This is a genomic window from Streptomyces sp. SID13666, assembly GCF_010548325.1.
Lineage (GTDB): Bacteria > Actinomycetota > Actinomycetes > Streptomycetales > Streptomycetaceae > Actinacidiphila > Actinacidiphila fildesensis.
On record NZ_JAAGLX010000043.1, the window covers coordinates 1 to 57055 of the forward strand.

Here is a 57055-nt window from a genome sequence, read left to right on the forward strand (position 1 = left end):
CCCCGCAGGACCGGCTGCGGCAGGCGAAGGACCGCCGCCCGCAGCTGCCCCCGGGCCCGCGTGCGCCCGAGCTGCCGCTGCTGGAGCGCGAAGAGGAACGGGAGCGGCTCGTCCGGTTGCTCGGCCGCGGCGGCTCCGTGGGGGTCGCCCGCCCCTCCGGCGCCGGCCGCCGCGGCAGCCACGCCCGCGGCCACCACCCCGGCCCCCGCCAAGCCGGCCGCCGCTCCCGCGAAGGCAGCGGCAGCCCCGGCCAAGGCCGCGGAACCGGCAGCGGCTGCCGATGGACCGGAGTACGTCACGCTGCGCGGCCCGTCGGCCGCCGTCGCGAAGAACATGAACGCCAGCCTCGAACTGCCGACGGCGACCAGCGTTCGCGCGATTCCCGTGAAGCTGCTGTTCGACAACCGCATCGTCATCAACAACCACCTCAAGCGCGCCCGGGGCGGGAAGGTCTCCTTCACGCACCTCATCGGGTACGCGATGGTGCAGGCCCTCAAGGCCATGCCGACGATGAACCACTCCTTCACGGAGAAGGACGGCAAGCCGACGCTGGTCAAGCCGGCCCACGTCAACCTGGGCCTGGCCATCGACCTGGTGAAGCCCAACGGCGACCGCCAGCTGGTCGTCGCGGCCATCAAGAAGGCCGAGACGCTCAACTTCTTCGAGTTCTGGCAGGCGTACGAGGACATCGTCCGCCGCGCCCGCGCGAACAAGCTGACGATGGACGACTTCACCGGCGTCACCGCGTCGCTGACCAACCCCGGCGGCATCGGCACCGTGCACTCCGTGCCGCGGCTGATGCCCGGCCAGGGTCTGATCCTCGGCGTCGGCGCGATGGACTACCCGGCGGAGTTCCAGGGCACGTCGCAGGACACCCTGAACAAGCTCGGCATCTCCAAGGTCATGACGCTGACCAGCACCTACGACCACCGGGTCATCCAGGGTGCGGCGTCCGGCGAGTTCCTGCGCCAGATGAGCCTGCTCCTGCTCGGCGAGAACGGCTTCTTCGACGACATCTTCGAGTCGCTGCGGATCCCGTACGAGCCGGTTCGCTGGCGGACCGACATCGACACCGCGCACGACGACGACGTCACCAAGGCCGCGCGGGTCTTCGAGCTGATCCACTCCTACCGGGTCCGCGGCCACGTCATGGCCGACACCGACCCGCTGGAGTACCGCCAGCGCAAGCACCCGGACCTGGACGTCCTGGAGCACGGCCTCACCCTGTGGGACCTGGAGCGCGAGTTCGCGGTCGGCGGGTTCGCCGGCAAGTCGCTGATGAAGCTCCGCGACATCCTCGGTGTGCTGCGCGACTCGTACTGCCGCACCGTCGGCGTCGAGTTCATGCACATCCAGGACCCGAAGCAGCGCCGGTGGATCCAGGACCGCGTCGAGCGGTCGCACACCAAGCCGGAGCGCGACGAGCAGCTGCGGATCCTGCGCCGGCTGAACGCGGCCGAAGCGTTCGAGACGTTCCTGCAGACCAAGTACGTCGGCCAGAAGCGGTTCTCGCTGGAGGGCGGCGAGTCCGTCATCCCGCTGCTCGACGCCGTCATCGACGCGGCCGCCGAGTCGCGTCTGGACGAGGTCGTCATCGGCATGGCCCACCGTGGCCGGCTGAACGTGCTGGCGAACATCGTCGGCAAGTCGTACGCGCAGATCTTCCGCGAGTTCGAGGGCAACCTCGACCCGAAGTCGATGCACGGCTCCGGCGACGTCAAGTACCACCTGGGCGCTCAGGGCACCTTCACCGGTCTGGACGGCGAGCAGATCACCGTCTCGCTGGCGGCGAACCCCTCGCACCTGGAGGCCGTCGACCCGATCGTCGAGGGCATCGCGCGCGCCAAGCAGGACATCATCAACAAGGCGGGCACCGACTTCACCGTCATGCCGGTCGCGCTGCACGGCGACGCGGCCTTCGCCGGCCAGGGCGTCGTCGCGGAGACGCTGAACATGTCGCAGCTGCGCGGCTACCGCACCGGCGGCACCGTGCACATCGTGATCAACAACCAGGTCGGCTTCACCGCCGCCCCGGCCGCGTCGCGCTCGTCGATGTACTGCACCGACGTCGCCCGCATGATCGAGGCGCCGATCTTCCACGTGAACGGCGACGACCCGGAGGCCGTGGTCCGCGTCGCGCGGCTGGCCTTCGAGTTCCGCCAGACGTTCAACAAGGACGTCGTGATCGACCTGGTCTGCTACCGCCGCCGCGGTCACAACGAGGCCGACAACCCGTCGTTCACCCAGCCCCTGATGTACGACCTGATCGACAAGAAGCGCTCGGTGCGCAAGCTCTACACCGAGTCCCTCATCGGCCGGGGCGACATCACCCTGGAAGAGGCCGAGCAGGCCCTGCAGGACTACCAGGGCCAGCTGGAGAAGGTCTTCACCGAGGTCCGCGAGGCCGCCTCCACCCCCGCCGCCACCGAAATGCCGGTGCCGACGCAGGAGTTCCCGGTCAAGCTGGACACGGCGATCAGCCAGGAGACCATCAAGCGGATCGCCGCCGCCCAGGTCAACATCCCGGACCGGATCACCGTCCACCCGCGCCTGCTGCCGCAGCTGCAGCGCCGCGCGGCCAGCGTCGAGGACGGCACGATCGACTGGGCGATGGGCGAGACCCTCGCCGTCGGCTCGCTGCTCATGGAGGGCACCCCGGTCCGGCTCGCCGGCCAGGACTCCCGCCGTGGCACGTTCGGCCAGCGGCACGCCGTGCTGGTCGACCGGGAGACCGGCGAGGACTACACCCCGCTGCTCTACCTCTCCGAGGACCAGGCCCGTTACAACGTCTACGACTCGCTGCTCAGCGAGTACGCGGCGATGGGCTTCGAGTACGGCTACTCGCTGGCCCGGCCCGAGGCGCTGGTGATGTGGGAGGCGCAGTTCGGTGACTTCGTCAACGGCGCGCAGACCGTCGTCGACGAGTTCATCTCCTCCGCCGAGCAGAAGTGGGGCCAGACGTCCGGCGTCACCCTGCTGCTGCCGCACGGCTACGAGGGACAGGGTCCGGACCACTCCTCGGCCCGCATCGAGCGGTTCCTGGCGATGTGCGCCCAGAACAACATGACGGTCGCCAGCCCCACCACGCCGGCGAACTACTTCCACCTGCTGCGCTGGCAGGTGCACAACCCGCACCACAAGCCGCTCATCGTCTTCACCCCGAAGTCGATGCTGCGACTGAAGGCCGCGAACTCCCGGTCCGAGGACTTCACTTCGGGCGGGTTCCAGCCGGTCATCGGTGACACGACGGTCAGCCCGTCCGCCGTCCGCAAGGTGGTCTTCTGCTCCGGCAAGGTCTACTACGACCTGATCGCGGCACGTGAGGCCAAGGGCGCGAACGAGGTCGCCATCGTCCGGATCGAGCGGCTCTACCCGCTCCCCGGCAAGGAGATCCAGACCGAGCTGGCGCGGTACACCGGTGCCCAGAAGTACGTGTGGGCGCAGGACGAGCCGGCCAACCAGGGTGCGTGGCCGTTCATCGCGCTGAACCTGATCGACCACCTGGACCTGGTGCTGGGCGCCGCTCCCGACAACGCCGACCGACTGCGCCGGGTTTCCCGCCCGTCGTCCTCGTCGCCGGCCGTCGGCTCCGCCAAGCGCCACCAGGCCGAGCAGGAGTCCCTGGTCAACGAGGTCTTCGAGATCTGACCACGGGCGCACGACACCACGTGCGACAAGGGCCGGGCCCAGGCGGTGCGCTAGGTGCCCTGGGGCTCGAAGTCCCAGAACGGCCGGGTGCGGGACCGGGCGGAGACGGTGTGGACGTGCTGGGCGCCCTGCGTCGCGGACAGCGAGGCGAGCGCCTCCTCCTCGATCTTCTCCGCCTCCTGGATCTTGCGCAGCGCCCGCAGGTCGGCGGCGAGCGCGATCCGGGCGGAGAGCGTCAGCGGGTGGGTGGCGCCCAGGGAGACCGCGGCGCGCGCCGATGTGTCGCGGCTGAGTTCGGCCGCCCCTTCGGGATCACCGGAGAAGTTGCGGGTGGCGGTGGCGTTCAGTGCGCAGCCCAGCGTCCAGGGATGGTCCGGGCCGACCGCCTCGTTCATCCCCGTGAGCGCCTCCTCGATCAGTTCCTGGGCCTGTTGGCGCTCACCCGCCGCGCGCAGCACGAGCCCGTTGTTGCCGAGGCAGCCCAGCACATACGGGTGTACGGGGCCGAGAGTGGCGCGGTAGCGCCGGGCGACACCCTCGCCGACGCCGCGTGCGCGGTCCAGGTCGCCGTGTTCGCGTGCCACACAGGAGTAGCTGGAGGCGACCATGAGCGTCAGGGGGTGGTTCTCGCCCAGCACCCGCTCCACTCGTTCCAGCAGCCGGGCCAGCAGCACCGGGGCGCGGCGTTCACCCGTCCGGTACTGGCCCATGATGAGGGTGTGTTCGGCCCGCAGGGTCTGCGGGTTGTCGACGCCCATGACGTCGCGGTGGGTACGGACGCTGCGTTCCTGTACCGAGACGGACTCGTCGTACCGTCCGAGCAGCCGCAGGTCCCAGGCGTAGTTGATCTCGGAGAAGAGCGTCCAGGAGTGCCGCGGGCGCAGCGCGTCGCGACGGATGTCGAGGGTCTGCCGGTCGAGTTCGAGCGCCTCCTGGTAGCGGCCGAGCAGCCGCACCGAGACGGCGAGGTTGTTGCGGGCGCTGAGGGTGCGCGAATCGCGGTCCCCGACGAGTTCGAGATAGCCCTCCAGCACCAGCCGGGACACCTCGTGCGCCTCGTCGTACCGGGCGAGGCCGCGCAGGGACGCGGCCAGGCCGGTGGCGCCGCGCAGCAGGTCGAGGTCCTGCTGCCCGCGCTCCTCCCGCAGATGGTCCACGGCGATCCGGCAGATCGACTCGGCCTTCTCGTAACTGCCGGTCGCGTGCAGGAGGTTGGCGTAGTGCCGGGTGATGTCCCAGATACGGGGGTGGAACTCCCCGAGCAGTTCCTTCCAGGCGGCGAGCCCGCGTTCCGCCAGCTTGAGCCCGGAGGTGTACTCGCCCGACAGGTACATGTACCGGAGCGAGTTGAGCACCAGCTGCTGGATGTCCGGGTCGGTGCTCTCCAGCACCCCCGCCGCCTTCAGGTGCGGCGTGATCTCCGCGTACCGCGGCCACAGCCGGGTGTCGGTGGGCCGCCCCGGGTCGGCGGCGGCCAGCGCGCGGCGCACCACCACGGCGTACTCGCGCCGGTCGGCCTCGGACATGCCGTCGCGCACCGTCTGGTGGACCATGCGGTGCATGTGCAGGATCTCGGAGCCGCCGCCCGGATCGTCGGACCCCACGTCGTGCGACTCGCGGCGGACCACCGAGTACTGGACGAGCTTGGCCGTGGCGTCGTTCCAGCGCAGCGGATCGTTCATCAACCCGACGAGCTGCTCGGGAAGGTCACGTACCGGCAGTTCGCGCAGCAGCCGGACCGGAATGGGACCGGGCGCGAAGAAGACGCACATCCGCAGCAGGTCGATGGAGGCGGGCTCGGTGTCCCGCAGCTGGTTGAGCAGTATCGACCAGGCGGTCTGGAAGGTCATCGGGAAGTCGGCGGCGACCTTGAGGCCGGCCTCGGAGTTGTTCCCGGTGCTCAGCAGCCCGATGTACTCGTCCACCGACATGGTGGAGTCGCTCAGCCAGCCGGCCGTCTGGTCGAGCAGCAGCGGCAGGTCCTCCAGCGCCTCCGCGAGCCGGTCGGCGTCGGTGTCGTCGAGCCTGTCGGCCCGGCGGCGGACGAAGGCGACGCTCTCGTCGCGGCTGTAGACGGGGACCTCCATCAGGGCGGTGTTGTGTTCGCCCCAGGCCCGGTTCTGCGAGGTGATCAGCACATGCCCGGGTCCGCTGGGCAGCAGGTCCGCGATGTCCCCGACCTGGTCGGCGCCGTCCAGTACGAGCAGCCAGCGGGAGTACGGGTTGCCTCGGCGCAACGCGTCGAGCACGGCGCGCAGCCGCTCGCCGTACTCGGGCCCGGTGGTGAGGCCGAGGGCCGGGGCGAGTTCGGCCAGCCGCTGGCGCAGGGTGCCGCGCTGGTCGGCGGGGACCCACCACACCGCGTCGTACTCGGAACCGAAGCGGTAGACGTACTCGGCGGCGATCTGGGTCTTGCCGACGCCGGACATGCCGAGCAGTGTCACGACGGCGGCGCCGTGTTCGGCCTGCTGCAGCCGGTGATAGATGCTGCCGAGCAGGTTCTCCCGGCCGGTGAACCGGATGTTGCGGCGCGGGACGCCGCCCCAGACCCGCGGCTGGTCGGCGGGGAAGCGGGGGCCGGAGCGGGCCGGGTTCTCCTCCAGGGGAGCGGTGTCGACGGTACCGAGCCGTGCCAGCAGCCGGCGTTCGGCCTCATGCGCGCCGATGCCCCACAGCGAGGAGGCGCTGAGCGCGGCGGTCGCGGTCGGGAGCGCGGCGTTGGTGACGGAGACCGCGGCGAAGCGGTCGGTGTTCGTCGCGACGACGGCGCGCAGCGCCTGGTTCCACTCCTCGTGGGTGCGCGGGCCCAACTGGAAGTACCAGTCGCTGAGAATGACGAGGATGCGTCCCTCGGCGAGCAACAGGTCTTCGAGCGCCTGCTCGATCGTGGTCCCCGGGGGCGGGTCGAACCGCTCGAAGGCGACCCGGTGCCCCTGCCGTTCGAGACGCGAGCCGATCCACGCGGCCCAGGCCCGGTTGAATCCCGCGAAACTGATGGTGACGGGCTGCCTTTCGGCCGTTGCCGCCGACTTCCGCACTACGGCCATGCGACCGTCTCCCTCGTGATGCGAACGAACGTACGGCCTCGACGGACCGTCAGATCCCTTAGCTGGGAACATACACCGGTGATTCCCCTCCCGAGGTTCGCCTCCACCACATCCCGCGGGCGGTCTCCACATACGCACTCGCGCGGGCCAAGTGCCCCTCGGGCGGGGGATGATCCTTCAATCGGGTGAGCTGTCGGACCATGGCGTTGACGAACACTCTTCCCTCGGGCGTGAGGCTCCGCGATCCGGCCAGCGCGGGCAGTGCGGCGCCGACCTGTTCGCGGCAGCGGGAGTGTTCGGCCCACGCCTTGTCGCGTTCCGCGGCGTCCTTGGTGTCCCTGGCGAACAGCTGCCAGTACTCGGCGAGTGCCAGATGGGAGTACGCGCCCTGCAGCAGCCCGTCGAAGGGCCGCGGATCGGGCCGCCAGGGGGCCCAGTACCGTCGCTGGGCATCCGCCGTATGGAGCGGTACAAGGTCGGCGAGAGCACCGAGTTTGGCGTGCTGCAGTTCATGGACGAGCGTCGCGGCGAGATACCCGGGGCTCTGCGGGATGCTGCTGAGCACGGCGCCGAAAGCCTCGCGGCGGGTCCCGCTGCGGGACACACCGCTGGTGTGCGACCCCGCACCGGGCGACGGGAGCAGCGGCACGAAGCACTCCAGCAGATCCGCCACCTCGGCGGGACGCGTCTCCCCGCCGAGGTGCAGCACGGCCATGGCGCCCGCCCAGGCGTGCTGCCACTGGTCGGACTCGGCGGGCGTCAGCCGGTCGCCGGCCCGCGGGCAGTGCCGTTCCAGTCCGCTGCCCTGCGTCCGGAACGGGTCGATCTCGTCGAGCAGGACCGGCCGCGGTCCACCGGTGAGGACCCGCAACGGGAACCAGCGCGGATCGTCCGACCGCCAGCTCCCGTCGGGGCCGCGGCGGATCACGGCAGGGGCGTCCCCCTGCGGAGTGACCGTCAGCACGTCCCCGTCGAAGAGGAGTTCAACGGTTCCGAACGCCTGCTGACCGCCTCCGCCGGTCGCGCTCAGCGCCCCCAGAGTGGGCAGTGGCAGCGCACCGTCCTCGTCGTCGAGCCGGAGGGCGAACGGCACACCGGCGCGTACCGCGGCGGCCGCCGCGAGGGCGCCGAGGTAGGCCAGCTCGTGGGTGAGTGCCGGTCCGTGCCCCCCGGTGCCGAGCCGGAGCAGGCAGCGGCGGACCCAGGGGCCGACGAGGGGGTAGAACAGCACACGCCGCGTCGCGTCCCGGTCGAACCGGTCGGCGGCCTCCAACAGCGCCCAGTGCCGGCGGAACACGGGCGCGGCCGGGCCGCGGTGCTGTGCGACCGCGTCGGACAGGGCGCGGAGCTGGAGCAGCCGCAGCCGGTGCTGGCCCGCCGCGAGAAGGGCGAGCTCCGCACGCCCGCCGTGGGTGCCGCCGAGTTCCCGGAGCAGGGCGTCGGAGACGCGGCCGGCCGCACCGGAGAGGATCCCTGTGGTCATGCCGCGGCCGCCTCGGCCAGCCGATCCGCGACATGCCGGATCAGCCGCTGGAGATCGGCGCAATATACGGACGGATGGCGGAAGCCCTCGCCGTCGACATATCGGTGGGCGTAGTTGCCGCCGCCGCACACCTGGACCAGCGGGCACCGGCGGCACTGCCCGGCCAGCGCGGCGAGCCCGCCCTGGCGGGCGGCGACACCCGGGTGTGCGAGTGCCTCGTCGAACGTGTGGTGGAAGACGTCGAGCCCGGTGGCGGCGGCGCCCTCGTAGGCGGACTTGAGCGAGTCCACCTGCTCGATGCTGCCGTCGGTCTCCACCACCACGGCGTCGAACGCCCGCAGCCCCAGCGATTCGGTGGCCGCCGGGACGCCGAGGAGCAGCGCGAGGCACTCCTCGAAGATCCGCACCCGGATCCGGCGGCGGTCGGACCGCCACCACTGGTCGAAGACGGTGCACAGCCAGTCGCCGTACGGGGACGGCCGCTCGGCCGGCGCGGGCAGGCCTGGCGGCGGCACACTCCAGTTTCCGTGCGGGAGGAGGAAGTCCACCGCCGGCGGCGAGAAGTCGAGCAGCGACCCGTAGACCTCGGCGGGGTCGGAGGCGAGGTCGACGACACAGAGCACGCCCGCGTAGCTCCCCCGGTGCCGGTCCTCGGCGAGCAACCGCAGCCCGCGGGCGGCGGCCCGCCAGGACGGACGGCCCGCGTGGTCCACTCGCGCCAGGTTGTGGCCGGGCAGCCCGCCGTCGAGACTCACCCCGACCCGGATCCGGTGCGCGGCCAGCGTCCGCAGCCGGTCGTCGTCGAGCAGCGTGCCGTTGGTCTGGACGGTGCCGTGCACGGCACAGTCCACGGGCACCGCGGCCCGCACCCGGTCGACGACGGCGCCGAGCGCTTCGGTCTCGGCGAGCAGCGGTTCGCCGCCGTGCAGGACGACCGCGATGGCGGTGAGCCCGTGCGCGGCGGCGTGTTCGGCGATCCGGGCGGCGGTGGCGTCGAGCACCGGTGCGGCGGGGGTAGCGGGACGGTGCCGCCAGCCGCTGTCCGGGCCCGCGTAGAGATAGCAGTAGCGGCAAGCGAGGTTACAGCGGCCGTTCATCTTGAGGATGAACTGGCGGAAGGGGACCGCACGTGGACCGTCCGGTCCTGCCGGTTCCCGCGACGTCACCGGTCCTTCCGTGGCCTGCCTCACAGCATGTCCCCTGTCCCCCGGTCCGTGGCGGAACCTTCCTTCTCTCGCGGCAGCACAAACCCCGGTGCGGCGGCATTGTCCGGATCGGCCTGCGATCCGACCGAAACCGGGCGGGGCACCAGGGCGAAGGAGCCGGGCGGCCGCGCGTTCAGAAAGCGCTGTTGAATGCCCAAAGGGTCTCGGACGGCTCACCCAGCCGGGTCCGCAGGCCCTCCAGCACCTCGGACAGCACGGGATGGTCCAGTTCCCGCAGCGTCTCCAGATCCAGGTCCAGCAGATCCGGCAGTCCGTCCGGATCTGCCGCCGTTCCGGTACGCTCCGCGTTATTTTCCTGACCCATCGTCACACCACCCTCAATTCCCCGCAGTTGGGGCCCATCTGGGATGCCCGCCCATCGGGTGGGCAAAACCCCCGGCACGGCGTCGGGAACGCCGCGCCTACCGTCCGCCGCCCAGAGCGGCCAGCCGTTCCGCCGTCCAGTCGGCGTCCCGTCCGCCACCGTCCGGGAGTCTGCGCCACTCCTCCAAGGCCGCCCGGTACGCCTCCCGCGCGGCCCGCGGCCGTTGCGCCGCCTCGTACACCACACCGCGCCGGTGGTGCGCCTCGGCGGTCAGCCGCACCGCCGGGGCCGGGTCGGCCGACCCCTCCTCGGCAGCCCTGGCCGTCTCGGCCGCCCTGCGGAAGGCGTCCGCCGCCTGGTCCAGTCGGTCGGATCCCCCGGTGTGCCGGAAGTTCAGCCGGTTCGCCTCACCCAGCTCCAGCCAGGCGCGGGCCCGCACCAGCGGAGCGCCGCCGTTCCGGGCCGCGAGCCCGAAGATGTGCTCGGCCTCGCGGAGGTCGACCAGGTCCTGACTCGTCCGGTACCGCAGCAACAACGCCCGGCCCAGCATCATCAGCCGCTGGGTGAGCCGGGGGTGACCGGCCGGGGACTGCATCCGGCAGTCCCGCAGCACCCGGATCGCACGGGAGACGAACGCCGCCCCGCCCGCCAGTTCCGCCCGCTGGAGCAGGACCGTGCCCCACTCCTCCATCAACTCGCCGTACTCGGGCCGGTCCCGCATCATCTGGTGGCCCGCATCCTGGAACCGGTCGGCCGCCTCGTCCAGATCCGACGGCGGCCCGCCCGCCGCATACCGGTGCACCCAGAGCCGGGCCGACCGGACCAGCACCTCGGCCCGGAGTATCCGCTCCCTGACGTCCTCCAGCGTCCGCGCCACCAGCCGGCCGGCCTGCTCCAGCCGGTCGCCCGCCAGCAGCAGTGCGTCGATCAGCAGCAGCTGAACCCGGACCCTGTCCTCGATCGGCGCCTGTTCCGCGGCCAGCGCTGCGCGGGCGTACTCCAGCGACCCGGCGGCCTGCGCGGCGTACACCCGGGAGCGCTCGGCATCGTCACCCGTCCCGGCCAGCATCAACAGCGCCCGCCCGCGGGCCAGCGAAAGGCCGGCCGGCTGGGGGACGTCCTCCCCGGACCGGGGATGCCCGTCCGAGTACGCCTCCAGCATGCCGATGGTCTCCTGCAACGGCCCGGTCTCACCGCTGAGCCGCCACTGCTCCTCCAGCGCCTCGGCCCGCTCCAGGGTGATCCGCAGCGTCTCGTCCGGCTCCAGCCCGGCGCCCGCGCCGGCCGCCGTGAACTCCCGGTCGGCGCGCCGCAGCAGCTCCAGCGCGGCCTGCCGCTGGCCGAGCGCCCGCAGGTCGGAGGCGGCCGCGTGCAGCACCCGGGCCAGCACGGCGCGGGCCCGCACCGCACCGGGCGAAGCGACCGCGATCTCCGCGGCCTCCTGCGCCTCGCGCAGCAGACCGGCCTCGCCCTGCAGCCGCCACAGCCGCAGCAGGTTCTGCGCCAGCTCGCCCCACAGCTCGGGATCGGCCGCGGTCGGCAGCGCGGCGGCCGCCGCCCGGCGGAGCAGTTGTACGGCGTCCAGCAGGCTCTGCACCATGCCGTCGGACTCGAAGCGCCCGACGAGCACCCTGGCCCGTTCCAGCGCCGCCTGCGAACGGGGAGCGCCGGTGCCCTCGACACCGATCTGCTCGGTCACGTCCGTCAGCGGGATGAAGCGTTCCAGCACCTTCGCCGCCACCTGGGCGAAGGGCTGCGCGGCCCGCCGGGCCGAGTCCTCCGCACCGCCGTCCAGCGCCGGTATCCGTCCCGGCACGGCTCCGCCGCCACGGCCGTCCGCCAGCTGGGCGATGGCCAGCGCCGGGAAGTTGGGGCCGCCGAGCCCGAAGCGCTGCTCGACGTACTCGGAGCAGTGCTTGAGCACCAGCAGTGCCTCGTCCCGCCCCAACGGGCCCAGCAGGACGTCCTGGACGCCCTCGGCGAACGCGTACCACTGCGCCGGCGGACGTGCCGCGGGCACCTCGCCGATCACGGTGCCGTACGCGGGGGTGTCCAGCACTGTTCCGTACGGGGGCGTCTCCGTTCCAGGACCGCCGGAGCCGCCCGAGCCGGCCCGGGTGAGCAGCCCGCTGAGCAGCACCTCGGAGAGTTCCGCGGGTCCGGAGTCGGGCAGCATCGTGCGCTGCACCAGCTGCATCACCGGCAGATAGAGCGGGGCCGCGGCCACGTACACCGCGAGCTGCGCAGCGCCCGGGGAGGCGGCGGACCGGAACCGGGCGACGAGCTCGGCCGGGGCCAGCGGTCTGCGCGGCCGGGACGGCGGTGCGGCCGGCTGGTCGGCGCGCACCCAGCCCACCGCGGCCGGCACCGGTCCGGTACCGGTGCCCGACAGCAGCCGCGCCCACGCGCCCAGCGCGGCGGCGGTCGGCGGCAGCACCGGGACCGGGACCATGCCGGGTCGCTCCAGCGCGCCCTCCCCCTCGAAGTGCAGCGTCGCCGACTGTCCGGGGCCCTGCCCGCGCATCAGCAGCCCGTACGAGGTCGGCAGCCGGGTACGGGACCACAGCCGCTGCGGCAGCGGCTGCAGTACGGCGACGGGCGCGTGCCGGGACAGCCGGTGCAGCAGCCGGTGCGCCTCGCCGCTGCGCCACAGCGGGCCGGCGCAGTCGCTGACGAGCACCGTCACCTGACGTCCCGTCGGGTCGTTGAGCTGGTCCGCGGAGCGCAGCCCGGCGGCGCCGGGTTCGAAGCGGCGGCTCACCGCGGCGCCGCCGTCCGGAGTCTGGTGCAGATACTGCACATGGACGTCACGGAAGGCGCCCAACTGGCCGAAGACCTGCTGGAACTCGCCGAGCATGCGTTCCCACACGTACATCGACGACGAGGCGTCCATCAGCAGCTGCAGCGAGGCGTCGCCCCGCGAGATGCTGCGGAAGACCGGCATCAGCAGACCGCCGGCCCGCGCGCTGCGCTCCGCCGTCGCCGACTCGTCCAGCTCGCTGCGGATCGGCGGTGCGGTGCTGTGGTAGCGCTGCAACGGGCGCAGCGCCCGCTGCAGTTCCAGCAGCCCCGGCAGTGCGGGTGCCTCGGGCACGCCGATGGAGAAGGCGCCGCCCGGCAGCGGGGAGCCCCGTCCGCCACCGGCCGTACGGTCCCGGTCCCCCGGATACAGCGCGATGCTGCCCCCGGGCAGACCGCCGCCGGGATGGCCGGATCCCGCCCCCGGATCGTCGGGACGGTCCCCCGCGTCGGCCGCCGGGTCCGCCGGCCGGTCCACGGTGTCCACCGCGGCCGTCCCGGTCGCCCGGTCCGCCGGGCGCGGGCCGTCGGCCCACTCACCGGGCTCCGCGCCGGCCCCGGCGGGCTGCGACCAGCGCGCCAGCCAGACGGCGTCGGCCAGTTCACCCAGGTCCGGGTCGAGCCCCGCCCCGCGCAGCCGCTCGATGATCTCCGCGAGCGGATCACGGCGCGGCCGCGGAGGCGGCGACGGAGGCGGCTGGGCCTCGGGTGGCGGGGAGGGGGGAGGCGCTGTCACACCCTCACCTCGGCCGGTCGAGTCGCTGGATGAGCATGTCGGCGAGCCGGTCGCGGGACGGCGGCGCGGCGTGGTGCGTGAGGTAGATCGCGTTCAACAGCTGGTCGGCGGCGAGGAGTTCGCTGCGCGAGCGCTCCAGGAACCGGGTGATCAGATCGTCGCCGATCCTGGCCGCCTCGGTCCCCAGATGCGCCCGGACCACGGTGGCCAGCTGTTTGTGGTCGGGCTGCCCCAGTTCGAGATGGATGCAGCGCCGCAGCAGCGGCGCCGGGAAGTCGCGCTCGCCGTTGCTGGTGAGCACGACGAAGGGGAAGGCCCGGCAGCCGACCCGGCCGTCCTCGACCGTCACCTTCGTACTGTCGTCGGTGAGCACCTCGACCCGCGGCTCGCGCTCGGCGAGCCGTTCGAGCTCGGGGATCGCGAACTCGCCCTCCTCCAGCACGTTCAGCAGGTCATTGGGAAGATCGATATCGCTCTTGTCCAGTTCGTCCACGAGCAGGACGCGGGGCCGCGCCGTCGGCAGCAGCGCCGTGCCCAGCGGGCCCAGCCGGATGTAGCTGCCGATGCCGCCGGGCGTCTGGGCCCGGCCGCTCGCCGCGATCTGGGTGTCCTGGAGCCGCGCGATGGCGTCGTAGCGGTAGAGGCCGTCCTGCAGCGTGGTGCGGCTGACGATGGGCCAGCGCAGCACCCGTCCGAGACCGAGCTCGTACGCGACGGCATGCGCCAGCGTGCTCTTGCCGGTGCCGGGACTGCCGGTGACCAGCAGCGGACGGCGCAGGTACAGCGCGGCGTTGACGATCTCCAGCTCTTCCGGACTGGGCCGGTGCAGCTGCGCCATGTGCCGGTACGCGCCGAGCCTGCGGGTCGAGGCGCTGTCCGTGCCGGGGCCGGGCTCGACGAGGGGGCCGCCGTCGAAATCCCGCCACGGCGGCGGATCGGGCAGCGCACTGATCCCGTCGTGCGGCTCCCCGGCACCCCGGTAGATCAGCCACTCGTTCTCTTCGTTGCCGTCGGTCCCGGCATTCCCGTCGGGCCGCGCGTTGATGTCAGGCACTACATGCTCCTCGTCGCTCGTACGTCGATGGCAGGAGCGCAGACCACGTATCGACCGTCCCACGGAGTGGGGGCGGAACATAAGGGGTGTGTTCGGCCGGTCATGGCGTCTCCAGCGGCTGATCGGTGCCGGGCAGCGGGCGGGTCGGGTCGTCGTACAGCAGGATCAGTCCCTTGGAGATGTAGGCCTCGGGCTCGCGGCGGGCGAGATCGGCACGCAGCTTACGCACCGCCTCCGGCAGCCGGTCCGCCTGCGCGGCGGCGGCGACCGCGTGTTCCACCCCCCGGTGGAAATCGGTGCAGACCAGGTCCCGTTCGGCCCGTTCGCGGCGCCAGAGGACCACTCCGTACCCGGCGTTGGTGACCCGGCGCAGGTTCACGGGGCCGTCCTCGGCGTCCGAGGCCCGGCACAGCGCCGGCACCGAGTACAGGCCCCGGGAGCGCAGTTCGTCGTCCGAGGGGACCGGCGCCGGCTCCCCGGCGTCGCAGTCCAGCACCACCGGCTCCATCGGCCCGGCCTGCACCCGCTTCCAGCGGGCCCGCCGCAGGGCCGCGTCCTCGCCGACCTCCTCCGGGTCGTACTCCGGGTCGGCCCGGCGCACCACGACCGGACGCTGCTCCCCCAGCGTCGTCCCGTCCGCCGGTATCCGCCAGGTCTCCACCGGCAGTTCGAGCAGCGCTCTGACCACCGCCACCTGCAGGACCGCCCGGCGGTCCGGCTCGTCGCAGCGGCGGAACGCCTCGGCGAGCGGGGCGCTCAGCCGCACCGGCAGTTCGCCGAGGCGGGTGCCTTCCGCACCCTCGGCCACCGGCCGGACGTCGCCCGCCGCGTCCACGATGGCGATCCGCCAGTCGTAGCTGTCCCGTTCCCAGCCGCGGCGGTCGATCTCCAGCAGCACCGAGGGGTGCGAGACCGCCTCACGGGCGGGCGGACCGCCGGCGCCCGGGACCCGCACACCGGACGGGCCGGGGTCCGTCCTGCGGTCGTTGACCCGGGCGAGCCATTCGCGGCCCAGCTCGTTGCGGAAACCGCGCGACAGGTCCCGTTCGCTCGCGGCGACGGCCGCCGCCCAGTTCCACAGCCGGCGCTCGGCGCCGTGCGCCGCCTCGTACGGTCGCTCCGCCGTCGCCGCATGGACGCAGTAGCGCAGCACCGTCTCCAACTCGCTCTGCCCGCGCCGCAGTTCGTAGAGCAGCCCGAGCCCGTCGCGCCAGCCGCGCGGCGCCAGCGGCAGGTTCTCGCAGGGCTGGCCGCGCAGTTCGTTGACCGTCGCCAGCAGGCTCAACGTGCTGACCGGTGGCGGGAGTTCGGCGAGCAGTCCGAGCAGTTCGGTGCGCATCCCGGGCGAAAGGGCGCGCCCGGGGGTGGCGCCCATCAGGTTGTGGGCGTCGGTCCAGGTCGTGACGTTGGTGTCGGCGCGCCGGTGGCGGTCGGCGTGATGCCGGTCGTGGGCGTGCACCACCCGCTGGAAGAGGTCGTCGGACTCGGCGCCGACCGGCCCCTGCGGCAGCGGCAGCCCGCGTAACTGCACGACGGATATGGCCAGTCCGCCGTCCTGGCCGCCGCGCCGGGCCTTGAGCACGCCGATCACCTCGCCACGGGCGAGGTCGACGACCGGGCCGCCGGAGGCGCCCGACGGGATCTCGTCCTCGTTGCCGAGGCGGAGCTTGCCGTCCTTGCCCAGCTCGCCGCGGATCGTGCACCGGCCGCTGACGTCCTCGACCTCGCCGTCCACCTCCATGCAGCCGAAGAAGGCGACTTCCTTGCGGGTGAAGACCTTCGAGGTGCGCTCGGTGAGCCAGACACAGGCGTGCGGCACCGGTTCCAGCAGCCGGATCAGCGCCAGGTCGGGGGCGGGCCACAGCCCCGGTCCGGGATTCGCCGCCGGTTCGGCCCATTCGACGCGGCCGCGGACCGTGCGCCCGTCGAAGGTGACGCCGACCTCGCGCCCACCGTCAGCCACCGCGCCTCCCTCGCCCCGGAGCGCCACATGGGCGCAGGTGAGCACCCAGTTGGGGGCGACGAAGAAGCCGCTGCCCCATGGGCGGACGGCGACGTCCCCGGCGGACGGACCGCCGGACCCGTCCGGGGCATACCCGGACGGAGGGGCATGAACACGTACGGTGGCGGCTCTCACCAGGGGCGCCAGGGTCTCGAAGGGATCCGAGTCCTCGTCCTGTGCGTCCTGTGCGCCCCCATACCCCCCTGTCACGCCGCGCCACCCCCCGTTCGGCCAGCAGTAACGAAAGGCTAGCGGCCTGCGAGGACCCGCGCGAGGGAGTGTCGGAATGCTGCCTATCCTTGCCTGGAATGTCCCACCGTCCCCGTGTCGCGGTGTCCGTGTGCACCGGTGACCCCTGCTTGGAGCTATGGAGCATCCCGTGTACTTCACCGATCGCGGTATCGAGGAGCTGGAGAGCCGGCGCGGCGAGGAGGAGGTCACCTTCGAGTGGCTCGCCTCCCGGCTGCGCGAGTTCGTCGACCTCAATCCCGACTTCGAGATCCCCGTGGAGCGGCTGGCCACCTGGCTGGCCCGGCTGGACGACGAGGACGACGACGAGGAGTGACGGCCCGCGCGGGCGCCGCACCGGCGCCCGTCGACACCGCTCGGGGACGGCTCGAGTACGGCTCAGGGCCGCGGAACAGGCCGCTTGACTTCTCCAGTACGCGATATATCGTGTCTATCAAGAGACGCGATATGTTGCGTTGCCTGACGTACCACCGAGGAGGGTCGACATGAGCGGCACGTCGGAATGGACCGTGACGGAACCACACAAGCTCGTCTTCGACGCGCAGGTCGACACGGTGCGCGTGCGCATCGTCGGCGGCGCGGTGAACGTCGTCGGTGTCGAGGAGGGCCCGGCCCGGCTGGAGGTCAGTGAGCTCGACGGACCGCCGCTGCTCGTCAGCCTCAAGGGCGGCGTCCTCACCGTCGGCTATGACGACCTGCCCTGGAAGGGCTTCCTCAAGTGGCTCGGCGGCAAGGGCTGGGAGCGGCACGCGGTCGTCTCGCTCGCCGTGCCGCAGCGCACCCGCGTCGAGGTCGGCGTGGTCGGCGCCAGCGCGGTGATCTCCGGCATCTCCGAAGCCACCCAGGTACGCGGGGTCAACGGGGACGTCACCCTGGTCGGCGTGGCCGGCTCGGTCAGCGCCAACACCATCTCGGGCAACGTCGAGGCCCAGGCGGTCTCCGGCGACCTGCACATCAACACCGTCTCCGGCGACCTGACCGTCGTCGAGGGCAGCGGCGCGCGCATCAAGGCCGACTCCGTCAGCGGCAACATGGTGCTCGACCTGGCCCCCGTCGAGACGCCCCCGGGCGCCGACGTCCGGCTGAACACCGTCTCCGGCGAGATCGCCATCCGCATCCCGGATCCCGCGAACGCCGAGGTCGACGCCAACACCGCCAGCGGCGCCGTGTCCTGCGCCTTCGAGGACCTGCGGGTCACCGGCCAGTGGGGCGCCAAGCGCATCACCGGACGGGTCGGCACCGGCGGCGCCCATCTGAAAGCCACCACCGTCTCGGGCGCCATCGCGCTGCTGCGCCGCCCACCGGTCGACGACGAGCCGGCCGGCGCGCTGACCGACGGGACCCCCTCACTCCGGAAGGACATCTGACATGGCCCCCGTCTTCGCCCACGGCCGCCTGCGGCTGTACCTCCTCAAGCTCCTGGACGAGGCCCCGCGCCACGGCTACGAGGTCATCCGGCTGCTGGAGGAGCGTTTCCACGGCCTCTACGCGCCCTCCGCCGGCACCGTCTACCCGCGGCTGGCCAAGCTGGAGAAGGAGGGCCTGGTCACCCACAGCACCGAGGGCGGCCGCAAGGTGTACTCCATCTCCGACGCCGGCCGCGCCGAACTGGCCGCCAGGGCCGATGAGATCGCCGACCTGGAGAACGAGATCCGCGAATCGGTCTCGACGCTGGCCGCCGAGATCCGCGAGGACGTCCGCGGCGCCGCCGGTGATCTGCGCCGGGAGATCCGGGCCGCGGCGCAGGAGGCTCGCAACTCCCCCGCGGGCAACGGTGTCGGCACCGACTTCCGCGCCATGAAGCAGGAGTGGAAGGACCAGGCCCGCCGCGCCAAGGAGGAGAGCCGCCGGGCCAAGGAGGATGCGCGCAACGCCCGCCTCCAGGCCAAGGAGGCGCAGGACTTCGCCCGGGTCGAGGTGCAGCGGATCGCCAAGCAGGTGCAGGAGCAGGTGCAGTCCCACGTCCGCGAGGGCGACTGGCAGGGCGGCCTCAAGGAGGGCCTCGCCGAGCTCAACCGCGAACTGGGCGCGCTGGGCCGGGCCACCGGCCATATCTCGACCGCCTGGCCCGGCTACCTGAAGACCGATCCGGACGGCACGACGAGCAGCACCGCTGACGCGGACGCCGCCTCGGCCGAGGTGCCGGCGGACGCGCCCGACTGGGCCAGGGAGAACGACTCCGAGGACGCCGTCGCCGACCCGGGCCGCGAGCTGGAACGCCTCCTGGACCGTTTTCGCGACGACATCCGTGACGCGGCCCGCGACCGGGGCGTGGACGCCGGTCAGCTGCGCGAGACCCGCCGCCATCTGTCGACGGCGGCTGCCCAGATCGGCGCTGTGCTGCGCGGCCGCAAGGACTGACGCGGGGACGACGCGGGGACACGGACAGCGGGCTCCAATTGGTCGGAGCCCGCTGTCCGTCGGCCGTCGTCAGCCCGTCGTCAGCACGATCTTTCCGAACAGCTCGCCGCCCGCCATCCTCTCGAAGCCCTCGCGGGCCCGTTCGAGCGGCAGTACGGAGTCGATCACCGGCCGGACACCGGTGGCCGCGCAGAAGCTGAGCAGATCCTCCAGCTCGTCCTTGGTGCCCATCGTCGAGCCGACGACCTTCAGCTCCAGGAAGAAGATCCGGGTGAGTTCGGCGGCCGGCGGATTCGAGCCGCTCGTGGCGCCCGAGATCACCAGCGTGCCGCCGGGCCTGAGCGACTTCACCGAATGCGACCAGGTGGCGGCGCCCACCGTCTCGATCACCGCGTCGACCCGCCGCGGCAGCCGCGCGCCCGGCTCGAAGGCCTCCTCCGCGCCCAGCTCCACCGCGCGCTCACGCTTGGCCTTGTCCCGGCTCGTCGCGAACACCCGCAGCCCGGCCGCCTTCGCCAGCACGATCGCCGCCGTCGCCACCCCGCCGCCCGCGCCCTGCACCAGGACGGAATCGCCCGGCCGCACGCCCGCGTTGGTGAAGAGCATCCGGTACGCGGTCAGCCACGCGGTCGGCAGACAGGCCGCCTCCTCGAAGGAGAGCTCGGCGGGCTTCGGCAGCACGTTCCAGGCCGGCACCGACACCCGCTCGGCGAACGTCCCCTGGTACCGCTCGGTGAGGATCGAACGCGGCTCGTCCGGTCCGACGCCGTGCCCGGACTGGCCGATGACGGAGTGCAGGACGACCTCGTTGCCGTTCTCGTCGACACCCGCCGCGTCACAGCCGAGGATCATCGGCAGCCGCTCCTGCCCGAGCCCCACCCCGCGCAGCGACCACAGGTCGTGGTGGTTGAGCGACGCGGCCCGCACCGTGACCGTCGTCCACCCCTCCCGGCGTTCCGGCTCCGGGCGTTCCCCCAGCTCCAGGCCGTTCAGCGGCTGGTCACGGTCGATACGTGCGGCATAGGCAGCGAACATGCCCAGAAACTATCGGCGCGATCGACATCCGGTGAAGACCCCGCCGTACGAAGCGACATACGTCACCCTGATCCCGTCACCCCCGGACACGTCACCCCCTGCCCTTGGTGCAACCTCCCGGGCCTCCCAGCGCACTGACACAGTGACGGGCGATCCGCCCACGCGGCACGGGGAGGGGACGACATGCGGCAGGACGGCAGCGCCGGCGGAGGCGACGACGACGCGTTGCACGCGTTCGTCGCCGGCAGACGGTTCGCGCTCTTCCGGAGCGCGTTCCTGCTGTGCGGCAACAGCGACGAGGCCGACGACCTCGTCCAGACGACACTGGTGAAGGTCATCCTGGGCTGGCGCCGGCTGGAGCGCCTCGACAATGTCGAGGCCTACGCCCGCAAGACGCTGGTCAACACCTTCATCGCCTCCCGCCGCCGCTTCTGGCACCGCGAGCAGCCCTACGGCGAACTCCCCGAGCGGATCGGCCCGGAGACCGACACCGACACCGGTGTGGCCGTCCGCGTCGCACTCTCCCGGCTCACGCCGCGGCAGCGTGCCGTGCTCGTCCTGCGGTACTGGGAGGACCTGAGCGTCGAGGCCACCGCCGAGGCGCTCGGCATGCGCGAGAACACCGTCAAGAGCCATACGGCACGCGGGATGGCGGCGCTGCGCGCCGAGATGCGGGAGGAGCGGGTATGAACCAGGACCAAGCGGTCAGAGAGCTGTTGCGGCGGGCCGTCGACGGTCTCGTCCCCGTGCCGAACGGTACGAGCGAGCGGATCTTCGCCCAGGCCCGGAGCATACGGCGGCGGCGCCGGCGGGCCCGGATCGCCGTTTCCGCGCTGGCTCTCGCCGGCGCGGTGACCGCCGGCCTGCTGCTGCCGGGTGCGGTGGACGCACGGCGGGGGCAGATCGCCGCCGGGTACAGCGGGCCGACGCAGACCGCGCTGCTCAGGGAGCTGCTCCCGCCGGAGGTGGGCCGGATCGAACTGAACAGCAAGCCCGGTAGCGGCAAGGACGTCGCGATCGGCGACGGGATGTACCTGGTGGCCAAGGGCGGGAAGTACGGCGAGATCTCGATCCACAATTTCGCTCCGGACGGGTCAGGGGCGCACGACGTCTGTGCCGAATTCGACACGAAGCGCTGGACGGCGGACTGCGGGAAGGTGGAACTGAGCGGCGGCCGCACGTTGTGGACCTGGCGCATCGTGCCCGGCATTCAGTTGTACGACGACGGCACGAAGAGCGTCGCGGGATACTGCGCCGGCCTGGGCCTTCCCGACGGCCGGACGATGTTCATCCAGGTCAACGCCGGCGACTCGCTGTCCGGCCGTCGCTCCGACCCCGCCTGGATGGCCGCGCCACCGTTGACCATGGCGCAGCTCCGCGATCTCGCGCTGCGCCCGGAGCTGCTCGTACCGCTGCCCAAGTCCTGACACCGGCGACGGCGGGCCGGCACCCATGGGTGCCGGCCCACCGTCATTCCTGCCCTGCGACAACCCGCCCGGAGGGCGGTCAGCGGCGGGCGACGCCCTCCGCGCGGGCGGCGGCCGCGACCGCGGCGGTGACCGCCGGGGCGACCCGCTCGTCGAAGGGCGACGGGATGACGCAGTCGGCGCTGAGCTCGTCGGCGACGACGGCGGCCAGCGCCTCGGCGGCGGCGATCTTCATGCCCTCGGTGATGCGCGAGGCGCGCACCTGGAGGGCGCCGGCGAAGATGCCCGGGAACGCCAGGACGTTGTTGATCTGGTTCGGGAAGTCACTGCGGCCGGTGGCGACGACGGCGGCGTACTTGTGTGCGACATCCGGGTGGATCTCCGGCGTCGGGTTGGCCATGGCGAAGATGAAGGCGCCCTTGGCCATGGTGGCCACCGCCTCCTCGCGCACGGTTCCGCCGGACACGCCGATGAAGACGTCGGCTCCGTCCAGAGCGGTCTCCAGCGAACCGGAAAGACCAGCCTTATTGGTGTACGTGGCCAGCTCGCGCTTGACGGAGTTCAGGTCGTCACGGCCGCCGTGCACGATCCCCTTGCGGTCGGTGACGGCGACATCGCCGATTCCCGCCTCGATGAGGATCTTGGCGATCGCGACCCCGGCCGCTCCCGCGCCCGAGATCACCGCGCGCAGCTGGCCCAGCGACCGGTTGGTCAGCTTGGCGGCGTTGCGCAACGCGGCGAGCGTCACGACGGCGGTGCCGTGCTGGTCGTCGTGGAAGACCGGGATGTCGAGGCGCTCCTGCAGCTTCCGCTCGATCTCGAAGCAGCGGGGGGCGGAGATGTCCTCCAGGTTGACGCCGCCGAAGGACGGCGCCATCCGCACCACGGTTTCGACGATCTCGTCCACGTCCGTGCAGGCCAGCGCGATGGGGACCGCGTTGACCCCGCCGAACTGCTTGAAGAGGATCGCCTTGCCCTCCATCACCGGCAGGGAGGCTTCCGGGCCGATGTCACCGAGTCCGAGCACCGCGGTGCCGTCCGTGACCACGGCCACGACGTTGGACTTCCAGGTGTAGTCGTTCACCAGATCGGGCTGCTCGGCAATGGCCGTGCAGACCTTCGCGACACCCGGCGTGTAGGCGAGGGACAGATCGTCCGCATCGCGCACCGGCACGGTCGCGGCCACCTCCATCTTTCCGCCACGGTGCAGGGCGAAGACCGGATCGATGGGAAACGTGTCCGTATCGGTCCGAGGATTGACGATCTCCGCTGCCACAATTGACCCCTTTGTCTGATTTGGTTTCGAGGGTACTACCTCCAGAAATGGAGATAGGCGGGCTCGGCATCGGTACACCCAGGCACTTGAGTGGTCCTGAAGGCACCGGCGCCAGGCATGCCGCACGCATGCCATGGGCCCCGGGATGAGGGGTAAGGATCCGTTCTACCGGAAGACCGATTCCGCTGACGAGTCCTATTCGGTTCCGCCAGCAGGGGGCGAATCGGAAATAACGTCATACAGCGCGGCAAAAGGCCCTAATGGGGAGTAACCGCGGATACTGTGTGCGACTGGTCGGCGTGGCCCCACCGTGGTCCGGCCTTGGTGTGCCGGCCCGGTGAGAGCCCGGGGATCGCCCGTTATCCGATTTTGACACAACTGGACCACTGACTGGGTCTGTCCGGATGGCAAGATGCGCACATCACACCGGGTGGCGACACTCGAATAGGGGTTCCCCACCCACCGTCTTCCCCACTCCGCCCACATTCCGCAGGAGGAACCAGCAATGACCGCACGCACCACCCGTCGCTCGGCCGCCACATCTCGGATCACAGCGGTCGGCGCGATCGCGGTCGCGGGCACCCTGCTGCTCAGCGGCTGTGGCGACCAGACCAAGAAGGACAGCGGCACCGACACCTCGACGAAGTCGAACAGTGCTCCGCTCTTCAACAAGCTCCCCAAGAAGTTCCAGGACGCCGGTGTCATCGAGGTCGGCACCGACGCCACGTACGCCCCGATGGAGCTGAAGCAGAACGGCACCATCGTCGGCGTCGACCCCGACATCGCCGCGGCGCTCGGCAAGCAGCTCGGCGTGACGTTCAAGTTCACCAGCGGCACCTTCGACGGCCTCCTGGCCGCGATGCAGACCGGCCGCTACGGCGTCGTCATGTCCTCCGTCAGCGACACCAAGGCCCGCCAGGAGGGCCTGGACGACAAGGGGCAGAAGACCGGTAAGGGCGTCGACTTCGTCGACTACTTCACCGCGAGCACCGGCATCCTGGTCAAGAAGGGCAACCCGGAGCACATCACCTCCGTCGACGACCTGTGCGGCAAGAAGCTGGCCGTCCAGCGCGGTACGACCTTCGAGGCGGCCGCCAAGGACCTCTCCAAGAAGTGCACGACGGACGGCAAGGGAGCGCTGTCCATCGAGTCCTTCCCGACCGACGCCGAGGCCCAGACCCGCGTCAAGGCCGGCGGAGCGGTCGCCGACCTGAACGACTCCCCGGTCGCCGCGTACATCGCCAAGACCGCGGGCGGCGGCAACGACTTCGAGTCGGTGGCCAACAAGTCCGACGCCGGACCGTTCGGCATCGCCGTGGACAAGAGCAACACGCAGCTGCGCGACGCGATCAAGCTGGCGATGGACGCGATCATCGCCGACGGCAGCTACAAGGCAGCCCTCGACAAGTGGGGCGCCGGCGACGGCGCGATCACCAAGGCCGCGATCAACGGCGGCTCCTGACCCCACGCGCTCCACTGAAGGGCAGTCGCAGTGACTGACAAATTCGATAAGGAACCCGCTGACGCTCCGTCGAGCGGGTCCGCCGGGACCGCCACCGCGGTCCCGGCGGAGGCCATCCGGGCGATCCCCGTACGCCATTACGGGCGCTGGATCAGTGCGGTCGTCGTCGTGGCCGTGCTGGCCGCACTGGTGTTCTCGTTCTCCCAGGGCGATGTGCGCTGGGCGACCGTGCCGGAGAAGCTGTTCGACCACTCCATCCTGACCGGTATGTGGCACACCATCCTCATCAGCGTCCTGTCGATGCTGATGGGGCTGCTGCTCGGTGTGCTCTTCGCCGTCATGCGGCTCTCCAAGAACCCGGTGACAGGCGGCGTCGCCTGGCTCTACATCTGGTTCTTCCGCGGCACCCCGGTCTATGTACAGCTGCTCATCTGGTTCAACCTGGCGCTGATCTTCCCGGTCCTGAACCTCGGCCCGATCTACAAGAACAACATGGTCGACGTCATGACCCCGTTCGTGGCCGCCCTGCTGGGGCTCGGTCTGAACGAGGGCGCCTACATGGCCGAGATCGTGCGGGCCGGCATCCAGTCGGTCGACGAGGGCCAGACCGAGGCGTCGCACGCCCTGGGCATGAAGCAGGGCCAGACCATGCGCCGCGTGGTGCTGCCGCAGGCCATGCGGGTGATCATCCCGCCGAGCGGCAACGAGTTCATCAACATGCTCAAGACGTCCTCGCTGGTCGTCGCCGTCCAGTACCAGGACCTGCTGCGCAGCGCGCAGGACATCGCCGCGAGCTCCTTCGCGACCATGGAGATGTTCTTCGTCGCGTCCATCTGGTACCTCGCCCTGACCAGCGTGTTCAGCGTCGGCCAGTACTACCTGGAACGCCGCTTCGCCCGGGGCTCGCTGCGCAGTCTGCCGCTCACCCCGTGGCAGAAGATCAAGGCGAATCTCAGCACGTTGCGCCGTCCGGAGGTGGCCCGATGACCGTTCAGCCCATGGTCAAGGCCGAGGCCGTCCACAAGTCGTTCGGCCTGGCGCACATCCTCAAGGGGATCGAGCTGGAGGTCGCGCCGCGCGAGGTGTTCTGCCTCGTCGGCCCGTCCGGCTCGGGCAAGTCCACCTTCCTGCGGTGCATCAACCACCTGGAGCAGATCAACGCCGGCCGCCTGTGGGTGGACGGCGAGCTGGTCGGCTACCGGCAGAAGGGCGACAAGCTCTACGAGCTGAAGGACAGCGAGGTCGCGGCGAAGCGGCGGGACATCGGCATGGTGTTCCAGCGCTTCAACCTCTTCCCGCACATGACGGCGATCGAGAACGTCATGGAAGCCCCGATGCAGGTCAAGGGCGAGTCGAAGGCGACCGCCCGGGCCCGCGCGGAGCGGCTGCTCGACCGGGTCGGCCTGGCCGACAAGGCGGCCAACTACCCCTCGCAGCTGTCCGGCGGACAGCAGCAGCGGGTGGCCATCGCCCGCGCGCTGGCGATGGAGCCGAAGCTGATGCTCTTCGACGAGCCGACCTCCGCGCTCGACCCGGAGCTCGTCGGTGACGTCCTCGACGTCATGCGCGGGCTCGCCGAGGACGGCATGACGATGATCGTCGTCACCCATGAGATGGGCTTCGCCCGCGAGGTGGGCGACGCGCTGGTCTTCATGGACGACGGCATCGTCGTCGAGGCGGGGAACCCCCGTGACGTCCTGAACAACCCGCAGCACGACCGCACCAAGGCGTTCCTGTCCAAGGTGCTGTGACCCGAACGGACGAGGCCGGACGGCCGGGCCGCGAGCCCGGCCGTCCGGCCTTCTCCTGTCCGGGGCGGCGCGCGTTGCTCCGCGCGTTATTTCAGGCCGAGCACCAGCGCGTCGGGGACCGAGCGCCAGACGGCGCGGGCCTCGGCGAAGCCGGCGTCGCGGAGCGCCTGGGCGTGCCATTCGACGGAGTGCGGCTCGCCGTCGGCGTGCGAGCCGAAGATCTCGTAGCGCGCGGCGACCGGTCCGGCCAGCAGCTCGTCCTGGCGGGCCAGGTCCCACCACTCGGTCCAGTCCAGCACGCCGTCCGCCTTCTCCCGCGCCATGCGCGCGTGCCGCAGCGCCCGCTCCGCCTCGTTGATCCGGGGCGTGGATTCGTCGGGCGCGTGGTCGGCGTTCATGAAGACCCCGCCGGGCCGCAGGACGCCGGCGACCCGGCCGTACAGCTCGCGCAGCGGATCCGTCCGCAGCCAGTGCAGCGCCGTCGCGGTGAGGACGGCGTCGTACTCCCGGTGCGGGAGCCGGTCGGTCCACCGCGGGTCGCGCAGATCGGCGGTGACGAACTCGATCCGCGACTCGCCCTCGAAGTGCCCCCGGGCGATGGTCAGCAGGGCCGGATCGAGGTCGACGCCGGTGGATCGCGCCTCGGGGAAGCGCCGCAGCACGCGGTCCGAGATACTGCCCGTGCCGCACGCGAGGTCCAGCACCTTGGGCGCGGGCCCGACCAATGCCTCGACCATGTCCAGCATCACCCGGAACCGCTCCTCGCGGTCCGGCAGGTACCACTCCTGCTGGCGGTCCCAGCTCTTCTGCCAGCTCTGCCAGTCCGCGGTGCGCACCGCGGGTGCCGTCGGTGCCGCCGGTGTAACCGTCATCGCCGTCTCCCCAGTTCGTAATACCCTGATAGCTACCTCGACCATTACTGAGCCTAGAACGCACGCGTAAGGATCACAAGTGGAACTGGCCTATTACTCGGACTACGCCGTGCGCCTGGTGAACAGCGAGGAGCCGGAACGCGGGACGGACGACCTCACCGGCGTCGACGCCGTCCGCGCGCTCTTCGGCGCCAGCACCCAGGCCGCCGCGCGCAGCACCGACGCCGACGTGCCCCGGCTGCGCGCCGTACGCACCCGGCTGCGCGGGGTCTTCGAGGCCGCCGACGAGGGCGACGAGGTACGCGCCGTGGACCTGCTCAACGCGCTGCTGCTGGAGTTCCCGGTCAGCCCGCAGATCTCCGGGCACGAACACCTCGACGAGACCGGCCGGCCCGACTGGCACATGCACCTCGCCGACCACGCCGCCACCGCCACCGCGGGATACGCCGCCACCGCCTGCATGGGGCTGGCCTTCCAGCTGACCGAACTGGGCGTGGACCGGCTGGGCATCTGCGAGGCGGCCCCCTGCCGCAACGCCTATGTCGACACATCGACCAACAGATCCCGCCGCTACTGCTCCGACCGCTGCGCGACCCGCGCGAACGTGGCGGCCTACCGCGCCCGCAAGCGCCTGGAGAACGAACGGTCCGCGCTCAGCGGCCGCACACAGGACGCCGCCCACGACAGCACCCCGGCCACCGACCTCTGAAGCTCCCGGGGCGGCCGGAACCGCACCAGGGCCCGGGCGAGCACCAAGTCGTCCGGCACCGTGCCGAATACGCTGCTGTCCGCAATCGGCCCGAAGGGATTGTCGGCGAGCACCCACCAGCCGCCCTCACGGCGCTCGACCGCCCGCTTCACGATGAGCAGGTCCTGCTGCAGCGGGTGCCGCAGGACCACGACGTCACCCTCCCGGACGTCCGCCGGGCCGTTGACGTTTCGCACGAACAGCCGATCGCCCTCGTAGAGCGTCGGGACCATCGAAGGACCGGTCACCTCGACCGCGTAGACCGGTCGGACCCGCCGTTCCCGCATGCTGCGCCTCCTCGTCCCTTCCTCCACCAGCCCCAGGGTGACACCAGACTTTTGTCCTAAGCCACATGGGGCACCCGAGAAAACGACTCTCCCAGGGAGTAATCTCCCACCTGGAAAGACGATCACAAGGAAGGACAGCCATGTTCTCTCGCCTGTTCGCGCCCAAGGTTAAGGTCAGCGCCCACTGCGACCTGCCCTGCGGCGTATACGACCCGGCCCAGGCCCGCATCGAGGCCGAGTCGGTCAAGGCCGTCCAGGAGAAGTACCAGGCCAACGAGGACCCGGACTTCCGGACCCGCGCCATCATCATCAAGGAGCAGCGCGCGGAGCTCGCCAAGCACCACATCTCGGTGCTGTGGAGCGACTACTTCAAGCCGCCGCACTTCGAGAAGTACCCGGAGCTGCACCAGCTCATCAACGACGCCCTCAAGGCAGGCAGTGCTGCCAAGGCGTCGAACGACCCGAAGACCGGCGAGAAGCTCCTCGAGCTGATCGCCCGGATCGACACCATCTTCTGGGAGACCAAGAAGGCCTGAGCTCCACCGGGGCCCTCGGCCTGTGACAACACCACGGTCACAGACCATTCGCCCGTACCCGGTCCGCGTTCGCGTACCGGGTACGGGCGTTCTCGCGTTCCGGGTACGGGCGTTCTCGCGTTCCGGGCCCGGGTGTTCAGGCGCGGTCGCTCTCCAGGGCCTGGTGGGTGACGCGCAGGGCGTGGTCGGACTTCTCGTAGGTGCGCTGCGCCACGCAGACGAAGAGGCAGTCGACGACGACCAATTGGCTGATCCGGCTGGCCATCGCGCCGGGCCGGAAGGTCGTCTCGCGGCCCGCCGACGCCAGGACGAAGTCGGCCAGCCGGGCGGCCGACGACTGCGGGTGGTTGGTGATGACGACGGTGGTCGCGCCCTCCGCGGCGGCCCGGCGCAGCGGCTCCAGGACGTCGCGGCTCTCGCCGGAGTGCGACACGGCGAGGAAGACGTCGCCGGGGCCGAGCAGCACCGCGCTGGTCAGCGCGGACTGGGAGTCGCCGTGTGCGTGGCAGGGCCGTCCTATGCGCTGCAGCTTCTGGTGCAGGTCCTGCGCGACCAGCCCGGACGCGCCGACGCCGGCGATGTGCAGCTGGCCGTCGCCGCAGACCGCGAGCACGGCGCCCAGCAACTGCCCCGGATCGAGCTGGGTCTCGGTCTCCAGGACGGCCTGGGACTCGGTGTGCACCAGCTTGGCCATCACTTCCGCGGGTGAGTCCTGCCGGGTGATCCCCGAGGTCAGGGTCGAGCGCGGGGGCTGCCGGGCGGCCGAGGCGGCCAGCGCCAGCCGGAGCTCGGGGTAGCCGGAGAAGCCCAGCGCCCTGGCGGTCCTGACGATCGAGGAGTCGCTGGTGCCGGCCAGCGCGCTCAGTTCGGAGATCGTGCTGCGCGCGACCTGGGCCGGGTCCTCGACGATCAGCCGGGCGATGCGCGCGGAGGCGGGTGTCAGCGAGGGCAGCAGCCCGCGTACCGTCGCGGCGAGCCCGTCGCCGGGCCCGGCCGGGGATTCCCGCTCCCGCTCCAGGCCCGGGCCGCCGGAGAGGTCTGTGCCGTTCGTGCCGTCCGTCTTCACGGGAGAAGAATGCACCGGGGGCGGCCCTTTTCGGGAGCTTCTTCCGCGGCCCGGGGGACTTGTGAGGCCATTGCGGCGGTTTGCGACCCGCGGGCTGCCGACCTCACCCGTGCGGGTGACAATGACGAGGTGACCGCCACCGGCCTGCCGCTCGACGCGCTGCGACCCCGGCTGCCCTCACCGCTGGTCGCGATCGAGGACGCCCGGCTCGCGCGGCACGGCGTCCGGTTGCTGCTGAAGCGGGACGATCTGATCCATCCGGACCTGCCGGGCAACAAATGGCGCAAGCTGCGGCTCAACCTCCAGGCCGCCGCGGACGCCGGCCACGACACCCTGCTGACGTTCGGCGGCGCCTACTCCAACCATCTGCGCGCGACCGCGGCCGCCGGACGGCTGCTCGGCTTCACGACCATCGGCGTCGTACGCGGCGACGAGCTGGCCCGGCGCCCGCTGAACGACTCGCTGGCCCGCGCCGCGGCCGACGGCATGCGGCTGGCCTTCGTCGACCGGACCACGTACCGCCGCAAGGCCGAGCCGGACGTCGCCGAAGAACTGCGGGAGCGCTTCGGCCGCTGCTACGTGGTGCCCGAGGGCGGCAGCAACGCGCTGGCGGCCCAGGGCTGTGCCGAGCTGGGCCGGGAGCTGCGCGGCGAGGCGGACGTCGTCGCGGTGGCCTGCGGGACCGGGGGCACGCTGGCCGGGCTGGCCGCGGGGCTGGCGCCCGGCGGCCAGCGCGCGATCGGCTTCCCGGTCCTCAAGGGCGGCTTCCTCGGCGCCGCCGTCCAGCGGCTGCAGGAGGACGCGTTCGGCGGGCGGACCGGCGACTGGACGCTCGACGAGCGCTTCCACCACGGCGGGTACGCCCGCACCACCCCCGGCCTGGACGCCTTCGCGGCGGACTTCGCCGTCCGGCACGGCCTGGTCCCGGACCGCGTCTACGTGGCGAAGATGCTGCACGGCCTGCTCACCCTGGCGGACGAGGGGGCCTTCTCCCCCGGCACCCGCCTCGCGGCCGTCGTGACCGGATGAGGCATGACCGGATGAGGACGGACAGCACGTGCTGATCGAACGCGCCTACGCGCATGTTCCCGCCACCGACGAGTTCCCGCCCGGCGCCTGGCCCTGGCGGGTCCCCGCCGTCGCCCAGCTGCTCGACGGCGGGCTGCGCTTCACCTCCCCGATCACCTTCCTCGTCGGCGAGAACGGCTCCGGCAAGTCCACCCTCGTCGAGGCGCTCGCGGAGGGCTTCGGCCTGGACTCGTACGGCGGCCGGGCCGGATACAAGTACGCGAGCAACCGCGAGAAGTCCGATCTGGGCCAGCGGATCCGCTTCGACGCCACCCGGTCCGGCCGCCGCATGCTCGACGGCCCCCGCACCCGCCGCAAGGGCTTCTTCCTGCGCGCGGAGACCGCCCTGGACGCCCTGGAGCGCGAGGACGTCGCCGTGCACACCATGAGCCACGGAGAGGGCTTCCTGACGGCCTTCCGCGAGATGTTCCGGCAGCCCGGCCTGTACGTGATGGACGAGCCGGAGGCGGCGCTCTCCTTCACGTCCTGTCTGCACCTGGTGGGCCTGATGCACGAGCTCGCCGGCACCGGCGCCCAGGTGATCTGTGCCACTCACTCACCGCTGCTGACCGCGACCCCGGGCGCCACGATCCTCGAGATCGGCGAGGACGGAGCGCATTCCGCGCGCTGGGAGGACCTGGCGATCGTCGACCACTGGCGCCGGTATCTGACCGATCCCAACGCTTACCTGCGCCACATCATCGGGACGTAACCTGGGCTCATGATCCGAGCCGCCACCCCCGCCGACGTCCCGGCGATCCACGCCATGATCCGCGAACTCGCGGAGTACGAAAAGGCGCTGGAGGAAGCCCGCGCGACGCCGGAGCAACTGCACGACGCCCTTTTCTGCGAGCACCCGGCGATCTTCGCCCTGATCGCGGAGGACGATTCCACGGACGCGCCCGCAGCCGGCACCGAGGACGTATCCGGTGATTCGTCCGGGGACCGCACCGTGGGATTCGCCCTGTGGTTCCGGAATTTCTCCACCTGGACGGGCACACACGGGGTGTACCTGGAGGATCTGTACGTAAAGCCCGAAGCGCGCGGCGGCGGCCACGGCAAGGCACTCCTGGCCGAACTGGCCTCGATCTGCGTCACACGCGGCTACGAGCGCTTCGAATGGGCAGTACTGGACTGGAACGATCCCGCGATCGGCTTCTACCGCTCCATCGGCGCCTTCGGACAGGACGGCTGGACCGTGCAACGACTGACCGGCGAACCGCTCCGCACCCTCGCCGACCTGGCAGTCCACCCGGGCGTGGGCAACGATGCGACATCTCTTTCGAATTGAGACCGCACACCCCTAGCCACGTTGCGTACTCATACGCTTACCATGGGTGACAGTCGTGGGGTGTCGGGCCAGGGCTCACTCATGGCGGCGGCAGTGCTCCGTCCGGGCGACATCAGGGCACAGATCGCGATAGCGTCGCTGGCGAACCAGAGCAATCACTGTGTGCCACCTTGGAGGTGAGGGTGTCCCAGATCGCAGGCGAGCCCGGGACGAAGGACTTCGTTGAGGTCCGGCTGCCCGCGGCGGGGGCCTATCTGTCGGTGTTGCGTACGGCTACGGCCGGACTCGCGGCACGGCTGGACTTCACCCTCGACGAGATCGAAGACCTGCGCATCGCCGTGGACGAGGCGTGCGCGATCCTGCTGCAGCAGGCCGTTCCCGGCAGCGTATTGAGTTGCGTCTTCCGACTCGTCGGAGACGCTCTGTGGGTGAGAGTTTCGGCGCCCACGACCGATGGTCGCGCTCCGGAGCGGGACACCTTCGCCTGGACAGTGCTCTCCGCACTGGCGGGCGAGGTGGATGCCACGGTCGCGGAGGACAAGACCGTCAGCATCAGCCTGCACAAGAAGCGCGGTGCCGGCCCCGGACAGTCGTGAGGTCCCCAGATGCAGGCAGCCCGCAGGCGCGGACCCGAAGCAGGTCAGCGTGTCCCGGTCCCCCGAAGGGCCGGTAACGGTACAACCGTGCACGGAACGGGGAAACGCCATGAGTGCTGATCTTTCCCGGGAGGCAGCTCCCGGACCCCCGGCGGACAGCAGCACGCCCGCGGTGCGGGGCCGTGCCGCCGTACCCGCCCAGGCGTCGCCCGCCGGGGCGGTCGGGCGGTATGCGGCGCGGCAGCACCCCGGGTCCCGTACGGATGGAATGGACGCGGCGGAGCAGGCGGATCCCATGGACCAGCAAGAGCAGCACGACCCGCATGACCGGGCCGGCGCCCGAGCGCTCTTCGTGGAGCTGAGCAAGCTCCCGGACGGCTCACCGGAACGCGCCGAGCTGCGCAATCGGCTGGTGCGTATGCACCTGCCCCTGGTGGAGCACCTGGCGCGGCGTTTCCGCAACCGCGGGGAGCCGCTGGACGACCTCACCCAGGTCGCCACCATCGGTCTGATCAAGTCCGTCGACCGCTTCGACGTGGACCGCGGCGTGGAGTTCTCCACGTACGCGACCCCCACGGTCGTCGGCGAGATCAAACGTCACTTCAGGGACAAGGGCTGGGCGGTCCGCGTCCCCCGCAGGCTCCAGGAGCTGCGGCTGGCCCTCACCACCGCCACCGGAGAGCTCTCCCAGCGCTTCGGCCGGGCGCCGACCGTGCACGAGCTGGCGGTCCAGCTCAAGATCACGGAGGAGGAGGTGCTGGAGGGCCTCGAATCCGCGAACGCCTACAGCACCCTGTCCCTCGACGTTCCGGACACCGACGACGACTCCCCGGCCGTCGCGGACACCCTCGGGGCCATGGACGAGGCGCTCGAAGGCGTCGAGTACCGGGAATCGCTCAAACCGCTCCTGGAGTCGCTGCCGCCCCGGGAGAAGAAGATCCTCATGCTGCGGTTCTTCGGCAACATGACCCAGTCGCAGATCGCCATCGAGGTCGGCATCTCCCAGATGCACGTCTCCCGGCTGCTGGCCCGCACTCTCATGCAGCTCCGCGAGAAGCTCCTCGTCGAGGAGTAGCCCATGACGCCTGCCGGACAGCTTCCTGAGGCGTCCGGCAGGCCCAGGGCGTAGACACTCAGGCCGCAGAGACCTAGGCCTGGCTGCGGTCGCCGATCCCCAGGGCGGCGGTCGTGGCGGGGTGGACGAGCAGGACCAGCCCGGCCAGCGCCATGAGGGCCAGCGCGACGCCGGCCGCGACGAGCGCCGCCGCGCCGTGCACGAGCGTCCAGGCCACCGGCAGCGCCAGCAGCTGGATGATCAGCGCGGGGCCGCGGCTCCAGCGCCGGGCGTGCAGCAGCCCGTACGCCGCCGCCAGCGGGATCGCGCCGAGGGCGAGAACGGTGAGCGCACCCACCACGGCGTTGCGGACGTTGTCGGAGTGACCGGTCAGCGCCAGCACCAGCAGCACGAGCCCGCAGGCCGCGAGGGCGAGCCCTTCGAGGGCCGCGAGGCCCGCGGCGGCGGTCAGCCGGCGCGGTTTGGGTGACGGGGTCGGGGGGATCTGGCTCACACCGGCCAGCGTAGCCCGGTGTACTTATGGGTAGGTACGCTTCCCCTCATGCGCGCACTTCTCGTGGTCAACCCTGCTGCCACCACCACCAGTGCGCGGGTCCGTGACGTTCTGGCCCACGCACTCGCCAGCGATCTGAAGCTGGAAGTGGCCGCCACCGAGTACCGCGGCCACGCCCGGGATCTCGCCCGGCAGGCCGCCGAGGGCGGCGAGATCGAACTGGTCGTCGCGCTGGGCGGTGACGGCACGGTCAACGAAGTGGTCAACGGACTGCTGCACAACGGACCCGATCCCGACCGGCTGCCGCAGCTGGCCGTGGTCCCCGGCGGCTCGACCAATGTCTTCGCGCGCGCCCTGGGACTGCCCAATGACGCCGTCGAGGCGACCGGGGCACTGCTGGACGCCCTGCACGACCAGTCGTCGCGCACGGTCGGCCTGGGACTGGTGAGCGGCACGCCCGGTACGGAGGACGAGGGAGTGCCCTCGCGCTGGTTCACCTTCTGCGCCGGGCTGGGTTTCGACGCCGGCGTGGTCGGCCGGGTCGAACAGCAGCGGGATCAGGGGAAGCGCTCGACGCACGCGCTCTACATGCGCCAGGTGATGCGCCAGTTCCTGGCGGAGACGCACCGGCGGGGCGGTTCGATCACGCTGGAGCGCCCGGACGAGGACCCGGTCACCGGGCTGGTGCTGGCCATAGTCTGCAACACCGCCCCCTGGACCTACCTGGGCAATCGCCCGGTGTACGCGTCCCCCGAGGCCTCCTTCGACACCGGCCTCGACCTGCTCGGAGTCTCGAAGATGTCGACGACGTCAGCGATGCGTTACGCCACGCAACTGCTGCGTTCGACCCCCGATCGAGGCCCGCACGGTAAGCATGTGGCGTCCGTCCACGACCTGACGGACTTCACCTTGCATTCGCAGGCTCCACTCCCGTTCCAGGTGGACGGCGACCACCTGGGGCTGCGAACCAGCGCAACCTTCACAGGCGTACGCCGTGCACTGCGTGTGATTGTGTAAGCGGAAGAGCCCAAAGTCCTTTTACTCGAACGTTTAGGCTGCCCTGCACCCCATGGAAGTACGGCTGTGATGCAGGCGACACCGAGGAATCAAAAAAAACTTTCCTGAAGGGGTTGTATCCGCAGCCCAGGTTTGCGAGTCTCTACATGGCGATCGGGACGGCCAACAACCGGAGTCCCTTGAGAGCCCGAATCCACCACCTCACACCAGCGGGACTGCACCAGGTAACTGGGCGTAGTGCCGTGCCCTGTGAGGGGATTCGTGAAAGCGTTCACATTCACAAGCAACGTGCTTGTCACAAAGGAGTTGGAGCAGCCATGGACTGGCGTCATCGCGCCGTTTGCCGCGAGGAAGACCCGGAACTCTTCTTCCCCATCGGCAACACCGGTCCTGCGCTGCTGCAGATCGAGGAAGCCAAGGCCGTCTGCCGCCGCTGCCCCGTCATGGAGCAGTGCCTGCAGTGGGCGCTGGAGAGCGGCCAGGACGCAGGCGTCTGGGGTGGCCTCAGCGAGGACGAGCGTCGCGCAATGAAGCGCCGCGCCGCCCGCAACAGGGCCCGCAACGCCAGCGTCTGACGCCCCCGCTTTACCCCCGAGCCGCAGCGCGCAGCACCCGAATTCGTACGCGCAGCACACAGCATCCAGTAAGCCCCGACCGCCTGGCGGTCGGGGCTTACTGCTGTTCTCCCCCGACCACCGGCACCGGAATTACGCCTCGGCCGGAAGTTCCAGTACGACCCTGGTGCCGCCCTCCGGCGCCGGGACCATGTCGAACGTGCCGGACAGTTCGCCGACCACCAGGGTGCGGACGATCTGCAGTCCCAGATTTCCTGCGCGCTGCGGGTTGAAGCCCTCCGGCAGCCCGCGGCCGTTGTCCTGGACGGTGATGATCAGCTTGTCGCGGCCGGCCGTCGCCCCCACCTCGACCGTGCCGCTCTCCCCCGGGCCGAAGCCGTGCTCCAGAGCGTTCTGCAGCAGTTCGGTGAGAACCATCGCCAGCGGGGTGGCGACCTCGGCGGTCAGGATGCCGAAGCGCCCGGTGCGGCGGGCCGTGACGCGGCCGGGTGAGATCTCGGCGACCATCGAGAGCACCCGGTCGGCGATGTCGTCGAACTCGACGCGCTCGTCCAGGTTCTGGGAGAGCGTCTCGTGCACGATCGCGATCGAGCCGACCCGGCGGACCGCTTCCTCCAGCGCCTCGCGCGCCTTGTCGGAATCCATCCGGCGGGCCTGCAGCCGCAGCAGTGCGGCGACGGTCTGCAGATTGTTCTTCACCCGGTGGTGGATCTCCCGGATGGTGGCGTCCTTGGTCATCAACTCGCGTTCGCGGCGCCGCAGCTCGGTGACATCGCGCAGCAGGACGAGTGAGCCGATGTGGGTGCCCTTGGGCCGCAGCGGGATGGTGCGCAGCTGGATGACGCCGTCGCCACCCTCGACCTCGGCCTCACGGGGCGCCCAGCCGCTGGCGAGTTTGACCATCGCCTCGTCCACCGGGCCGCGGGCGGGGGCGAGTTCGGCGGTGGTCGCGCCGAGGTGCAGTCCGACGATGTCGGCGGCGAGGCCCAGCCGGTGGTACGCGGAGAGCGCGTTGGGACTGGCGTACTGCACGATGCCGTCCGCGTCGAGCCGGATCAGACCGTCGCCGGCGCGCGGCGCCGCGTCCATGTCGACCTGCTCGGCGGGGAACGGGAAGGAGCCGGCGGCGATCATCTGCGCCAGGTCCGAGGCGCTCTGCAGATAGGTGAGCTCGAGCCGGCTGGGGGTGCGGACGGTCAGCAGGTTGGTGTTGCGGGCGATCACGCCCAGCACCCGGCCCTCGCGGCGGACCGGGATCGACTCGACCCGGACCGGGACCTCGTCACGCCATTCGGGGTCGCCCTCACGGACGATCCGGCCCTCGTCCAGCGCCGCGTCCAGCATGGGACGGCGGCCGCGCGGCACCAGATGGCCGACCATGTCGTCCTGGTACGAGGTCGGTCCGGTGTTCGGCCGCATCTGGGCGACCGAGACATAGCGTGTGCCGTCCAGGGTGGGCACCCACAGGACGAGGTCGGCGAAGGACAGGTCGGAGAGCAGCTGCCACTCGGAGACCAGCAGGTGGAGCCATTCGAGATCGGAGTCGTCGAGGCCGGTGTGCTGGCGTACGAGGTCGTTCATGGAGGGCACGTCTGCGAGCGTACAGGCCAATTCGCGCCATCCGTGCCGGGCCTTTTTTCCACCGATGGCCGCGATTCCATGGACAAGGGCGAATGGTCTAGTCCACAATGGACCGAACAGACCTCCATCCTCCCCGCACAGGAGGGTGGATCGAGGCCAGGCGTTCTCTGCCCTGACTACGCCGTGGCCTCACCGGTCGGCCCTAACGGGCCACGGGGAACCGCACACCCCGTCGGCCACGGCGTCGACAGCAGCTCCGGGCTGCGGTGCTGGAAGGGCTGAGGGTCCCTTCCCGGCGCCGCGGCCCGTGGCGTTTTCCGGGCACCGGCCCCGTTCCCGCCGGCGCCCGCTCCCTCCCCGCACACACGCGGAAGGCCCCGTCGCAGCACGCGACGGGGCCTTTCCCGTTCCACACGGCCGGGGCCGCGGTCAGTGCGTTTCCGTCACCTTGGCGAGGGCGCGCGGGGCGTCCGGGTCCTGGCCGCGGGCGATGGTGACCTCGTAGGCCAGCATCTGCAGCGGCAGGATCTCCAGGATCGGCTGGACCTCCTCGGCGACCCCCTTCGTCGGCAGGGCGAAGCCCGCTGAGGCGGCGTCCACCTGGGCCTGCGGGCCGATGACCACCAGGTCCGCGCCCCGGCCGCGCAGCCGGTCCAGGACCGGCTGGAGGGCCTCTCCGCCCCTGCCCTCGGTGACGATGGCGATCACCGGCGAGATGTTGTCGACCATGGCCAGCGGGCCGTGCAGCAGATCCGCGCCCGAGTACGCCAGGGCCGGGATGTAGCTGGTCTCCATCAGCTTCAGCGCGGCCTCCCGCGCGGTCGGGTAGCCGTAGCCGCGGGAGGTGATGACCATGCGCTCCGCGAAGCGGTAGCGGCCGGCCAGCGCCTTGACCTCGGCGCCGCGCGCCAGGATCCCCTCGGCCAGTTCCGGCAGCACCTCGGCGGCGGAGCCGTCACCACCGCGCAGGCCCTCCACGAACAGGTACAGGGCCAGCAGCTCGGCGGTGTACGTCTTGGTCGCCGGGAGCGCCTTCTCCGGTCCTGCCAGCACGTCGATGTGGAACTCGGAGACCTCGGCGAGCGGGGACTCCGGGTTGTTCGTCACCGCGACGGTGATCGCACCGGCCTCGCGGGCCGCCCGGGTGGAGGCCACCAGGTCGGGCGAGCCACCGGACTGGCTGACGGTGATGACCAGGCAGTCCGTGAGGTCCGGCGTCGCGCCGTACGCGGTGGTGGTCGACATCGAGGTCAGCCCCGCGGGCTTCCCGAGCAGCACCTCGATCAGGTACTTCGCGTACAGCGCCGCGTTGTCGGACGTACCGCGGGCGGTGAGCAGCACGAAGCGCGGGTTGCGCGCCGCGACCTTCGCGGCGACCGCGCGGATCCGCGGCGCACCCCGCTCCAGGATGCGCCGCAGTACGGCGGGCTGCTCGGCCATCTCGCCGGACATGATCCGGCCCGGTATCAGAATCTTCCGGTCCGGCGTCGGGGCGGACATGCGGTGGGCCTCCAGGCTGTTGCGAATCTCCTCCGCGCCGGTCAGACCCCGGCTTCCTTGCCGGCGATGACCTCCGCGGCTGCTCGCCCGCACACACGGGCAGCGCCATGGGTCGCGATGTGCAGCGCGCCGGAGGGCGGCGCCTGGGGCACCCCCATCTCCACCACGACCGTGTCGGGCCGGGCGGCGAGCAGGGCGTCCAGAGCGTCGGCCATCCACGCGTGGCGGTGCACGTCGCGGACCACTGCGACGATCCTACGGTCGGACGCGGACTGCAGCACTTTCGCGCAGAGGGCGTCCGCCCCGCCGGCCTCGGCGTCCGCCGCGCGGAAGGTGCCGGTCACGGTGCCGGGCAGCAGCCGCTCCAGTTCCGCGGCCACCCCCCAGGGCGTCTCGGCGCCGACCGCGATGTTCGCGACCGGGGTGAAGGCGGCCACGTACGGCGCGGTCGCGATCGGTACGTACTCCTCCGTACGGGTCACCCGCACGGCCCGGCGGGCCGCGATGAGGCCGACCTCGGGGTCGGGTGCGGTCCCCTCCGCCGCACCCGACCGCTCGGCCGTCCATGCCGCGAGCGACCGCACCCGGGCGGCGGCGTCGGCAAGCCGCTCCTCGGGCAGATCGCCGTCGCGCACCGCACGCACGATGGCGTCGCGGAGCCGCAGCACGGTCTCCTCGTCGGCGAGACCTCCGCCGACACAGATGGCGTCGGCACCGGCCAGCAGCGCCATGACGGTGCCGCGCTCGATGCCGTACGTCGCCGCGATGGCCTGCATCTCGATGCCGTCGGTGACGATGAGTCCGTCGTAACCGAGGCCGCCCTCCGCGGCGGGCGCGCGCAGCAGCCCGTTGAGCGCGCTGGGGCTGAGCGTGGCAGGCCGGTCCGGGTCGAGGGCCGGCACCAGGATGTGGGCGCTCATCACGGCCTTGGTCCCGGCTGCGACGGCGGCCCGGAACGGCACCAGTTCACGGTCCTGCAGGGTCTGCAGGCCGACCTCGATGTTGGGCATCGAGTGGTGCGAGTCGACGGCCGTGTCGCCGTGGCCGGGGAAGTGCTTGGTGCAGGCCGCCACCCCGGCGGACTGCAGACCGGTGATGTACGCGGCGGTGTTGCGTGCGACGAGGTGCGGGTCCGAGCCGAAGGACCGTACGCCGATCACCGGGTTGCCGGGGTCGGAGTTGACGTCCGCGGACGGCGCCCAGTTGAAGTTGACCCCGCAGGTGCCGAGCCGGCGGCCGAGCTCCGCCGCCACCTCCTGCGTCAGGTCCGCGTCGTCGACCGCGCCGAGCGCGAGGTTGCCGGGGAAGGACGAGCCGGTCCGCGCTTCGAGGCGGGTGACGTCACCGCCCTCCTCGTCGGCCGCGACCAGCACGTCCGCCCGTACCGCGCGCAACTGCGCGGTGAGCGCGGACAGCTGCTCGGGCGATTCGATGTTCCGGGCGAACAGCGCCACGGAGCCGAGGCCTTCGGCGAGCCGGAGCAGCAGCCACTCGGGTGCGGTGGTCCCGATGAATCCCGGCTGCAGGACGGCGAGCGCGTCCCGGATGAGGGTGTCGGGGGCGGAGTCGGTAGAAATGACGGTCATCCCTTCACCGCCCCGGCGGTCAGACCGGAAGCGACCTTGCGCTGGACCATGACGAAGAAGATCACCACGGGCAGGGCCACCAGGATGGAGCCCGCCATCAGCGCGCCGAAGTCGGTGCCGCGCTGACCGGTGAAGTTCAGCAGCCAAATGCTGAGTGTGTACTTGTCGTTGTCCTGGAGGAGGACGTAAGCGAAAAGGTATTCGTTCCAGGCCGTCATCAGGGCGTAGATCGAGGCGGCGACCAGGCCGGGGGCCAGCAGCGGGAAGACCACGCGGCGGAAGGCGGCCATCTGGCTGCAGCCGTCGACCATGGCCGACTCCTCCAGCTCCTTGGGGATGTTGACGATGAATCCGCGCAGCATCCACACCGAGAAGGGCAGCGTCGTCGCCGCGTAGACGACGATGACGCCCCAGTACTGGTTCAGCCCGCCCATGTCGTTGAGCTGGATGTAGATGGGGATCAGCATCGAGGTGCCGGGGATCATCTGGATCAGCAGCAGCGTGATCATCAGCCCGCGGCGGCCCCAGAAGTGGAAGCGGCCCAGCGCGTAGGCTGCGAGCAGCCCGACGCCGATGGCGATGATGACGCTGAACAGCGAGATGATCACGCTGCTCTTCACGTTGTCCCAGAAGTTGGGCATGTCCATCGCCCGGTGGAACTGGTCGAACGTGATCGAGCTCGGCCAGAGCTTCTGGTGGTAGCTGAGGATCTCGGTGCTGGGCCGGAGCGCGGTGATGACCATCCAGTAGACCGGGAAGCCCATGACCACGAAGGTGAGCAGGCCGAGGATGTTCCAGCCGGTGCGGTTCTTCTTCTTGCTCTTGTAGGTGACCTTGGCGGCGGTAGTCACTCGACCTCTCCGATCTTCATCAGCTGGCGCAGGTAGTAGACGGAGACGCCGGACAGCATCACCACGGTGATGATGGAGATCGCGGCACCCGTGCTGAAGGAGTTACTGGTGAACGCCTGGGTGAAGGAGTAGAGGCCCAGCAGCTGGTAGTCCGGCTCCGGGTGGTTGTTGCGCATCAGCAGCACCTGGCCGAGCACACCGAAGTCCCAGATGATCGACAGCGTCGTGGTCATGACGAAGACCGGCTTGATCACCGGGAAGGTGACGAACCGGAAGATGCCGAAGCCGCTGGCGCCGTCGATCCTGGCCGCCTCCTCCAGCTCCTTGGGCACCTGGGTGAGCGCCGAGTGCAGGCTGATGGCGATGAACGGGATGGCCGCCCAGACCACCAGGGCCGCGATGATCGCCAGCCCCGAGGTGGGGTTGAGGAACCAGTTGTGGCCGGCGTAGTCGACCCCGGGGAGCTTGCTGAGCAGCTCGTTGACCAGCCCGTAGTCCGAGTCGAACATGAACTTGAAGACCGAGGTGGAGACCAGCAGCGGCATCGCCCAGACGGCGACCATCGCGCTGGTGATCATCACCCGGAGCCAGGGCGACACCCGTTGCAGCAGCATGGCTATGAGCAGCCCGAGCAGCATGGTGAAGAAGACACAGACGACGACGAAGACGACCGTGCGGATGAACACATGCCAGAACTCGGAGTCGCCGAGGATCGTCGTGTACTGGTCGAGACCGACCCACGGCGGTGTCGTGCCGCCCCACAGGTTGTTGCGCCGCATGTCCTGGAAGGACAGCACCACGGTGTCGATCAGCGGCCAGCCGAGCACGCCCGCCATGACCACCAGGGCCGGAGTGATCAGCAAGTACGGCAGGGTTCTGTTCTGCCGGCCGGCCGGCCCGCGGCGGGCCCCCCGCCCGGATGCGGGCCGGTCCTGAGCCGGCGGCGGGCTCTTCACGAGACCCCGCTCCAGCGGCTCGGTGGCATGCGTGTCGGCGGCACTCATCTCGCTGACCTTTCTTCGTCGTCCATGCCGGGTGCGGAGGCGGACGGCCCACATCCGTGGACCGTCCGCGCTCGCAGCGCCTGTTTCCCCGCCCCCCACGGGCGAGGCCTGGGATCAGGAGGCGTTGTTGATCAGCGAGTTGATCTTGTCGTCGGCCGCCTTGGTGGCGTCGGCGATGGACTTGCCCTTGATGATGTCGAGCAGCATGTTCTTGAGGATGTTCTGCTTCTCGATCGTGGCCCAGCCCGGAGCGATCGGGGTGAACCAGGCGTCGGGCACCGCGTTGGCGATCGGCGCGGTGGCCGGGTCCGACTTCAGCGGCTCGAGCTGCTTGGTGTTGTTCGGGAGGATCTTCTTGCTGGCCAGTACGGCCTCGGACTTCTCGCTGGTGAAGCTGGCGATCCACTCCTTGGCGAGGTCCTGGACCTTGGACTTGCCGACGACGGCGAGGTCCGAGCCACCGATGAAGGACGGCAGCGCCTTGCCGTTCGGGCCGGGCATACCGGCCGTCTTGATGGCGTCCTTCAGCTTCGGGTTGCCGGGCGCCTTGGTGTCGACGACGCTGCCGGACTCCCAGCCGTTGCCGTAGATCAGCGCGGTCTTCTCCTGGGCCATGACCGCGGCGTGGTCCGCCTCGTCCTTGGTCTTGTCACCGTGGTTGTACTTGTTGACCAGCTCGATGAAGTGCTTCAGACCTTCCTGGGCCTCCGGGGAGGACAGGGTGCCGGTCCACTTGCCGCCGTCGTACTTGGCGATCTGGCCGCCGTACGCCTTGACGTAGGACATGGCCGCGTACCAGTACTCGCCCGGCAGGTAGAGCGGCGAGTACGCCTTGTCGGCGCCCTTCGCGGCCGCGATCTTGTCCAGCGCGGCGGTCAGGTCGGTCTCGGTCTTCGGCAGGTCGGCGGAGCCGGTGGCGGCCTTGAAGACATCGGCGTTGTAGATCGCCACACGGGCACCGGCGTAGTACGGCACGCAGTAGAGCTTGCCCTGGTACGAGCAGGTGTCCTCGAGGCCCTTGATCCAGGTGGCCGAATTCTCGAACTTGGTCTTGTCGACCTCGGCGAGGGCACCGTTGAGGATGTAGGTCATGGTCTCGGTGTTGCCGAGCTCGACGACATCCGGGGCGCTGGAGCCGGAGAGCGCGGCGTCCAGCTTCTGGACCTTGTCGCTCCACTGCTGGTACTGCACCTTCACGGTGACGTTCGGGTACTTCGCCTTGAACTGGTCGTTGACGCTCTTGACCAGCTCCGGCCAGGTGCTCTGGGCGTCACTCATGAGCCAGACGGTCACGGTGTCCTTGCGGTCCGCCGGCTTCGCGGCCGTGTCGTCCTTCTTGTCGCTGCCACACGCTGCGACGCCCGCGATCATGGTCGCGACACCGATTGCCGCGATGAGCTTGCGCTTCATGCCACCCTCCTCAGGATGCCCGAAACCACCCCCCACCGCCCGAAAAGTCGGCTGCCGCGAGACACGGCAAATGCCGCGTCCTGCTTGTGGGTCTGGGATTGGTCTTTAATGGTTTAGACCAGTGAGCGCAGCTTGGCCTAGACCTTTAGGGGTGTCAAGGGTGTATAAGAAGCGCTGTTAGGTCTGTTATCGGACCGACACCTGAGGGGGACGTCACCTGCCATCGCCTCCCTGCACCACAGCAGCCCGTGCCACCATGTGAGCCGCGATAGACGGAGGAGCCGGTGACGGCAGCACGACAGCAGTCGGGAGTAGACGTCATGGACAGCGACGGGGGCGGCGGCACGCCGGCATCGGACGTGCCGGAAACGGCGGGCGCCGCCGGGCGCACCGCACGTGTGCCCAAGTACTACCGCCTCAAGCGACATCTGCTGGACATCACGCAGACGATGCCGCCCGGCACACCGGTCCCGCCCGAGCGCACGCTCGCGGCGGAATTCGACACCTCCCGCACCACCGTGCGGCAGGCCCTGCAGGAACTGGTCGTCGAGGGGCGCCTCGAACGCATCCAGGGCAAGGGCACCTTCGTCGCCAAGCCGAAGGTCTCCCAGGCACTGCAACTCACCTCGTACACGGAGGACATGCGCGCCCAGGGCCTGGAGCCCACATCACAGCTCCTGGACATCGGCTACATCACCGCGGACGACCGGCTCGCCGGCCTCCTCGACATGAAGACCGGCGGCCGGGTCCTGCGCATCGAGCGGCTGCGGCTCGCCAACAGCGAGCCGATGGCCATCGAGATCACCCATCTGTCGGCGAAGCGCTTCCCCGCGCTGCGCCGCAGCCTCGCCAAGTACACCTCTCTGTACACGGCGCTGGCGGAGGTCTACGACGTACGGCTGGCCGAGGCCGAGGAGACCATCGAGACCTCGCTGGCCACACCCCGGGAGGCCGGCCTGCTCGGCACGGACGTCGGCCTGCCGATGCTCATGCTGTCCCGGCACTCCATCGACACCACGGGCGAACCGGTCGAATGGGTGCGTTCCGTCTACCGCGGCGACCGGTACAAGTTCGTCGCCAGGCTGAGCCGCCCCACCGACTGACCACCGACCGACCGCCGGGCCGCATTCCGGCCGAACCGGCTCCGATCCACCCGATTCCCCTCTCGTCCGGAATCGAGTCCGTACCGATATACGGACCGCTAGTGACGTGTGGCGGAGTGCTGCCCTAGATTTCCTGCGCATTACGCAGGAGATTCGCTCTAGGGGACGGAGCCGAGAAGATGTCAGCACCACCGGAAACATCACCCACGCCCAACCGCACACCGGTCGTCACACCTTCGCGTGTGGTGGCCGGTGTATGCCTGGTCATCCCGTTGGTCGCGATGCTGTGGGTCAGCTCCTACGCGCGTCTGACGCCGGAGTTCATCGGCATCCCGTTCTTCTACTGGTACCAGATGGCCTGGGTCTTCATCTCGGCCGGACTGACCACGATCGCCTACCTCCTGGTCCGCCGTGAGGAACGCGCACGCAAGGGGGCCGCGTCATGACCGGTGGAGTCAACGGTGTGGCGCTCGGCGTCTTCATCTTCTTCTTCGTGGCGGTCACCGTCCTCGGCTTCCTGGCGGCCCGCTGGCGGCGCGCCGACAACGCGCTGAGCCTGGACGAATGGGGCCTGGGCGGCCGGAGCTTCGGCACCTGGATCACCTGGTTCCTGCTCGGCGGCGACCTCTACACGGCGTACACCTTCGTCGCCGTCCCGGCGGCGATCTACGCGGCGGGCGCGGCCGGCTTCTTCGCGGTGCCGTACACGATCATCACGTACCCACTGGTCTTCCTCTTCCTGCCGCGGCTCTGGTCGATCTCCCACAAGCACGGCTACGTCACGTCCTCGGACTTCATCCGCGGCCGCTTCGGCTCCAAGGGCCTGTCGCTGGCGATGGCCGTCACCGGCATCCTCGCGACGATGCCGTACATCGCGCTGCAACTCGTCGGGATCCAGGCGGTCCTGGACGTGATGGGCGTGGGCGGCGGCGAGAACTCCAGCTGGTTCATGAAGGACCTGCCGCTGCTGATCGCGTTCGGGGTGCTCGCGGCGTACACGTACTCCTCGGGGCTGCGCGCGCCCGCGATGATCGCGTTCGTCAAGGACGCGCTGATCTACATCGTCATCGCGGTGGCGATCATCTACATCCCGTACAAACTGGGCGGGTTCGACGACATCTTCGACAAGGCGGGCAAGGCGTACGCCACCGTCAACCCGGCGACCGGGAAGCCCAAGGGCTCGCTGGTCTCCGGGCCGCAAGCGCAGTGGGCGTACGCGACCCTGGCGCTCGGCTCGGCCATGGCGCTGTTCCTGTACCCGCACTCGGTGACCGCGGTGCTGTCCGGCAAGAGCCGCAACGTCATCCGCCGCAACACCACCATCCTGCCGCTGTACTCCCTGATGCTGGGCCTGCTGGCGATGCTCGGCTTCATGGCGCTGGCGGCCGGCGTCGGTGTCGGGGTGAAGGGCTACAACCCGCAGACGGCGATCCCGCAGCTGTTCGAGAACATGTTCCCTGACTGGTTCGCGGGGGTGGCGTTCGCCGCGATCGGCATCGGCGCGCTGGTGCCCGCGGCCATCATGTCGATCGCCGCGGCGAACCTGTTCACCCGCAACATCTACAAGGACTTCATCAAGCCCGACGCGACCCCCGCGCAGGAGACCAAGGTCTCCAAGCTGGTGTCGCTGCTGGTGAAGGTCGGCGCGCTGATCTTCGTCCTCACCATGGACAAGACGGTCGCGATCAACTTCCAGCTGCTGGGCGGCATCTGGATCCTGCAGACCGTCCCGGCCATCGTCGGCGGGCTGTTCACCCGGTGGTTCCACCGCTGGGCGCTGCTGGCCGGCTGGGCCGCGGGCATGGTCTACGGCACCTGGAAGGCGTACGAGCAGCACACCCCGGCACAGACGCACTTCGCCGGGAACGCCGACCTGATCCCGTACATCGGCGAGAAGGGCTACATCGGCCTCACGGCCTTCGTGATCAACATAGTCGTGGCGGTCGTCCTGACCATTGTGTTCAAGGCGTTCAACGCGCCCGAGGGCGTCGACGAGACCTCGCCGTCCGACTACACGGCCGACTCCGGTGAGCCGGGCGTCAAGAAAGAGCTGCCGCTGGATCCCGAGTCGGCGGTTCTCAACTGATTTCTCCTGAACCGCCGGTTCCTCCGCGGTTCCCCGGGACCCGGTGTCACGCGCTCCGCGCGGGCACCGGGTCCCGGAACGTCCGGCGGTAGGCCTGCGGGGTGGTGCCCACCCACTGGGCGAAGTGATGGCGCAGGGTCGCCGCGCTGCCGAGGCCCGCGCGGGTGGCGATCGCCTCCATCGTCTCGTCCGTCCCCTCCAGCAACTCGCGCGCCAGCAGCACCCGCTGGCCCAGCAGCCAGCGGTACGGGGTGGTGCCCGTCTCCTGCTGGAAGCGGCGGGCGAACGTGCGCGGCGACATATGGGCGCGGGCGGCCAGCTCCTCGACGGTCACCTCACGGTCCAGATGGCGCTCCATCCAGCTGAGCACCGCGCCCACGGTGTCGCACCGGCCGCGCGGCAGTGGCCGGTCCACGTACTGCGCCTGCCCGCCCTCCCGGTGCGGCGGCACGACCATGCGCCGGGCGATGCCGGTGGCCACCGCGCTGCCCTGCTCCTTGCGGACCAGGTGCAGACAGGCGTCGATGCCCGCCGCCGTGCCGGCCGACGTGATCACCGGGTCGTCGTCCACGTACAGCACGTCCGCCTCGACCTGTGCGAGCGGGAAGCGGCGCGACAGCGCCTCGGTGTGCCGCCAGTGCGTGGTGCAGCTCCGGCCGTCCAGCAGCCCGGCCGCGCCCAGCACGAACGCTCCCGAGCACACGCTGAGCACCCGGCCGCCCCGCTCCACGGCGCCGCGCAGCGCGCGCAGCAGCTCCGGCGGGTACTCCGCCCGCTCGGGGTAGTCGCACCCGGCCGGGACGGCGATGAGGTCCGCCTCCTCCAGCCGGTCGACACCGTACGGCGTCGAGACGTCCATGCCGTTGTGCAGATGGACGGGGTGCTTCCCGATGCCGACGACGGCGAAGTCGTAGACGGGCAGCCCCTGCTCACTGCGGTCGATGCCGAAGACTTCACAGACAACGCCCAGTTCGAAGGCGTGTCCGCCGTCCATCAGAACCACTGCCACGTTTTCCAGCATGGTTCCAGCATCCCACTTGGCAGTAATTAGCAGTAGTGAGTCAGTCCTGCCACTCCCGTGGCGGAGCCGCCCGCCCGAAAATAGATGCATGAACACATTCCTCGGCCTCCTGGCCGCCACCGCCCTGATCCTCCTCGTCGCCCTGCCCGCCCTGATCGGCTTCCGCGTCGAGCTCCGCATCTCCCGCCAGATCCGCGCCGCGAGGGCCGCGGAGCGGCGTCACGAGGAGCAGTCGGCGTCGGCCCTCAGGTCGGCCGAGCCCACCCGCCGCGCCTTCAGCCCGGTCGTCTGAATGCACCCGCCGCACTCCGCGAAGGCCGGCGCCGGCCATGCGGCAGACTGCGGGGATGGACATCATCATCCGCCCCGCGCGCGCGGACGAGCTCGATGAGGCAGGCCGCATCACCGCCGACGCCTTCATCGCCGACGGCCACACCCAGCCGGACGGCCAGTACGCCCCGAAACTGCGCGATGCCCGCGCCCGCGCCGTCTCCGCGGAGGTGCTCGTCGCGGTCGACGCGGCGGACGACACGCTGCTCGGCTGCGTGACGTTCGCCCCTCCCGGCAGCCCCTGGGGCGACATAGCCCGGGACGGCGAGGCGGAGTTCCGGATGCTGGCCGTCGACCCGGCCGCGCGCGGCCGCGGCACCGGCGAGGCACTCGTCCTCTCGTGTGTGGAACGGGCCCGTGCCCTCGGCGTACGGCAACTGGTGATGTCCACCCAGCAGTCGATGACCGGCGCCCACCGCATCTACGAACGGCTCGGATTCCGGCGCACGCCGGACCGCGACTGGTCGCCCGTTCCGGACGTCCACCTCTTCACGTACGCCCTCCCGTTGTAACGCATACCGTCCACCGCGCAACACACCAGACACAACATCTGGGGTTAGCGCTGCGAGGCGCCACTAGATGTATGCTCAGGACCGCTGTCCACGCAGGGGAAGCCGGTGAGAATCCGGCACTGCCCCGCAACGGTGAGCGGTCGTGCCTGCGCACGCCCGCACAGTCCGGCCACCTGCTGACGGCGCATCCGGTCCTGCCTTCCGGGTGCAGTGTTGTCCGGGCCTCGCGGGTTGGGCCGGCGGACGCGATATGGCACACCCCTGCCCTGATGCGGTGTGCCCGAACGCGCCTGCTCCTCCCCCCTCGCGACGCCGTCGCCGCGTTCGAGGGAGAGAGCACCAACGTGACCATCGCGCCCGCAGCCCCCGCCTCAGCAGGAACCATCCTGCTGCACACCCTGACGGAACTGACCGTCGACCTCCCCGACACCGACCCCGGCCGGGTCGCCGCTGCCGCCCTCCGCGGCCGCAACGCCGGATCGGACGAGGCCGAACTGCGGGCGCTGGCCACCGAGGCTGCCGCCGGACTGATCTCCGAGGACCCCCAGTACAGCCGGCTCGCGGCCCGGCTGCTGGCCCGCGCGGTCGCCGACGAGGCGGCGGGGCAGGGCGCCGTCTCCTTCTCCGCCTCCATCGCCGTCGGGCACCGCGAAGGCCTGATCGCCGACGCCACGGCCGAGTTCGTCATGCTGCACGCCGCCCGCCTGGACGCGATGATCGACGACACCGCCGACGACCGCCTCGAGTACTTCGGCCTGCGCACCCTGCACAGCCGCTACCTGCTCCGGCACCCGATCACCCGCCAGGTCATCGAGACCCCGCAGCACTTCCTGCTGCGCGTCGCCTGCGGTCTGGCCGCGGACCACTCGGTGCGCGCCCTCGTCGAGGTCGGCGAGCTCTACGCGCTGACCAGCACGCTCTCCTACCTCCCCAGCTCCCCCACGCTCTTCAACTCCGGTACCCGGCACCCGCAGATGTCGTCGTGCTACCTGCTGGACTCCCCGCTCGACGAGCTGGACTCCATCTACGACCGCTACCACCAGGTCGCCCGGCTGTCGAAGCACGCCGGCGGCATCGGCATCCCGTTCAGCCGGATCCGCTCCCGCGGCTCGCTGATCCGCGGCACCAACGGGCACTCCAACGGCATCGTCCCGTTCCTGCGCACCCTCGACGCCTCCGTCGCCGCCGTCAACCAGGGCGGCCGGCGCAAGGGCGCCGCCGCCGTCTACCTGGAGACGTGGCACGCCGACATCGAGGAGTTCCTGGAGCTGCGCGACAACACCGGTGAGGAGGCCAGGCGTACGCACAACCTGAACCTCGCGCACTGGATCCCCGACGAGTTCATGCGCCGGGTGGACGCGGACACCGACTGGTCGCTGTTCTCCCCCGCCGACGTACCCGAGCTCGTCGACCTGTGGGGCGGCGACTTCGACGAGGCCTACCGCAAGGCCGAGTCCGCCGGTCTGGCCATCAAGACCATCCCGGCCCGCCAGCTCTACGCCCGGATGATGCGCACCCTCGCGCAGACCGGCAACGGCTGGCTGAACTTCAAGGACTCCGCCAACCGCACCGCCAACCAGACGGCGCTGCCCGGCAACGTGGTCCACTCCTCGAACCTGTGCACGGAGATCCTGGAGGTCTCCGACGACGGCGAGACCGCCGTCTGCAACCTCGGCTCGGTGAACCTCTCCGCGCACCTGGGCACCGACGGCGAGATGGACTGGGAGAAGCTCGACGCCACCGTCCGCACCGCCGTCACCTTCCTCGACCGCGTGGTGGACATCAACTTCTACCCGACCGACCAGGCCGGCGCGTCGAACTCCCGCTGGCGACCGGTGGGCCTGGGCCTGATGGGCCTGCAGGACGTCTTCTTCAAGCTGCGGCTGCCGTTCGACTCCGCCGAGGCGCGGACGCTGTCCACCCGCATCTCGGAGCGGATCATGCTCGCCGCGTACGAGGCGTCCGCCACCCTCGCCGAGCGGCACGGCCCGCACCCCGGCTGGGAGCAGACCCGTACCGCCCAGGGCGTGCTGCACCCCGACCACTACGACACCGCCGAGTCGCTCTGGCCGGAGCGCTGGGACGCGCTGCGCGCCCGGATCGCGAAGACCGGCATGCGCAACTCCCTGCTGCTGGCCATCGCGCCGACCGCGACGATCGCCTCGATCGCCGGTGTCTACGAGTGCATCGAGCCGCAGGTCTCCAACCTCTTCAAGCGCGAGACGCTGTCGGGTGAGTTCCTCCAGGTCAACTCCTACCTGGTGAACGAGCTCAAGGAGCTCGGCGTCTGGGACGCCCAGTCCCGCGAGGCGCTGCGCGAGTCCAACGGCTCCGTCGAGGGCTTCACCTGGATCCCGGCCGAGGTGCGCGCCCTGTACCGCACCGCCTGGGAGCTGCCGCAGCGCGCCCTGATCGACATGGCCGCGGCACGCACCCCGTACCTCGACCAGAGCCAGTCGCTGAACCTCTTCATGGCCTCGCCGACCATCGGCAAGCTCAGCTCGATGTACGCGTACGCCTGGAAGCAGGGCCTGAAGACCACGTACTACCTGCGGTCCCGGCCGGCCACCCGGATCGCCCGCGCCGCCGCGGCAGCACCGGCCGCCGCCGTGCCCGCGCCCATCCCCGTCCAGCAGACGACCGACGACGACGCCGTCGCCTGCTCCCTGGAAAACCCCGAGTCCTGCGAGGCCTGCCAGTAATGCCCAACCCGTCGCCCGACCTCCACCCCTCACCGACGGCGCTGCGCGCCGGCTCCTCTTCTCCCAACACGACGACGCACGAGAAGCACCTCCTCGACCCGGGCTTCGAGCTGACCCTGCGTCCGATGCGCTACCCGGAGTTCTACGAGCGCTACCACAACGCGATCAAGAACACCTGGTCCGTCGAGGAGGTCGACCTCCACTCCGACGTCGCCGACCTCGCCAAGCTCTCCCCCGGCGAGCAGCACATGATCGGCCGCCTCGTCGCGTTCTTCGCGACCGGTGACTCGATCGTCTCCAACAACCTCGTGCTCACGCTCTACAAGCACATCAACTCGCCCGAGGCCCGGCTCTACCTGTCCCGCCAGCTCTTCGAGGAGGCCGTGCACGTCCAGTTCTATCTGACGCTGCTCGACACGTACCTCCCCGATCCGGACGACCGGGCCGCCGCGTTCGACGCGGTCGAGAGCATCCCGTCGATCCGCGAGAAGGCGCAGTTCTGCTTCAAGTGGATGGACTCCGTCGAGAAGATCGACCGGCTGGAGTCGAAGTCCGACCGGCGCCGCTTCCTGCTCAACCTCATCTGCTTCGCGGCCTGCATCGAGGGGCTGTTCTTCTACGGCGCCTTCGCCTACGTCTACTGGTTCCGCTCGCGGGGCCTGCTGCACGGACTGGCGACCGGCACCAACTGGGTCTTCCGGGACGAGACCGGCCACATGGACGCGGCGTTCGCGTTCGTCGACACCGTCCGGGAGGAAGAGCCGGACCTCTTCGACGCGGAACTCGACCAGCAGATCACCGACATGATCCGCGAGGCCGTCGAGGCGGAGCTCCAGTTCGGCCGCGACCTCTGCGGTGACGGCCTGCCCGGCATGAACACCGAGTCGATGCGCGAGTACCTCCAGTGCGTCGCCGACCAGCGCCTCGCCCGGCTCGGCATCAAGCCGGTCTACGGCTCGGAGAACCCGTTCTCCTTCATGGAGCTCCAGGGCGTCCAGGAACTGACCAACTTCTTCGAACGCCGCGCCTCCGCCTACCAGGTGGCGGTCGAGGGCACGGTCGGCTTCGACGACGACTTCTAGTCACCACGACGGCCGGCCACCACGGCCGGCAACGCGTAAGGGCCCCGCTCCATGAGCGGGGCCCTTACGCGTGGTGCTGCGGGCGACGGTCAGTCGTTGGGGACCGTGGCGAACTTGGGGGTGGCTTCTTCCATCTGGCGCAGCACGTCCTTGCGGTCGCGCTTGGAGAGCCGGTCGATGTACAGGTAGCCGTACAGGTGGTCGGTCTCGTGCTGGAGGCAGCGGGCGAAGTAGCCGGTGCCCTCCAGGGCGATGGGGTTGCCCTTGAGGTCCTGGCCGCGGACGATCGCGTAGTCCGGGCGGGCCAGTTCCATGTAGGCGCCGGGCACCGAGAGGCAGCCCTCGTTGGAGTCGTCGAGCACGCGCCGGTCGGCGGGGATCTCGTCCAGGACGGGGTTGCAGACGGCGCCGGTGTGGCGCACGCCGTCGTCGTCCGGGCAGTCGTAGACGAAGACCTTGAGGTCGACGCCGATCTGGTTGGCGGCGAGGCCGACGCCCTCGGCGGCCTTCTGGCTCGCGAACATGTCGTCCACGAGGGCGGCGAGCGCGTCGTCGAACTCCGTGACGTCGCGGCACTCCTTGTGGAGCACCGGATTGCCCACGACGGTGATCGGGCGGGCCGTCCCGCGCTCGCGGTACGCCAGCTCGCGCGCCTCGGCGTCCGTGGTGTCGTCGAAGAACTCCGACGCTTCACCGTGCTCGTGCGCGTGCCGGTCCTGCTGCTTCTCGGTTTCCTGCTGCGACATGTTCCGCCGTACGCCTTCCCAATTCCGTCATAGACCCGTCAAGCGTACGGGGCCGCGCAAGGTCAGCAGACCTCCTCCAGATCACGCCAGTCCCGGGTGTCCGGGCTGTCCGCGATCCAGCTGTCGAGAAGGCCTCGTACGAGGGCGGCGGGCGCCGCTATCCCGCACTCACGTTCGGGGACCCAGAGGGAGCCCGCGCTGTGGTGGCTGAGGTGGCCGGGGTGGCCGGGTTCACCGTGGTCATGGGGGTCGCGGGAGGTCGCGGAGCCGTCATCGGTGGGCATCCGGCTCTCCGAGCAGGTACGGCAGAGCAGTCGCACGGAGGACGACCAGTCCTCGGCGGCGAAGCCGGCGTCGGCGGCCAGCCGCTCCAGGGCGTCCCGGTCGGCCGCGGTGGCGGCCTCCAGCAGGACCAGCCAGGTGGGCACCGGCGAGGGCGCCCACAGCTCGATCTCGTCGAACACCGGGTACACGGACTTCGCGGAGCCCTCCGCGGTGGCGCGCTCACCGTGCGGGACGCCGTCGTGCAGCACGACCTCGCCCCAGCGGCGGCCCGAGGACGGCAGCGGGATGCTCAGCACCTCGATCCTGGCCGGATCCAGCCGGCGGCCCCAGACGACCTCGGCCTCGCCCTCCGGCGACAGCCTGACGGCGGCGCTGCCCAGCGCCAGCCGGACCGCTTCCTCGGAGGCGCTCTCGGCGGAGCCGGACGGCAGCCGCAGCCCGTACGCCTGCCAGGAGCGGCGGGCCAGCGGCCAGTCCTGCAGGGCGGTGGCGGCGATGCCGAGGTTCCACCAGTCCGGGGCGCCGGAGTCGCGGTCCAGCAGGGCCACGGCACGCAGCCCGGCGGTGCGGGCCTGCTCCCAGTCGTGGCGGAACTTGTGCAGCAGCGCGAGGTTGTACCAGGACTCGGAGAGCCACGGTTCCATGTCGGCGGCGCGCGTCAGCAGCGCGCCCGCGTCCTCGTAGCGCCCGTCGCCGATGAGCGAGAAGGCGCGGTCGGTGGCCTGCCGCCACGTAGGGGAGGGCCGGTGCCGCACTCTGCCGAAGATCCTCACGATTCCCGCCTGCCTGCTCAGCCGATCACGGCCGGGACGTCGCCTTTCCGCACCACGTCCCCCTCGGACACTTTCAGCCCGGTGACGATTCCCGGCATCTCGGTGAGTACCGGGATTTCCCGCTCCACGGTCTCCAGCATGACGACGCTCCCGTCCCCCCGCAGGTTGTTCCCCCGCTCAGTGACAACCTTCCACATATCGGCCGGAGTCTCAGCCCGGATTCCGGTCCTCACCACTCCTCCTTGCCATCCCCAGCCGCATCCAACCATGCCGGTCGCGGGCGCCGCTCATTACCGTCCGGTTCCCCGCCGGCGGCCCGGGCCGGTCCGCCACGGGCGAGAACCCGGGTCAGCGCGTCCACGACGCCCGGATCGTAGTCCCGGGCGGTGGACAGCCGCAGCCGCTCCACGGCCGCCAGACGGCGGTCCAGGGCCGCCGTCCCGCCGGTCAGGTCCTCGTACGCGTTGACGGCGCGGACGATCCGGCCGGCAAGGGGCTGTTCGCGGTACGGGTCGGCCTGGCACTCGACGATCACCGCGACCTCGGCCGGAACGCCGGTCTGGCGGACCACGACACCGCCCAGCAGCGCGATACGGCGCCGCTCCTCGGGCTCCAGCGGCTCGGTGGCGCCGCCGGGGACGGGGTCGACGAGGGAGAGCTGGCCGATGTCGTGCATGAGGGCCGCGTACTCCAGGAGCAGCAGCTCACGCTGCGCCATCCCCAGTTCCCGGCCCACCTCCCGGCTGAGGGCGGTCACCCGGCGGGCGTGGCCCGTGGGCGTGTAGCCGGCGACCTCGGTGGCGCGTGCCAGGGAGGCGATCGTCTGCCGGTAGGTGGCCCGGATCGCGGCATGGCGGCGGAACGAGACCTGGGTGAGCAGCAGCGGAAGGCTGAAGACGGGCAGCGCCCACAGCCCGGCGACGCCGACCGCCAGGGCCATCACGACACCGCCGGCGCAGACGGCGGAGCCGATGGTGGGCAGGGCCCGCAGCTCGTCACGCAGGACGGGCGCGAAGGGGTGGCCGGTTCTGGCGGCGGCGAGGGTGGCGGCCAGCACCGCGTCGCACAGGGCGGTGAGCGCGAGCAGCGCGAACAGGAACAGCGCGTAGAGCGGACCGGGGTCGAAGAAGCGCTGCAGCAGGCCGGAGTTGTAGAGCGGCTGGAAACAGGTGGCGGCGAAGGCCACGGCGAGGACGCGGCGGGCGGCGTTGTCCAGGGAGCGCGGGTCCGCGGTGTCCTGGGTGCAGCGGGCCGCACGGACGGTGCGGGGGCCGGGCAGCGCGTTGGCCAGCCGGCCGAGTGCGGCGGCCACCACGACGACCGCGACGACCTGCAGGACTCCGTGCGAGGTCGGGACGCCGTCCGCCTCGCCGAGCAGCGCGTACGCCAGCGCGCCCGCGGTGGCCAGCGGCGCCGCCTCGCGGTCACCGGGCAGCGGGATCCGGGCCGCCTCCCCCACCGCGATCAGCGCTCCGAAGGCGGTGGCCGTCGCGGGCTCGGCGACACCGGCCCACGCCGTCCAGCCGATCGCCACGGCGGTGAGCAGCGCGGTCGCCGCGTAGGCCGCTCCCACGACGAGCGGGGTACGCGGGCGGGCTCCGGCGCGGGCCGCGGCCCGGCCGGGCCGTCCGTGCCGGAGCCTGCGGCTGGGGGGCCATCGGGGTGGCCGGGCCGCGGGATCGTCACGGGGGGACGTCATGGCCGGCGGTCCGGAGCGGCGCCCGTGGCGGTGCGGCCGGCGGCGCGCGGCAGCGGGAGGGCGGGCTCGGCGGCGCCCGGCGTGGGCATGCCGGGTACGTCGGCCGTCGCGGTGGGGGTCCAGACGTGCCGGTCGAGGGCGTGGATGAGGCCGCTGACCATGGCCGGGTCGAACTGGGTCCCGGCGCAGCGGCGGAGTTCGGCCAGCGCCTCGTCGACGCCCCTGGCCCGGCGGTAGCTGCGGGTGGAGGTCATGGCGTCGAAGGCGTCGGCGACGGCCACGACGCGGGCGAACTCGGGGATCTGGTCGCCGGTCAGCCCGAACGGGTAGCCGCTGCCGTCGATCCGTTCGTGGTGGTGCAGGATCGCGGCGCGCGCCTCGCCGAGGAACGCGATGCCGCGCACCACCTCGTGGCCGTACTCCGGGTGCAGTTCGATCACCCGGCGCTCCTCGGGGGTGAGCGGCCCGTCCTTGCGCAACAGCCGGGTCGGAACGCCGATCTTGCCGATGTCGTGCAGGATCCCGGCGAAGCGCAGCGCGTCGACCCGGTCCTCGGCCATACCGATCTCGCGGGCGATGAACACCGAGGCGCGGCCCACGCGTTCGCTGTGGCCGCGCGTGTAGCGGTCCTTGATCTCGACGGCCTGCACGAGGGCCCGGACGGTCGCCCGGTGCGCGGTGTGTTCGCGGTGGACCTGCGCGAAGACCCAGCAGGAGATGTGCATGGGGAGCAGCACCAGTACGGCGGCGAAGGCCCCGTACGAGCCGCGCCACAGCGCCGCCATCATCAGCCCGACCATCCCGTAGGTCAGGTGCGGTGCGATCGAGCCCAGCAGCGGGGTACCCCAGGCGGCGCGCGGCGGGCAGCGCTCGGCGGTGACGAGCACCCCGCCGACGAGGGTGGTGGCCACCACGCAGAAGGTGAGCGCGGCAGCGGCGGCCGGGAGCAGCAGGTAAGGGAAGTCGAGTTCGTCCAGGGCGCGTTCGCCGCCCAGCAGCCGCTGCGCGTGGCCGGCGGCGAAGGTGGCGACGGCGAGCTGGCCGGCGCGCCAGCAGCGCCGCAGCCAGCGCGGGCTCTGCCCGACCCGGCCGGCCAGCGATCCCGGCAGGGCGACGAGCGCGGCGGCGGACGGCGGCAGCATCAGCGCCGCGGCGAGCAGTACGGGGTAGAACGAGCCGATCCCGGCGGGCGCCTCACGTCCGGGGTCCCGGCCCGCGGCCGACAGGGTCCCGCGTCCCGGGGGCAGAAAGCCGATCTCGCAGACCGCGTACAGGACGGCGAGGACGGCGACCGTCGCCC

General features: G+C 70.9%; 50 protein-coding genes and 1 riboswitch (1 of these 51 cut by a window edge). Of the genes, 25 read left to right on the top strand and 25 right to left on the bottom strand.

Annotated elements, in window-relative coordinates:
• The first annotated feature begins 60 nt into the window (after nt 1-60).
• Nucleotides 61-3648: a multifunctional oxoglutarate decarboxylase/oxoglutarate dehydrogenase thiamine pyrophosphate-binding subunit/dihydrolipoyllysine-residue succinyltransferase subunit gene (locus tag G3I60_RS35225; RefSeq protein ID WP_343241990.1), complete on the top strand. Its 3588-nt coding sequence runs from the start codon at nt 61-63 to the stop codon at nt 3646-3648.
• 50 nt (nt 3649-3698) lie between these two features.
• On the opposite strand, the gene fxsT is transcribed toward G3I60_RS35225, so the two are convergent.
• The 7 genes from fxsT to G3I60_RS35260 form a co-directional block, all read right to left on the bottom strand.
• A complete protein-coding gene (gene fxsT / locus G3I60_RS35230) occupies nt 3699-6695 on the bottom strand; it encodes an FxSxx-COOH system tetratricopeptide repeat protein (RefSeq protein WP_164608157.1) in 2997 nt (998 codons plus the stop codon).
• 58 nt (nt 6696-6753) lie between these two features.
• Complete coding sequence (locus G3I60_RS35235; protein ID WP_164299263.1) at nt 6754-8178, bottom strand: HEXXH motif domain-containing protein; 1425 nt, start codon at nt 8176-8178, stop codon at nt 6754-6756.
• The gene (locus G3I60_RS35240) at nt 8175-9344 is read right to left on the bottom strand and encodes an FxsB family cyclophane-forming radical SAM/SPASM peptide maturase (RefSeq protein ID WP_343241989.1); all 1170 of its coding nucleotides are present in this window, start codon (nt 9342-9344) and stop codon (nt 8175-8177) included. Before G3I60_RS35240 ends, G3I60_RS35235 begins: the two co-directional genes overlap by 4 nt.
• A 172-nt stretch (nt 9345-9516) precedes the next feature.
• Nucleotides 9517-9708, bottom strand: a complete 192-nt coding sequence (gene fxsA / locus G3I60_RS35245) for an FxSxx-COOH cyclophane-containing RiPP peptide (protein ID WP_164299267.1) — start codon at nt 9706-9708, stop codon at nt 9517-9519.
• 97 nt (nt 9709-9805) lie between these two features.
• The gene (locus G3I60_RS35250) at nt 9806-13243 is read right to left on the bottom strand and encodes an SAV_2336 N-terminal domain-related protein (RefSeq protein WP_164299269.1); all 3438 of its coding nucleotides are present in this window, start codon (nt 13241-13243) and stop codon (nt 9806-9808) included.
• Between the two features lie 4 nt (nt 13244-13247).
• Nucleotides 13248-14297, bottom strand: coding sequence for a MoxR family ATPase (locus tag G3I60_RS35255; protein ID WP_343241880.1), 1050 nt, complete (start codon nt 14295-14297; stop codon nt 13248-13250).
• 100 nt (nt 14298-14397) lie between these two features.
• Complete coding sequence (locus tag G3I60_RS35260) at nt 14398-16509, bottom strand: trypsin-like peptidase domain-containing protein (protein ID WP_164299274.1); 2112 nt, start codon at nt 16507-16509, stop codon at nt 14398-14400.
• A 169-nt stretch (nt 16510-16678) separates the two neighbouring features.
• Here G3I60_RS35260 and G3I60_RS35265 point away from each other — a divergent pair, with 169 nt between their 5' ends.
• From G3I60_RS35265 to G3I60_RS35275, 3 genes are all read left to right on the top strand, one after another.
• On the top strand, nt 16679-16864 hold the full coding sequence (locus G3I60_RS35265; RefSeq protein ID WP_138350891.1) for a DUF6104 family protein: 186 nt from the start codon (nt 16679-16681) through the stop codon (nt 16862-16864).
• Between the two features lie 169 nt (nt 16865-17033).
• A complete protein-coding gene (locus G3I60_RS35270) occupies nt 17034-17915 on the top strand; it encodes a DUF4097 family beta strand repeat-containing protein (protein WP_138350892.1) in 882 nt (293 codons plus the stop codon).
• Nucleotide 17916: 1 nt separating this feature from the next.
• Nucleotides 17917-18909 (top strand): PadR family transcriptional regulator, encoded by a 993-nt coding sequence (locus G3I60_RS35275; RefSeq protein WP_164299275.1) that lies wholly within the window; start codon nt 17917-17919, stop codon nt 18907-18909.
• Nucleotides 18910-18978: 69 nt separating this feature from the next.
• On the opposite strand, the gene G3I60_RS35280 is transcribed toward G3I60_RS35275, so the two are convergent.
• Nucleotides 18979-19944: a zinc-binding dehydrogenase gene (locus G3I60_RS35280; RefSeq protein ID WP_164299277.1), complete on the bottom strand. Its 966-nt coding sequence runs from the start codon at nt 19942-19944 to the stop codon at nt 18979-18981.
• 183 nt (nt 19945-20127) lie between these two features.
• On the opposite strand from G3I60_RS35280, the gene G3I60_RS35285 reads away from it, so the two are divergent.
• Both G3I60_RS35285 and G3I60_RS35290 read left to right on the top strand, forming a co-directional pair.
• Nucleotides 20128-20634: a SigE family RNA polymerase sigma factor gene (locus G3I60_RS35285; RefSeq protein WP_138350895.1), complete on the top strand. Its 507-nt coding sequence runs from the start codon at nt 20128-20130 to the stop codon at nt 20632-20634.
• Nucleotides 20631-21371, top strand: coding sequence for a hypothetical protein (locus G3I60_RS35290; protein ID WP_164299297.1), 741 nt, complete (start codon nt 20631-20633; stop codon nt 21369-21371). The genes G3I60_RS35285 and G3I60_RS35290 overlap by 4 nt, the downstream gene beginning before the upstream one ends.
• Before the next feature lie 79 nt (nt 21372-21450).
• Here G3I60_RS35290 and G3I60_RS35295 read toward each other — a convergent pair whose 3' ends face one another.
• Entirely contained in the window at nt 21451-22647 is a 1197-nt protein-coding gene (locus G3I60_RS35295; RefSeq protein ID WP_138350897.1) for an NADP-dependent malic enzyme, read from the bottom strand.
• A gap of 505 nt (nt 22648-23152) precedes the next feature.
• Here G3I60_RS35295 and G3I60_RS35300 point away from each other — a divergent pair.
• From G3I60_RS35300 to G3I60_RS35310, 3 genes are read left to right on the top strand one after another with little or no spacing between them, the layout of a single operon-like run.
• Nucleotides 23153-24109 carry an ABC transporter substrate-binding protein gene (locus tag G3I60_RS35300; RefSeq protein WP_164298760.1) on the top strand — a complete coding sequence of 319 codons (957 nt, stop codon included), beginning with the start codon at nt 23153-23155 and terminating at the stop codon, nt 24107-24109.
• Nucleotides 24110-24139: 30 nt separating this feature from the next.
• Nucleotides 24140-25096, top strand: a complete 957-nt coding sequence (locus tag G3I60_RS35305; RefSeq protein ID WP_138350899.1) for an amino acid ABC transporter permease — start codon at nt 24140-24142, stop codon at nt 25094-25096.
• Nucleotides 25093-25860, top strand: coding sequence for an amino acid ABC transporter ATP-binding protein (locus G3I60_RS35310; protein WP_138350900.1), 768 nt, complete (start codon nt 25093-25095; stop codon nt 25858-25860). The genes G3I60_RS35305 and G3I60_RS35310 overlap by 4 nt, the downstream gene beginning before the upstream one ends.
• Before the next feature lie 86 nt (nt 25861-25946).
• On the opposite strand, the gene G3I60_RS35315 is transcribed toward G3I60_RS35310, so the two are convergent.
• Entirely contained in the window at nt 25947-26732 is a 786-nt protein-coding gene (locus G3I60_RS35315) for a trans-aconitate 2-methyltransferase (protein ID WP_164298762.1), read from the bottom strand.
• A 79-nt stretch (nt 26733-26811) separates the two neighbouring features.
• Between G3I60_RS35315 and G3I60_RS35320 the strand changes: the two genes are divergently transcribed.
• Nucleotides 26812-27441, top strand: a complete 630-nt coding sequence (locus G3I60_RS35320; RefSeq protein ID WP_138350902.1) for an ABATE domain-containing protein — start codon at nt 26812-26814, stop codon at nt 27439-27441.
• Here the strand turns inward: G3I60_RS35320 and sodX are convergent.
• Entirely contained in the window at nt 27345-27767 is a 423-nt protein-coding gene (gene sodX / locus G3I60_RS35325) for a nickel-type superoxide dismutase maturation protease (RefSeq protein WP_164298764.1), read from the bottom strand. The genes G3I60_RS35320 and sodX overlap by 97 nt on opposite strands.
• Nucleotides 27768-27907: 140 nt before the next feature.
• Between sodX and sodN the strand changes: the two genes are divergently transcribed.
• Nucleotides 27908-28303, top strand: coding sequence for a superoxide dismutase, Ni (gene sodN, locus G3I60_RS35330; RefSeq protein ID WP_164298766.1), 396 nt, complete (start codon nt 27908-27910; stop codon nt 28301-28303).
• Nucleotides 28304-28439: 136 nt separating this feature from the next.
• Here the strand turns inward: sodN and G3I60_RS35335 are convergent, their stop codons facing one another.
• Nucleotides 28440-29369 carry a MurR/RpiR family transcriptional regulator gene (locus tag G3I60_RS35335; RefSeq protein WP_244809409.1) on the bottom strand — a complete coding sequence of 310 codons (930 nt, stop codon included), beginning with the start codon at nt 29367-29369 and terminating at the stop codon, nt 28440-28442.
• A gap of 129 nt (nt 29370-29498) precedes the next feature.
• Between G3I60_RS35335 and G3I60_RS35340 the strand changes: the two genes are divergently transcribed.
• The 5 genes from G3I60_RS35340 to G3I60_RS35360 all read left to right on the top strand — a co-directional run bounded on the left by G3I60_RS35340 (nt 29499) and on the right by G3I60_RS35360 (nt 33399).
• The gene (locus G3I60_RS35340; protein WP_343241856.1) at nt 29499-30398 is read left to right on the top strand and encodes a pyridoxal-phosphate dependent enzyme; all 900 of its coding nucleotides are present in this window, start codon (nt 29499-29501) and stop codon (nt 30396-30398) included.
• Nucleotides 30399-30426: 28 nt separating this feature from the next.
• Nucleotides 30427-31149 carry an AAA family ATPase gene (locus G3I60_RS35345; RefSeq protein WP_164298769.1) on the top strand — a complete coding sequence of 241 codons (723 nt, stop codon included), beginning with the start codon at nt 30427-30429 and terminating at the stop codon, nt 31147-31149.
• A gap of 9 nt (nt 31150-31158) precedes the next feature.
• The gene (locus tag G3I60_RS35350; protein WP_164298771.1) at nt 31159-31728 is read left to right on the top strand and encodes a GNAT family N-acetyltransferase; all 570 of its coding nucleotides are present in this window, start codon (nt 31159-31161) and stop codon (nt 31726-31728) included.
• 182 nt (nt 31729-31910) lie between these two features.
• Nucleotides 31911-32324 (top strand): anti-sigma regulatory factor, encoded by a 414-nt coding sequence (locus tag G3I60_RS35355; protein ID WP_138350908.1) that lies wholly within the window; start codon nt 31911-31913, stop codon nt 32322-32324.
• Nucleotides 32325-32433: 109 nt separating this feature from the next.
• The gene (locus G3I60_RS35360; RefSeq protein ID WP_232484647.1) at nt 32434-33399 is read left to right on the top strand and encodes an RNA polymerase sigma factor SigF; all 966 of its coding nucleotides are present in this window, start codon (nt 32434-32436) and stop codon (nt 33397-33399) included.
• A gap of 73 nt (nt 33400-33472) precedes the next feature.
• Here G3I60_RS35360 and G3I60_RS35365 read toward each other — a convergent pair whose 3' ends face one another.
• Complete coding sequence (locus tag G3I60_RS35365; RefSeq protein ID WP_244809405.1) at nt 33473-33892, bottom strand: hypothetical protein; 420 nt, start codon at nt 33890-33892, stop codon at nt 33473-33475.
• A gap of 48 nt (nt 33893-33940) precedes the next feature.
• On the opposite strand from G3I60_RS35365, the gene G3I60_RS35370 reads away from it, so the two are divergent.
• The gene (locus G3I60_RS35370; RefSeq protein ID WP_138350911.1) at nt 33941-34909 is read left to right on the top strand and encodes a diacylglycerol kinase family protein; all 969 of its coding nucleotides are present in this window, start codon (nt 33941-33943) and stop codon (nt 34907-34909) included.
• 317 nt (nt 34910-35226) lie between these two features.
• The gene (locus G3I60_RS35375) at nt 35227-35484 is read left to right on the top strand and encodes a WhiB family transcriptional regulator (protein ID WP_138350912.1); all 258 of its coding nucleotides are present in this window, start codon (nt 35227-35229) and stop codon (nt 35482-35484) included.
• Nucleotides 35485-35616: 132 nt separating this feature from the next.
• Here the strand turns inward: G3I60_RS35375 and G3I60_RS35380 are convergent, their stop codons facing one another.
• From G3I60_RS35380 to G3I60_RS35405, 6 genes are all read right to left on the bottom strand, one after another.
• Nucleotides 35617-37065, bottom strand: a complete 1449-nt coding sequence (locus G3I60_RS35380; protein WP_138351074.1) for a sensor histidine kinase — start codon at nt 37063-37065, stop codon at nt 35617-35619.
• Nucleotides 37066-37494: 429 nt separating this feature from the next.
• Nucleotides 37495-38565: an SIS domain-containing protein gene (locus G3I60_RS35385; protein ID WP_138350913.1), complete on the bottom strand. Its 1071-nt coding sequence runs from the start codon at nt 38563-38565 to the stop codon at nt 37495-37497.
• 41 nt (nt 38566-38606) lie between these two features.
• Complete coding sequence (locus tag G3I60_RS35390) at nt 38607-40151, bottom strand: glycoside hydrolase family 3 protein (protein WP_164298773.1); 1545 nt, start codon at nt 40149-40151, stop codon at nt 38607-38609.
• Nucleotides 40148-41002 carry a carbohydrate ABC transporter permease gene (locus tag G3I60_RS35395; RefSeq protein WP_244809403.1) on the bottom strand — a complete coding sequence of 285 codons (855 nt, stop codon included), beginning with the start codon at nt 41000-41002 and terminating at the stop codon, nt 40148-40150. Before G3I60_RS35395 ends, G3I60_RS35390 begins: the two co-directional genes overlap by 4 nt.
• Nucleotides 40999-42006, bottom strand: coding sequence for a carbohydrate ABC transporter permease (locus G3I60_RS35400; protein ID WP_164608162.1), 1008 nt, complete (start codon nt 42004-42006; stop codon nt 40999-41001). The genes G3I60_RS35395 and G3I60_RS35400 overlap by 4 nt, the downstream gene beginning before the upstream one ends.
• 114 nt (nt 42007-42120) lie before the next feature.
• The gene (locus G3I60_RS35405) at nt 42121-43416 is read right to left on the bottom strand and encodes an extracellular solute-binding protein (protein ID WP_138350916.1); all 1296 of its coding nucleotides are present in this window, start codon (nt 43414-43416) and stop codon (nt 42121-42123) included.
• Nucleotides 43417-43736: 320 nt separating this feature from the next.
• Between G3I60_RS35405 and G3I60_RS35410 the strand changes: the two genes are divergently transcribed.
• The 3 genes from G3I60_RS35410 to mctP all read left to right on the top strand — a co-directional run bounded on the left by G3I60_RS35410 (nt 43737) and on the right by mctP (nt 46605).
• Nucleotides 43737-44519, top strand: a complete 783-nt coding sequence (locus tag G3I60_RS35410; RefSeq protein ID WP_138351076.1) for a GntR family transcriptional regulator — start codon at nt 43737-43739, stop codon at nt 44517-44519.
• 179 nt (nt 44520-44698) lie between these two features.
• On the top strand, nt 44699-44965 hold the full coding sequence (locus G3I60_RS35415; protein ID WP_138350917.1) for a DUF3311 domain-containing protein: 267 nt from the start codon (nt 44699-44701) through the stop codon (nt 44963-44965).
• Nucleotides 44962-46605 (top strand): monocarboxylate uptake permease MctP, encoded by a 1644-nt coding sequence (mctP, locus tag G3I60_RS35420; protein WP_164298777.1) that lies wholly within the window; start codon nt 44962-44964, stop codon nt 46603-46605. Before G3I60_RS35415 ends, mctP begins: the two co-directional genes overlap by 4 nt.
• A gap of 46 nt (nt 46606-46651) precedes the next feature.
• Here mctP and G3I60_RS35425 read toward each other — a convergent pair whose 3' ends face one another.
• Nucleotides 46652-47626, bottom strand: coding sequence for a helix-turn-helix domain-containing protein (locus G3I60_RS35425; protein ID WP_138350919.1), 975 nt, complete (start codon nt 47624-47626; stop codon nt 46652-46654).
• An 88-nt stretch (nt 47627-47714) separates the two neighbouring features.
• On the opposite strand from G3I60_RS35425, the gene G3I60_RS35430 reads away from it, so the two are divergent.
• The 4 genes from G3I60_RS35430 to G3I60_RS35445 all read left to right on the top strand — a co-directional run bounded on the left by G3I60_RS35430 (nt 47715) and on the right by G3I60_RS35445 (nt 52252).
• The gene (locus G3I60_RS35430; RefSeq protein WP_164298779.1) at nt 47715-47918 is read left to right on the top strand and encodes a hypothetical protein; all 204 of its coding nucleotides are present in this window, start codon (nt 47715-47717) and stop codon (nt 47916-47918) included.
• A gap of 55 nt (nt 47919-47973) precedes the next feature.
• Complete coding sequence (locus tag G3I60_RS35435) at nt 47974-48468, top strand: GNAT family N-acetyltransferase (RefSeq protein WP_164298781.1); 495 nt, start codon at nt 47974-47976, stop codon at nt 48466-48468.
• Nucleotides 48469-48532: 64 nt separating this feature from the next.
• Nucleotides 48533-48664: riboswitch (cobalamin riboswitch) on the top strand.
• Between the two features lie 148 nt (nt 48665-48812).
• A complete protein-coding gene (locus G3I60_RS35440; protein ID WP_343241857.1) occupies nt 48813-51170 on the top strand; it encodes a ribonucleoside-diphosphate reductase subunit alpha in 2358 nt (785 codons plus the stop codon).
• Nucleotides 51171-51295: 125 nt separating this feature from the next.
• The gene (locus G3I60_RS35445) at nt 51296-52252 is read left to right on the top strand and encodes a ribonucleotide-diphosphate reductase subunit beta (protein WP_239070650.1); all 957 of its coding nucleotides are present in this window, start codon (nt 51296-51298) and stop codon (nt 52250-52252) included.
• Between the two features lie 89 nt (nt 52253-52341).
• Here the strand turns inward: G3I60_RS35445 and def are convergent, their stop codons facing one another.
• From def to G3I60_RS35470, 5 genes are all read right to left on the bottom strand, one after another.
• Entirely contained in the window at nt 52342-52998 is a 657-nt protein-coding gene (def, locus tag G3I60_RS35450) for a peptide deformylase (RefSeq protein ID WP_138350924.1), read from the bottom strand.
• 62 nt (nt 52999-53060) lie between these two features.
• A complete protein-coding gene (locus G3I60_RS35455; RefSeq protein WP_138350925.1) occupies nt 53061-54056 on the bottom strand; it encodes a hypothetical protein in 996 nt (331 codons plus the stop codon).
• A 17-nt stretch (nt 54057-54073) separates the two neighbouring features.
• Entirely contained in the window at nt 54074-54196 is a 123-nt protein-coding gene (locus tag G3I60_RS46590; protein WP_275406023.1) for a biotin/lipoyl-binding protein, read from the bottom strand.
• 89 nt (nt 54197-54285) lie between these two features.
• Nucleotides 54286-55629, bottom strand: coding sequence for an HD domain-containing protein (locus G3I60_RS35465; protein ID WP_343241858.1), 1344 nt, complete (start codon nt 55627-55629; stop codon nt 54286-54288).
• Nucleotides 55630-55751: 122 nt separating this feature from the next.
• Nucleotides 55752-57055 carry the 3' portion of an HD-GYP domain-containing protein gene (locus tag G3I60_RS35470; RefSeq protein ID WP_138351077.1) on the bottom strand. It continues 97 nt past the right edge of the window, so 1304 of the gene's 1401 nt are visible here — the last part of the coding sequence; its start codon lies beyond the right edge, outside the window; it ends in the stop codon at nt 55752-55754.

Excerpts from the sequence above, each read along its gene's own strand:
- fxsT (WP_164608157.1), bottom strand. The coding sequence starts at position 6,695 with ATGGCCGTAGTGCGGAAGTCGGCGGCAACGGCCGAAAGGCAGCCCGTC.
- G3I60_RS35235 (WP_164299263.1), bottom strand. The coding sequence starts at position 8,178 with ATGACCACAGGGATCCTCTCCGGTGCGGCCGGCCGCGTCTCCGACGCC.
- fxsA (WP_164299267.1), bottom strand. The coding sequence starts at position 9,708 with ATGGGTCAGGAAAATAACGCGGAGCGTACCGGAACGGCGGCAGATCCG.
- G3I60_RS35270 (WP_138350892.1), top strand. The coding sequence starts at position 17,034 with ATGAGCGGCACGTCGGAATGGACCGTGACGGAACCACACAAGCTCGTC.
- G3I60_RS35275 (WP_164299275.1), top strand. The coding sequence starts at position 17,917 with ATGGCCCCCGTCTTCGCCCACGGCCGCCTGCGGCTGTACCTCCTCAAG.
- G3I60_RS35280 (WP_164299277.1), bottom strand. The coding sequence starts at position 19,944 with ATGTTCGCTGCCTATGCCGCACGTATCGACCGTGACCAGCCGCTGAAC.
- G3I60_RS35285 (WP_138350895.1), top strand. The coding sequence starts at position 20,128 with ATGCGGCAGGACGGCAGCGCCGGCGGAGGCGACGACGACGCGTTGCAC.
- G3I60_RS35290 (WP_164299297.1), top strand. The coding sequence starts at position 20,631 with ATGAACCAGGACCAAGCGGTCAGAGAGCTGTTGCGGCGGGCCGTCGAC.
- G3I60_RS35300 (WP_164298760.1), top strand. The coding sequence starts at position 23,153 with ATGACCGCACGCACCACCCGTCGCTCGGCCGCCACATCTCGGATCACA.
- G3I60_RS35310 (WP_138350900.1), top strand. The coding sequence starts at position 25,093 with ATGACCGTTCAGCCCATGGTCAAGGCCGAGGCCGTCCACAAGTCGTTC.
- G3I60_RS35315 (WP_164298762.1), bottom strand. The coding sequence starts at position 26,732 with ATGACGGTTACACCGGCGGCACCGACGGCACCCGCGGTGCGCACCGCG.
- sodX (WP_164298764.1), bottom strand. The coding sequence starts at position 27,767 with ATGCGGGAACGGCGGGTCCGACCGGTCTACGCGGTCGAGGTGACCGGT.
- sodN (WP_164298766.1), top strand. The coding sequence starts at position 27,908 with ATGTTCTCTCGCCTGTTCGCGCCCAAGGTTAAGGTCAGCGCCCACTGC.
- G3I60_RS35350 (WP_164298771.1), top strand. The coding sequence starts at position 31,159 with ATGATCCGAGCCGCCACCCCCGCCGACGTCCCGGCGATCCACGCCATG.
- G3I60_RS35360 (WP_232484647.1), top strand. The coding sequence starts at position 32,434 with ATGAGTGCTGATCTTTCCCGGGAGGCAGCTCCCGGACCCCCGGCGGAC.
- G3I60_RS35370 (WP_138350911.1), top strand. The coding sequence starts at position 33,941 with ATGCGCGCACTTCTCGTGGTCAACCCTGCTGCCACCACCACCAGTGCG.
- G3I60_RS35375 (WP_138350912.1), top strand. The coding sequence starts at position 35,227 with ATGGACTGGCGTCATCGCGCCGTTTGCCGCGAGGAAGACCCGGAACTC.
- G3I60_RS35380 (WP_138351074.1), bottom strand. The coding sequence starts at position 37,065 with ATGAACGACCTCGTACGCCAGCACACCGGCCTCGACGACTCCGATCTC.
- G3I60_RS35385 (WP_138350913.1), bottom strand. The coding sequence starts at position 38,565 with ATGTCCGCCCCGACGCCGGACCGGAAGATTCTGATACCGGGCCGGATC.
- G3I60_RS35390 (WP_164298773.1), bottom strand. The coding sequence starts at position 40,151 with ATGACCGTCATTTCTACCGACTCCGCCCCCGACACCCTCATCCGGGAC.
- G3I60_RS35400 (WP_164608162.1), bottom strand. The coding sequence starts at position 42,006 with ATGAGTGCCGCCGACACGCATGCCACCGAGCCGCTGGAGCGGGGTCTC.
- G3I60_RS35405 (WP_138350916.1), bottom strand. The coding sequence starts at position 43,416 with ATGAAGCGCAAGCTCATCGCGGCAATCGGTGTCGCGACCATGATCGCG.
- G3I60_RS35410 (WP_138351076.1), top strand. The coding sequence starts at position 43,737 with ATGGACAGCGACGGGGGCGGCGGCACGCCGGCATCGGACGTGCCGGAA.
- G3I60_RS35415 (WP_138350917.1), top strand. The coding sequence starts at position 44,699 with ATGTCAGCACCACCGGAAACATCACCCACGCCCAACCGCACACCGGTC.
- mctP (WP_164298777.1), top strand. The coding sequence starts at position 44,962 with ATGACCGGTGGAGTCAACGGTGTGGCGCTCGGCGTCTTCATCTTCTTC.
- G3I60_RS35425 (WP_138350919.1), bottom strand. The coding sequence starts at position 47,626 with ATGCTGGAAAACGTGGCAGTGGTTCTGATGGACGGCGGACACGCCTTC.
- G3I60_RS35430 (WP_164298779.1), top strand. The coding sequence starts at position 47,715 with ATGAACACATTCCTCGGCCTCCTGGCCGCCACCGCCCTGATCCTCCTC.
- G3I60_RS35435 (WP_164298781.1), top strand. The coding sequence starts at position 47,974 with ATGGACATCATCATCCGCCCCGCGCGCGCGGACGAGCTCGATGAGGCA.
- G3I60_RS35445 (WP_239070650.1), top strand. The coding sequence starts at position 51,296 with ATGCGCTACCCGGAGTTCTACGAGCGCTACCACAACGCGATCAAGAAC.
- def (WP_138350924.1), bottom strand. The coding sequence starts at position 52,998 with ATGTCGCAGCAGGAAACCGAGAAGCAGCAGGACCGGCACGCGCACGAG.
- G3I60_RS46590 (WP_275406023.1), bottom strand. The coding sequence starts at position 54,196 with ATGCTGGAGACCGTGGAGCGGGAAATCCCGGTACTCACCGAGATGCCG.